Origin of the sequence: Mycolicibacterium setense, from assembly GCF_000805385.1 — a bacterium.
GTDB classification, from domain to species: Bacteria; Actinomycetota; Actinomycetes; order Mycobacteriales; family Mycobacteriaceae; genus Mycobacterium; species Mycobacterium setense.
In genome coordinates, this window is record NZ_JTJW01000010.1 from 631,725 (window position 1) to 688,799 (window position 57,075).

The following is a 57,075-nucleotide window of genomic DNA, read 5'->3' on the forward strand; positions in this document are numbered from 1 at the left end:
ACCGCGGCCCCCTCGGTGGGTGAGCAGATCTGTGACCATCCCGTTATCTTGCCGGGCCGCCACGGTAACCTGAACACCATGCCCGTCGTGAAGATCAACGCCATCGAGGTCCCGCCAAACGCCGGCCCGGAACTGGAGAAGCGGTTCGCGAACCGTGCACACGCCGTCGACAGTCAGCCCGGTTTCCTCGGCTTCCAGTTGCTGCGCCCGGTCAAGGGCGAGGACCGCTACTTCGTGGTGACGCAGTGGGAAACCGAAGAGGCCTTCCAGGCCTGGGCTTCGGGCCCGGCGGTCGAGGCACACAAGGGCCAGCAGGCAAAGCCTGTGGCGACCGGCGCATCACTGCTGGAGTTCGAGGTTGTGCTGGACGTTGCAGGGCCCGCTGCCCAGGCGTAGCCGCGGCCGGACGCTGCGCCGCACGGTTGGCCTGACGGCCATCACGGCGGTCGCCGCTGCCCTGGCTTGTGGCTGTTCGCAGAGCGTCGCGCCCGCGGCGGAATTGTCCTACGGCGCGCACATCGACACCATCACCCCGCCCGGTCTGCGAGCCAAGCAGACCATGGACATGCTCAACTCCGACTGGCCCATCGGCCCCATCGGCGTGCGCACCCTGGCCGCACCCGAAAAGGTCGATCTGGTGGGCACCAAGATGGACTCCATCTGGTGGGATCGCCCGTTCAAGGTCACCTCGGTGGACATCGGGGCCGCGCAGGCGACACTTCACGTGCTGACGTCGTACAACGTGGCCCAGGACATCGAGTTGCGGACCAATGATGTGGGCCTGGTCGACCGTTTCGAGGTCACCCTCGTGCCGCCGAAGATCGAGAAGTGGTCCGACATCGACACCGAGCTGACCAAGTCGGGCGCGCGCTACTCCTACCGGGTGTCCAAAGTGGTCGACGGCAAGTGCGAGCAGGTCGCGGGCACCAACACCGACATGTCGCTGCCACTGGCGTCGATCTTCAAACTGTATGTACTGCTTGCGGTTTCGGATGCGGTCAAGGCCGGAACGGTGAGTTGGGACGATCACCTCACGATCACCAAAGAAGGCAAGAAGCTGGGCTCGGCCGGGCTGGACAAGCTGCCGCCCGGCGCTCAGATCACCGTGCGGACCGCCGCCCAGCAGATGATCTCGGCCAGCGACAACATGGCCACCGATCTGCTGATCGGCCGGGTCGGCCCGGCGGCCGTGGAACGTGCTCTGGTGACCGCGGGCCATCACGATCCGGCGAGCATGACGCCGTTCCCGACCATGCACGAGGTGTTCTCGGTCGGCTGGGGCGAGCCGAACCTTCGCGACCAGTGGCGCAACGCGTCCCACGCTGACCGGGTGGCGCTGCTCGAGCAGACCAATTCCCGCCCGTACGAACCGGATCCGTACCGCACCCACACCCCGGCCTCCAACGACGGCCTGGAGTGGTTCGCCAGCGCCGCCGACATCTGCCGGGTGCACGCCGCGTTGCAGGCCTCGGCCGTCGGTCCGGCCGCACCGGTGAAGGACATCCTCTCGGCACTCCCCGGCATCGACCCTGATCCGGCGAAGTGGGACTACATCGGCGCCAAGGGCGGCAATCTGCCGGGCGACCTCACTTTCAGCTGGTACGCGGTCGACTACACCGGACAACCCTGGGTGTTCAGTTTCCAGCTGAACTGGCCGAAGTTCCGTAGCCCTACCGCTGCAGGCTGGTTGCTGCAGATCGCCAAGCGGGCGTTCGCGATGGCGCCGGTGGGACGGTAGGGCCCAAGACGCGCCGGTTTCTACCTGAGGGCTGTGGTCGTCGCCGAACCACAACCCTGGTGTAGGAAACGGCGCACGCGGTCGACAAACCCCGTGCACTAGCCCCCGCTGCTGCTCCGCAGAGTCCAGGCCTGGCCGCGGAAATGCATCACGGTGCGGCTCAGCGGTGCGATGTCGATGCGCCAGAAGGACTTTGGCGGAGCATCGAGCGCCACCAGGATGGCTGCCCGGATCACCGCCGGATGCGTCACCGCGACCAGTCGCCCTCGGACGGGGGCCAGGCTGTCCAGCCAACGGCGCACCCGGTCGACGACATCGATCACCGATTCACCGCCGTGCGGTGCCCGGCCCGGATCGGTCAGCCACAGCGCCAGGTCCGCGGGCGGCACGCCGCCCAGCACACCACCGCGCCAGCTCCCGAAGTCGAGATCGGCCAGCCGAGGTTCGACCGTCGCGGCCACGCCCAACAGTTCCGCTGTCTGCCGGGTCCGTTTCTCGGGCCCGCAATACGCGGTGTCGATGACACCCAGTTCGACGGCGGCATCCGCCTGACGGTGGCCCAACGCATTCAGCGGCTCGTCGGTGGGAAATCGTCCGGCCGCCGTGGCGTCGGTCATCGCGTGCGACACCAACGTCAGCCGGACGACCTCACTCATGGCTCGCGCTCGCCGGGACTCACGCGATCAGCTGCTCCTGACGCTTGCCCTCGAGGACCTTGGCGGCGAGGGCACCGAACACGAGCCCGATCGTCGCCCAAATCACCACCTGGGTGCCCAGCGAATAGAGCCGGAACTCGTAGAGGTCATCGGCGGGGAACGTCGACGGGGTTTCGTGGATACCCGGCAGGATCAGGAAGACCACGGCCATCGACACCACGTAGTCCGCGGCGCCGGCCAGGCAGGCATTCCACACCCCCAGCTTCGGCGTCAGTCGCCGGGCCAGCAGGACCGAACCGACGAACAGCCCCGCCGAGAGCACCACCAGCAGCAGGTACAGCAGGGTCCGCTGCTGGATGGTCCCGTCGAGGCTCACAGCCGGAGGATTGGGCGGGTACTTGAGCGCCGGGACGACCCACAGGGACACCAGCATGCCGCCCGCGGTCAACGCCGCCAGTGCCCGCGCCGACAGGTTGGCCCGGCCGTACACCGCACAGAACACGACGGCGAGCAGCGCGCCCATCGCCACACTGAAGATCAGGACGCCGAGGCCCATGCCGATATTGGATTGCACGCCGCGGCTGAACACCTCGGCGCTCTCGCCGCCGCCGTGGGAATGCCCGGCGGCGCCATGGCTGTGTTCGGCGGCCTCATGTGCCGCGCCGCCACCGTTCTCGAAGTCGATCGCTCGACCGATGACCGGTTCGATCAGTATCTTGGCCCAGATGAAGGCGAGAACGCCTGCCAGGGCGCCGGCCAGAATGCCGCGCCCGATAATCTGCTTTTCCATTGACTCGGTTGTCTGCCCGGTAGCTCAGTGGCAGGGGAAGCCGAGCAGGTGCCGGGCATCGTGCACGAACTCATGCACATAGGTGTTGTTACCCAGAACCGATGTCGCGCCCTGGTCCATGCCGACGAAGTAGAGGGCCAGCAGCGAGAGGAATGCCGTCAGCGTCAGCCAGAGCACCGCCTTGGTGGCCGAGAGGTCGATGGGCCGGGCCCGGCTGGTCCGTGCGTCGGTGGAAGTCATCTGCTGGTCCTTTCTGGGAATTCGCGTCCCAGTCCGTGTCGTGACAGGTCAGGGTCTGACTGTTAACAGTGGCGCGGCCGTTCTGGACTCTCACCAGATTCCATTGCCTGTCGATTACATCAGCATCCTAACTACCGCGCAGGCGATCTCCCCATCGGCAGGTATGAAAAACGCCCCCGCCGCAAGGCGGGGGCGTTTCTCGGTCGGACCTATTCCGCTTCGTCGCCGGAGGCGACTATTCGGCTTCGTCGCCGGATGCGACTATTCCGCAGTGGCTGCGGCCTTGGCCAGATCCGGCCCTTCGGGAGTGGTCGCCTTGGGCGCGCCCGAGAACGTGAACTTCGCGTCCTCACCGGCGCCTTCGCCGTCCCAACCCTCGACGTCAACCGTCACCAGCTGGCCGGGGCCGATCTCCTCGAAGAGGATCTTCTCGGAGAGCTGGTCCTCGATCTCGCGCTGGATGGTGCGCCGCAGCGGGCGGGCACCCAGCACCGGGTCGAAGCCGCGCTTGGCCAGCAGGGACTTGGCCTTGTCGGTCAGCTCCATGGCCATGTCCTTGGCCTTGAGCTGGTTGCCGACCCGGCCGATCATCAGCTCCACCATCTGGACGATCTCGTCCTGCGTCAGCTGGTGGAACACGATGATGTCATCGATGCGGTTGAGGAACTCAGGCCGGAAATGCTTCTTGAGCTCGTCGTTGACCTTCTGCTTCATCCGCTCGTAGTTGTTCTCACCGCCGCCCTGGCTGAAGCCCAGTCCGACCGCCTTGCTGATGTCGGACGTGCCCAGGTTGGAGGTGAAGATCAACACGGTGTTCTTGAAGTCGACCGTACGGCCCTGACCGTCGGTGAGACGACCGTCTTCCAGGACCTGCAACAGGCTGTTGTAGATCTCCTGGTGGGCCTTCTCGATCTCGTCGAACAGCACGACCGAGAACGGCTTGCGGCGCACCTTCTCGGTGAGCTGGCCGCCCTCTTCGTAGCCGACGTATCCCGGAGGGGCACCGAACAGACGCGACGCCGTGAAGCGGTCGTGGAACTCACCCATGTCGATCTGGATGAGCGCATCGTCGTCGCCGAACAGGAAGTTGGCCAGCGCCTTGGACAGCTCGGTCTTACCGACACCGGAGGGGCCGGCGAAGATGAACGAACCGGACGGACGCTTCGGGTCCTTCAGGCCGGCGCGCGTACGGCGGATCGCCTTGCTGACGGCCTTGACGGCGTCCTCCTGGCCGATGATCCGCTTGTGCAGCTCCTCCTCCATACGCAGCAGGCGCGTGGTCTCGGCCTCGGTCAGCTTGAACACGGGGATGCCGGTCCAGTTGCCGAGCACCTCGGCGATCTGCTCGTCATCGACCTCGGCGACAACGTCGAGATCACCTGAGCGCCACTGCTTTTCACGCTCGCCGCGTTGGGCAACCAACTGCTTCTCGCGATCGCGCAGGCTCGCCGCCTTCTCGAAGTCCTGCGCGTCGATCGCGGACTCCTTCTCCCGGCGCGCGTCGGCGATCTTCTCGTCGAACTCGCGCAGGTCTGGCGGAGCGGTCATCCGGCGGATGCGCATCCGGGCGCCGGCCTCGTCGATCAGGTCGATCGCCTTGTCCGGCAGGAACCGGTCGTTGATGTAGCGGTCGGCCAGGGTGGCCGCGGCCACCAGAGCGCCGTCGGTGATCGAGACGCGGTGGTGCGCCTCGTAGCGGTCGCGCAGGCCCTTGAGGATCTCGATGGTGTGCTCGACCGTCGGCTCACCCACCTGGACCGGCTGGAACCGGCGCTCCAGGGCGGCGTCCTTCTCGATGTACTTGCGGTACTCGTCGAGGGTGGTCGCACCGATGGTCTGCAGCTCACCGCGGGCCAGCTTCGGCTTCAGGATGCTGGCGGCGTCGATCGCGCCCTCGGCGGCTCCAGCTCCGACGAGCGTGTGCAACTCGTCGATGAACAGGATGATGTCGCCGCGGGTGTTGATCTCCTTGAGCACCTTCTTGAGGCGTTCCTCGAAGTCACCGCGGTAGCGGCTGCCGGCAACCAGAGAACCGAGGTCAAGCGTGTAGAGCTGCTTGTCCTTGAGCGTCTCGGGAACCTCGCCGTGCACGATGGCCTGCGCGAGGCCCTCGACCACGGCGGTCTTACCGACGCCGGGCTCGCCGATCAGCACCGGGTTGTTCTTGGTGCGCCGGCTCAGCACCTGCATGACCCGCTCGATTTCCTTCTCACGGCCGATGACCGGATCGAGCTTGCCCTCCATGGCGGCAGCGGTCAGGTTGCGGCCGAACTGGTCGAGGACCAGCGAGGTCGACGGGTTGCCCGACTCACCTCCACGGCCACCGGTACCCGCCTCCGCGGCTTCCTTGCCCTGGTAGCCGCTCAACAGCTGGATGACCTGCTGGCGCACGCGAGTCAGCTCGGCGCCCAGCTTGACCAGCACCTGTGCGGCGACGCCTTCGCCCTCACGGATCAGGCCGAGCAGAATGTGCTCGGTGCCGATGTAGTTGTGGCCGAGCTGCAGCGCCTCACGCAGGGACAGCTCCAGCACCTTCTTGGCGCGCGGCGTGAACGGGATGTGACCGGACGGGGCCTGCTGCCCCTGCCCGATGATCTCCTCGACCTGGCTGCGCACGCCTTCCAGCGAGATGCCCAACGACTCCAGCGACTTGGCGGCTACGCCCTCGCCCTCGTGAATAAGACCCAACAGGATGTGCTCGGTCCCGATGTAGTTGTGGTTGAGCATCCGGGCTTCTTCTTGCGCCAGGACGACGACCCTGCGGGCACGGTCGGTGAATCTCTCAAACATCGGTGGTTACCTGCTCTCCATCGCTAGCGATACCCGCGTACGGCTGCGTTCTGTCGGTGTTCCTCATAGCCCGCACGTAGTATCTACCGTCCACTCTAATGGGCGGCCGTCTCGGGTGCGGAGGTTGGCGGTCCGTTCCACATTGGGATGCACCCAGTACGAGCTGTCCACATCTAGTGCTGCAGATGAGCAACGCTGCGGGTCGGCGAATCGTTTCCCAAATCCCCGGCTTTCCGGTTCGCCACTAGCGAAAAACTCCGGACCGGGAATTCTCACCGGTCCGGAGCTGGCAACTGTTGGTTGAGTTGCGGTCGTCTATGTTGCGGCGTGGAACGCGTCGATGACGTCTGCGGGGATGCGGCCACGGGTGGACACGTTGTGCCCGTTGCGGCGGGCCCATTCGCGGATGGCGGCACTCTGCTCGCGATCGATGGCACCGCGGCCACGGGCCGGGCCTGCGGCCCGTCCGCGCCGTCGCCCACCGACCCGGCGTCCGGCCTCCACCCACTGCTTCAGATCGTTACGGAGCTTGGCGGCATTCTTGGAGGAAAGGTCGATCTCATAGGTGACACCGTCGAGGCCGAATTCGACCGTCTCGTCGGCAGTTGCCTCACCGTCGAAATCGTCGACCAGTGTGACGGTCACTTTTTTCGCCATTACCCCGCACCGAACCCTTCTGCATACGCATTGGTGACTACACCTGAGTATCCTGCACCCGGGCCCTAATGTGCCACAAAAACGCACACATTTCCAACAACGGGTCGATCCCGCCGGTTCTGTTGCGCAGGCTCAGTTACTGTGACGGCGAACAATCGGGAACAAAACCGTGTCCCGAATAGACAACCCCGTCAACGCCATCAACAAGCGATCGATGCCCATTCCGGTACCCGTGGTCGGCGGCATCGCATACTCCAATGCGGCCAGGAAATCGTCGTCGAGAACCATTGCCTCGTCATCGCCGGCCGCGGCCGCACGAGCCTGGGCCTCGAATCTCTCCCGCTGGATCACCGGGTCGACGAGTTCGGAATACCCCGTGGCGAGTTCGAAACGCCGCACGTAGAGGTCCCATTTCTCGGTCACGCCGGGGATGCTGCGGTGCGCCCGGGTCAGCGGCGAGGTCTCGACCGGGAAGTCGCGGACGAACGTAGGGGCCCACAACTTTTCACCGACAGTGTGTTCCCAGAGTTCCTCGACCAATTTACCGTGCCCGTAGCCACGATCCCGTGGAATCTCGAGCTCAAGCCCCTCGGCAATGCGCCACAAGTGATCCACCGATGTCTCAGGGGTGATCTCCTCGCCGAGCGCCTCCGACAGGGAGGGATACATTTCCAATGTCTCCCATTGCCCGTCGAGATCGTAGATAGTGCCATCAGGCAATGGCACTTGACGCGTGCCGATGGCCTCGTCGGCAACTTCTTGAATAAGCTCCCGCGTGACAACCGCCGAATCGTTGTAGTCACCGTAGGCCTGATATGTCTCCAACATCGAGAATTCCGGTGAGTGCGTGGAATCGACACCTTCGTTGCGAAAGTTGCGATTCAACTCGAAAACTCGGTCAAATCCACCGACGATGCAGCGTTTGAGGAACAGTTCCGGCGCAATCCGCAGGTAAAGATCAACGTCGAGCGCATTGGAATGGGTGATGAACGGGCGCGCCGCCGCGCCGCCGGCCAGCGTCTGCAGCATCGGCGTCTCGACTTCGAGGAAACCGCGACGTTCCAGCGCAGAGCGAACGGCGCGGACGACCGCGACCCGCTGCCTCGCGACGCTGCGTGCCTCCGGCCGCACGATGAGGTCGACATAACGCTGACGGACGCGGGCCTCTTCGCTCATCTCCTTGTGAGCAACGGGAAGCGGCCGCAACGCCTTGGCCGCCATCTGCCACGAATCGGCCAGCACCGACAGCTCACCGCGCTTGGAGCTGATCACCTCGCCGTGGACGAACACGATGTCGCCGAGATCGACGTCGGCCTTCCACGCGTCCAGCGACTCCTGCCCCACCTGGGCCAGGCTGATCATCGCCTGCAACTGGGTGCCGTCGCCCTCCTGCAGCGTCGCGAAACACAATTTGCCGGAATTGCGCGCGAACACCACCCGGCCCGAGATGCCGACCATTTGGCCGGTCTGGGTGTCTGCGGCCAGATCCGGATAGGCCTCGCGCAGTTCGGCCAGCGAGTGCGTGCGTGGAACGGTCACCGGATAGGGTTCGCGGCCCTCTGCCAGCAGCCGCTCCCGCTTGGCCTGACGAATCCGGAACTGTTCGGGAAGGTCGGCCTGGGACTGGGACGCGTCGTCGCGATCGGCTGGGCTCACAAAATGCCAGCTTAAATGAACACGTGACCGCACAATTGCACGCCGACAAGGTGGCAGCACTCGACCACGAGCCGCTGGACTGGCGGTTCAAGGGCATCCCCACGTCCTGGTGGGGGCGGACTGCGGCCCAGGTCAGCTCGCTGCATCCGGCTTTCTTCGGCGATGGGCCGTCCGGTCCTTCCGGGCCGGTATGCGTTCTGCGGGAATCCGCGCTTGTGCACAACCTCACAACAATGGCGAATTGGTGTACCGACCGCGGCGTCGAATTGGCGCCGCACGGCAAGACACATATGGCTCCGCAGCTCGTGGCCCGCCAGTTCGGCGCGGGTGCGTGCGCCGTCACCGCCGCCACCATCAGCCAGGTTCGGGTCTTCCGGGCCTTCGGCGTGAGCGATGTCGTGCTCGCCAACGAGGTCGTCGACCTCCCTGGCCTGGCCTGGCTGGCGGCCGAACTCGATGCGGACGCGGATTTCCACGTCGTCTGCTGGGTCGATTCGGTGGCCGGTGTCGAGTTGATGACGGCCGGGCTGGCCGGCGCACAGCGGCGTCTCGACGTGTGCGTCGAGGTCGGCATGGCCGGCGGACGGACCGGCTGCCGCACCGGGGCCGATATCGACGCAGTGGCCCGGGCGGCGGCGGCGAGTCCACGGCTGCGGCTGGTCGGGGTGGCCGGCTATGAGGCGTCCACCGGACAGGACGTCACCCCGGACGCCATCGCCGGGGTACGGGCCTACCTGCGGGACCTGCGCGCCACGACGGTGCGACTGGCCGGGCTGTTCGAGTCCGACACCGTGATCGTCACGGCCGGCGGCAGCACCTATCCCGACGAAGTTGCCGACGCGTTGGCCGGAGACTGGCCCGAGCAGATCTCGGTGCGCACGATCCTGCGGAGCGGGTGCTATCTCACCCACGACCACGGCCTCTATGCGCGGACCTCGCCGCTGCCGCTGCGGCCCGCGCTGGAGGTCTGGGCGCAGGTGGTGTCACGGCCCGAACCCGAGCTCGCGCTGGTGACGATGGGCCGTCGCGACGTGTCCTTCGACGCCGGCCTTCCGGTGCCGCTCAACCTGACCGGCAGCTCGGTGGTCAAGCTCAACGATCACCACGCCTTCGTCCGGCTGGCCGGTAACGACCAGGCTCCGGTGGGCTCATGGCTGCCGTTCGGAATCTCGCACCCGTGCACCACATTCGACAAGTGGCAGCTGATCCCGGTGCTCGACGACGAGGACCGGGTCAGCGGGCTGGTCCGGACGTACTTTTGAGCCGGCCGCGCTGGCTGTCGCGGTTACGCTCGAACACCAGACGCAGGCCGTCGAGGGTGAGGTAAGGGTCGTAATGCTCGACGGTGCGCAGGTCGGGCAGCACCAACGGTGCGGTGTAGCCGGTGGCCACCACCGCTACGTCGCTGCCGGAGAACCCGTCGACGTCCTCACGGATCCGGTTGACCAGTCCGTCGACCAGTGCGGCGAATCCGAAAACCGCACCGGCCTGCATGCATTCGACGGTGTTCTTGCCGATCACCGAACGGGGACGGGTCAACTCGACGCGGCGCAGCGCGGCCGAGCGGGCGGCCGCGGCATCGGAGGACACCTGCACGCCCGGTGCGATGGCCCCACCCAGGAATTCGCCCTTGGCCGACACCACATCGACGCAGATCGATGAACCGAAATCGACGACGATCGCCGCGGTGCCGTATTTGTGATAGGCCGCAAGGCAATTCACGATCCGGTCGGCGCCGACCTCTTTCGGGTTGTCGACCAACAACGGGATGCCGGTGCGCACGCCCGGCTCGATCAGCACATGCGGCACCGAAGGCCAGTACTGCTCCAGCATCAACCGCACCTCGTGCAATACCGAGGGCACGGTCGAAAGGGCGGTCGCACCTGTCAGTTCGTCGGCGGCATCACCGATCAGGCCGTCGATGGTGAGCGCCAACTCGTCGGCGGTCGCCTCGGACTCGGTGCGGATCCGCCACTGCTGCACCACGTTCGCGTGATCTCCCGAACCGGAGACCAGCCCGACGATGGTGTGGGTGTTACGGACGTCGATGGCGAGCAGCATTATCGCGGCGACATCAGTTCGGATGCGTCCTCCGGGACGTACGCCGGATCATGGCCGTGTTCGCCGAGGTCGATCTGCTTGTTGTCGGCGTCCACGAACACGATCCGTGGCCGGTAGGCGTGCGCCTCGGCGTCCTCCATCACGCCGTAGGCGATCAGGATGACCAGATCGCCCGGGTGGATGAGATGTGCTGCCGCACCGTTGATCCCGATCACCCCGGTGCCGCGCTCGCCGGTGATGGCGTACGTCACCAGCCGGGCACCGTTGTCGATGTCGACGATCGTCACCTGCTCGCCTTCGAGCAGATCGGCCGCCTCCATCAGATCGGCGTCGATGGTCACCGAGCCCACATAGTGCAGGTCGGCCTGCGTCACCGTGGCGCGGTGAATCTTGGATTTCAGCATGGTGCGCTGCATCAGTTCCTCCAGGGCAGTTCGTGATTGTCGCCGTCGCCGACGCGAGGGTGTCCGTCGATTCCGGCGGACGCCCCGATGTCGATAGAGATGTTGTCCAGCAGTCGGGTTCGGCCCAGGCGGGCGGCCACCAGCAGCCGGGCCTGGCCTTCACCCGGCGCGGGGCCCAGCAGCGGGTCGCGCACTTCCAGGTAGTCGATGCCGATCGCGGGGACTTCGTCGAGCACCGCCCGGGCCGCATCGATGGCCGCCGATGCGCCGCCCGCGGCGGCGTACTTGCCGGCCAGCAGGGCTGCCGACAACGCTCCGGCCTGTTCACGCTCGTCGGCGTCGAGGTAGCGATTGCGGGACGACATCGCCAGGCCGTCGGATTCCCGCACGATGGGAACGCCGACGATCTGTACGTCGACGTTGAGATCGGCGACCATCTGGCGGATCAATGCCAGTTGCTGATAGTCCTTTTCGCCGAAGAACGCCCGATCGGGCCGGACGATCTGCAGCAGCTTGAGTACGACGGTCAGCACGCCCGCGAAATGGCCGGGACGCGACGCGCCCTCCAGCTCGCCACCGACAGGTCCTGGTTGCACACTGGTCCGCGGACCATCCGGGTACATCGCCGAACCTGTTGGAGTGAAAGCGATCTCGACCTCTTCGGCACGCAGCGCGGACAGATCATCGTCGAGGGTGCGAGGGTAGGCGTCGAGATCCTCCCCCGCCCCGAACTGCAGCGGGTTGACGAAGATCGACACCACCACGACCGCACCGGGAACCCGCTTGGCCGCACGGATCAGCGTCAGATGCCCCTCGTGCAGCGCACCCATCGTGGGCACGAGGGTGACCCGCCGGCCGCTGGTGCGCAGGGCCCGAGTGACCGCTGCGACATCGGCAGGTGATGAATAGACGTTCAGCTCACCGGCGACGAACTTTGGCGTCTTGCTATGGGTCATCCTTGACTCGTTTCAGGGCTGGTTTCCGGGCCTGCTTCCAAAACCGCGACCACGTCCGCGGGCGCATGGGCACGTTGGGCGGTACGCAACGAATCGGCCCGATATGCCTGGGCCAGTTGCGAATCCAATGCGCGCAGAGCAGACAGATGCGCAGCCACCGCCGCGGCGTCACCGCGCGCGACCGGCCCGGTCAACGCGGCCTGGCCGCGTTGCAGCGCGTTCTCCAGCGCGGCCCGGGCCAGCGGGCCCACCACCCGCTCCGCCAGACCGCCGGGCGCATCGCCGACGAGTTCCTGACCCAGCAGCTCCTGCCCGCGCAGGGAGGCACGCAGTGTGTCGACGGCATCGAGCAACAAGGTGACCAGGTGGTTGCTGGCATGCGCCAGCGCCGCGTGATACTGCGTCCGCGCGTGTTCCGGTACCCGGAACGGCTCGCCGCCGATCTCCAGCACCAGCGATTGTCCGATCGCGTAACCCACCTCGTCGGCCGCGGTGATGCCGAAGCATGCATCGGGCAGCCGCGCGATGTCCTCGTCGGCGCCGGTGAACGTCATCGCCGGGTGGATGGCCAGTGGAATGCACCCCAGCTCGGTCAGCGGGGCCAGTACAGCGACCCCGTTCGCACCGGAGGTGTGCACCACGATCGTGCCGGGCCGCACCACACCGGTGGTGGCCAGCCCGGACACGAGCGACGGCAGCTCGGCGTCGGGGACCGTCAGGAGCAGCAGTTCAGCCCGCTGCGCCACATCGGGAACGGGCAGGATCGAGGTCTCGGGCAGTCGGCGCTGAGCCCGCGACCGCGACTCCCAGGAGATCGCGCTGCAGGCCACCACCACGTGCTCGACACGCTCGAGGGCATAGCCGAGCGCCGTACCCACCCGACCAGCCGAAATGATGCCGACGCTGAGCCTGGCGGGACGCAATCCCTCAGGTGGGGACCACCCGTTTGCAGGGGGCTGCTCCATCGCAGACGACCTCACAGGTTGAATAGCTTCTCGTTCCAGTCCCGCGTTGCGGGTACCGGACGGTCGTCACGAGACTAGCTCACTCCTCGCGACGCCTGCGACGCCCGCCTTCAGCAGGGGCGGAGCGAAACCGTGCGAGCAGCTCATTCACCGACTGCCCGTCGGCATGGTGCCCGTTCGGCGGCTCGGGCTCGTCGTCGCTGCGGTGCCGTGAAGCCCGCCGGGGCGGCTCGGGCGGCTGCGAGGATTCGGTGGCCAATGCCGGAGACGCCGGGGCCGGGAACGGGTTGGCCGCGGCGGCCTCGGCTGCGGCGGAATGACGACCGCGGGGCGGCTCAGGGGCTTGGCCCGCAGACATCGCCGGGGCCGGAGCCGGCTCAGGCGTGGGCTCAGGCGCCGGTTCGGGCTTGGACGCAGGCGTTGCCGACGGTGCCGATTCCGGTGCCCGGCGCCTGCCGACATACTCCGTCGAGGTGCCGTTCTGGGCCTGCGGAGCAGACCAGTTGCTACCGGGGACACCCGCGGGAATCCACTGACCCTCGGCGGGGGCCGGTTGCCAACCCGTGGCCGCGGGTTCGGCGGCCGGCGCAGGCGTGCTTGCCGGCTCGGGTTCCGGAGCTTCGATCGTGGGCGACGGCTGCATCGGTGGCATCGCCGGTGGCGGCGGGGGTGGCGCCCACGTCGACGGCGGCTCGGGCCGCGATTCGGGTTGAGGTTGAGGTTGCGGCTCCGGACGCGACACCGGCTGTGGTTCAGGCCGGGGCTGTGGTTCAGGCCGGGGCTGTGGTTCAGGCTGAGGTTCCGGACGCGACACCGGCTGCGGCTCCGGCCGCGACACTGGTTGCGGTTCCGGACGGAACAGGGGTTGCGGCTCCGGCCGAAGCTGGGGCTCCTGCCGCCGCGGGCCCTCCTGCTGACGGGCAGGTTCCTGCTGACGGGGCGGCTCCTGCTGGCGGGGCGACTCCTGCTGGCGCCGGCGGCGACGGGGCTGCTCGTTGGCCGGCACCGGGCGCGACGGCAGCCGATGCGCACCACCGGAGTTGACCCAGTCGTTCTCCGGCGGGTGCGGCTCGGCCGGGACATCGATGATCGGGCTTTCCTCGGTACGCGACGACCGGATGTCGGTGACCTCGACCGGTGGCACATCAAGACGGCTGGCCGTCACCCGTCCTGCCGTGCGCACGGCACTCTTGTCGGTCTCCAGGGCCGGCCGGTGCACCAGATCGGTGTCGAACAGGATCTCCAGATTCGCCCGCAACGCGGCCAGCTCGGAACGCAGCGCAGCAACCTCGTCGGCGGCCTGGGCGCGCAGCTCGGAGGCGAGCTCCCGGCGCAGCTGGGTCTCGACGGTCAGCTCGTACTCTCGCCGCGCCGAGATCTCCCGATCCAGCTGCAGGTCGTAGACGAACTTCAGATCCCGGGCCTTCGCCTGGTCCAGGTCGCTCTGGCGCCGGTAGATCACGGAGACGAACGCGGCCACCACCGCGGCCCACAGGGCCAGGATGACGGCGAGCTTCAGCAACTCGACGCGATCGGTGAACACCAGTGCGGAGCTGGCCAGAATCGCGAGCACCAGCAATACCGTCAAAAGCAGCCAGCCCGGCCTTCGGCCGCCGCGCCGTGGCCGACCACCGCGGGGCAGAACGGTCATGCGCCGACTGTACCCGTCACAGGTCATCTAGCCTGGCGACCGCTGCGGCGATTCGGCCAACTACCGCAGGTAATCGGTTCACTCGGTCGCAGTGTCCCCGTTGTCCGGCGGTTCCTCGGGAGACTTGCAGCAGTGCTGCAGCCACACCGCCGCGACAGCCAGCGCCAGGGCGCTGACCGCCGCCACCGCCACGCCGGGGGTGTCCTGACCGGCTACCCGCAGCGCACCGCGCCGCGGCAGCAGGTACACCAGGACGCCGATCCACCAGCCGGCGGTGACGGCGCCCACCCAGGCCGAAGCCTTGGCGATCACCACCGACCGGGCCACCGTGAGTGGGTGCAGCCGGCCCGCGCCGACCCCGATCTGCCCGTCACTGATCTTGGCCCGCACGTAGAACGCCCAACCCGCCTCGGCGAGAGCGACCGCCAGCAACGAAAGTCCGGTCCACACGGTCAACGGCGGGAACCACCGGTAGAGCACCCCGATGAGCAGGTAGCCGACGATCGCGACGACGACGACCGTGCCGGCCAGGTCACGCTTGCGGGTGGGGCCCATCAGTCCGTCACCGGTTCCGTGCGGAAGTCCAGCGCCAGATCGGTCCGCCTGACTCCGGCGCGTTCGGCGGGGTCGATCTCCTCCAGCAAGTGCGCCACCCGCCGCCTCCGGCCGACCACGGTCAGGGTGGCCTCCGGATCCACCGCCAGCCACGGGATCAGGACGAACGCGCGCAGATGGGCAAGCGGGTGCGGCAACGTCAGCTCATCGTCGCGGGAAAACACCTCGACATCGCCGTCATGGCAGGTGACCAGATCGACGTCGAGGGTGCGCGGGCCCCACTTCTGTTCCCGGACCCGGTCCGCCTCCTGCTCCAGTTGCCTGCCGCGTCGCAGCCAGCCGTGACAGTCGAGGGCCGGGTCGTCGGCCATCACCACGGCGTTCAGGAACGGGCCCTGCTCCACACCGCCCCACGCATCCGTCTCGAACACCGGCGACACCGCGCGCACGGCGGGCCCGAGACCGTCGACCACCGACTGCAACCGGGCCAACCGGTCGCCGAGATTCGACCCGATCGAAAGCACCGTGGACGTCACAGGGCACCTCGTCTGGACCGGCGGGCCACGACCGCGACATCGTCGAACGTCAACGGAATGGGTGCGCTGGGCTTGTGCACGACGACCTCGACCGCGTGCAGACGCTCGTCGGCCATGATGGCGTCGGCGATCTCGGCCGAGACCGTCTCGATCAAATTGCGGGGCGGTCCGGCGACGATGTCAGCGGCCCGCTGTGCCAGTGCGCCGTAGTCGAGGGTGTCGGCGAGATCATCGGTGGCCGCCGCCCGACGGAGATCCACCCACGCCGTGATGTCGACGACAAACTCCTGACCGTCGCGCCGCTCATGGTCGAACACACCGTGATTGCCCCGAACCCGCAAGCCGCGCAACTCAATTCGATCAGCCAACCCGACCTCCAGATTCCCAGGCTTCCAGTACGGCGAGCGCGTCGACGGAGGCCACCACATCATGCACCCGCACACCCCACGCGCCGTGCTGGGCGGCCAGCACCGAGATCGCGGCAGTCGCGGTCTCGCGCCCGTCCGGTGGCCGCGGTGTCCCGTCCGCACCGGCGAGCAACGTACCGAGGAAACGTTTGCGCGACGCCCCGACCAACACCGGGATCCCGGTGGCGACGAACTCGGGCAGTGCGTGCAGCAAGGCCCAGTTGTCCTGGGCGGTCTTCGCGAAACCCAGTCCGGGATCGATGATCAGCGCCTTGGGGTCGACCCCCGCGGCAACGGCGGCGTCGACCGCGCCGAGGAGTTCGGCGCGGACCTCGGCCACCACATCGGCATATCCGGGTGCGTGATGGGGCTGCTCGGCGCTGACCGAGCGCCAGTGCATCAGGATCCACGGCACTTTCGCCTCGGCCAGCAGGGGCGCCATGTTCGGATCGGCGAGGCCGCCGGACACGTCGTTGACGATCTGCGCGCCGTTTTCCAGGGCGACCTTCGCCACGTCGGCGTGCATGGTGTCGATGCTGACGGTGATCCCTTGGGAGGCAAGGGCTTCGATTACAGGAGCTACCCGGGCTGCTTCCACTGCCGGGTCCACCCGGGTCGCACCGGGACGCGTCGACTCTCCGCCGACGTCGATGATCGCGGCCCCCGCGGCGGCGAGTGCCAGCCCATGTTCCACTGCGCGATCGCGATCGATGAACCTGCCACCGTCGGAGAAGGAATCGTCGGTCACATTCACCACGCCCATGACCTGCACACGCGTTTCGCGAGGGACAATCGGGCTGGGGAGATTCACTTTCGCAGGATAAGTTCCAGCGCCTCGGCCCGGGATGCCTTGTCGGTCTTGAACTGTCCGCGCACCGCCGATGTGGTGGTGACCGCGCCGGGCTTGCGGACACCGCGCATGGCCATGCAGAGATGCTCGGCTTCGATCACCACGATGGCCCCGCGCGGATCGAGCTTGCGCATGAGCGCATCGGCGATCTGCGCGGTCAGACGTTCCTGCACCTGAGGGCGCTTCGAGTACAGGTCGACCAGGCGCGCGATCTTCGAGAGCCCGGTCACCCGGCCGTCCACCCCGGGGATGTAGCCGACGTGGGCCACCCCGTGGAACGAGACCAGATGGTGCTCGCAGGTGGAGTACAGGGGGATCTGCTTGACCAGCACGAGCTCGTCGTGCTCCTCGTCAAAGGTGGTGTTGAGCACCGCGTCCGGGTCGGTGTACAGACCGGCCATCAGCTCTTTGTACGCACGCGCCACCCGAGCCGGGGTGTCCACCAGACCCTGACGATCGGGGTCCTCACCGATGGCGATCAGCAGCTCGCGCACGGCCGCCTCGGCCCGCGGTTGATCGAACACCCGCGTGACCGTCTCGGTGTTGTTGTGGTGCTCGCGCAGCGACTGCGACATCGATGCCTCCGTTCTCGGATCAGCCGTGGGCCGGCGGGTTGGACCGGTCGGCCCGCTCATGATCACCATCCTGGCCGGCCTCGTCGTTCGGAGCGTGCTGGCCGGGATGCTGACCGTGCTGGCCGGGATGCGGGTACGGCTGATACGGATACGGCTGGGGCTGTTGCCAACCCGACGGATGCGGCGGCGGGTACCAGTAGCCCTGCTGTTGCTGGGGCGGCTGATATCCAGGCTGCTGGGGCGCGGGCGGCCAGCCCGGCGCGTGCCATCCGGCCGGTGCGCCGTAATCCGGCTGGGTCGTACCGTTCTGGTTCGCCCCGTTCGGCGGCGCGCCGTTGGCTCCGGCGCCGTTGGTCTCGTTGGCCCGCTCGGCCTCGCGGGTGGCCGCGGCGATCGCGGCCTTGAACGCGGGCTCGGGAACCGGCGGCGGCCACGGCTCGCCACGCTCGATGGCGATCTCGCCCGGCGTCTTGATCGGCGGCTTGTCCGACGGCACCCGGCCACCGAAGTCGTCGAACATGGTCAGCCGGGGACGCTTCTTCACGTCGCCGAAGATGGCTTCCAGCTCGGCACGGTGCAGGGTCTCCTTCTCCAGGAGCTCACCGGCCAGGGTGTCGAGCACATCGCGGTACTCGGTGAGGATCTCCCACGCCTCGGTGTGCGCGGCCTCGATCAGCTTGCGCACCTCGTCGTCGATGTCGCGGGCCACCTCGTGGCCGAAGTCGGCCTGGGTGCCCATGGTGCGGCCGAGGAACGGGTCACCGTGTTCGGTGCCGTAGCGCACCGCGCCGAGCTTGGAGCTCATGCCGTACTCGGTGACCATCGCGCGGGCGATCTTGGTGGCCTGCTCGATGTCGGACACCGCACCGGTGGTGGGCTCGCGGAAGACGAGCTCCTCGGCGGCACGGCCACCCATGGCGAACACCAGCCGGGCGATCATCTCCGAGCGGGTCATCAGGCCCTTGTCGTCCTCGGGCACCGCGACGGCGTGGCCGCCGGTGCGACCGCGGGCCAGGATGGTGACCTTGTAGATCGGCTCGATGTCGGGCATCGCCCACGCGGCCAGGGTGTGCCCGCCCTCGTGGTAGGCGGTGATCTTCTTTTCCTGCTCGCTGATGATGCGGCCCTTGCGGCGCGGGCCGCCGACGACACGGTCGACGGCTTCCTCCAGCGCCGCGCTGGTGATGACGGTGCCGTTCTCGCGGGCGGTGAGCAGTGCGGCCTCGTTGATGACGTTGGCGAGGTCGGCGCCGGACATGCCGACGGTCCGCTTGGCCAGCCCGTCCAGGTCGGCGTCGGGGGCGATCGGCTTGCCCGCGGAGTGCACCCTGAGCACGGCGCGACGGCCGGCCAGGTCGGGGTTGGACACCGGGATCTGCCGGTCGAAGCGGCCGGGCCGCAGCAGTGCCGGGTCGAGGATGTCGGGCCGGTTGGTTGCCGCGATCAGGATGACGCCCTGGCGGTCGCCGAAGCCGTCCATCTCGACCAGCAGCTGGTTCAGCGTCTGCTCACGCTCGTCGTGGCCACCACCCATGCCGGCGCCGCGCTGACGGCCGACGGCGTCGATCTCGTCGACGAAGATGATGCAGGGGCTGTTCGCCTTGGCCTGCTCGAACATGTCGCGCACGCGGGAGGCGCCGACGCCGACGAACATCTCGACGAAGTCCGAACCGGAGATCGTGAAGAACGGGACCCCGGCCTCACCGGCGACCGCGCGGGCCAGCAGGGTCTTGCCAGTGCCCGGCGGGCCGTACAGCAGAACACCCTTCGGGATCTTGGCGCCCAGCGCCTGATAGCGGCTCGGGTTCTGCAGGAAGTCTTTGATCTCGTAGAGCTCTTCGACCGCCTCGTCGACACCGGCGACGTCGGCGAACGTGGTCTTGGGCATGTCCTTGCCCAGCTGCTTGGCCTTGGACTTGCCGAAGCCGAAGCCCATCCGGCCGCCGCCCTGCATGCGGGAGAACATCACGAAAAGGGCGACCAGCAGCAGCAGCGGCAGCATGTAGATCAACATCGAGCCGAGGAAGCTGCCCTGGTTGACCGTGGTGCCGTACTTGACGTGCTTGGCGTCGAGCTGATCGACGAGCTTCACCGCGTAGCCGGTCGGGTATTTGGTGATGACCTTGTCGGAGTTCTCGGTCTCCTCTTTGCCGCTCTTCAGGTCGAGCCGGAGCTGCTGCTCGCGGTCGTCGATCTGGGCGCTGTTGACGTTGTCAGCGCCGATCTGAGCCACCGCCACCGAGGTGTCGACGGGTTTGTAGCCGCGGGTGTCGTCGCTGAAATAGAAGAACGACCAGCCCAGCAGCAGCACGACCGCGATCACGGTCATCGTGCGGATCACATTTTTGCGGTTCATCGATCACTCGGCCGAGTTCGGCCCGGTCCTTCCAACGTGCGCAGTTGAGAACATCAAGGCTACCGCTAGACCAACGTCCGGCAGTTCCCGACGGTATCTAGCCGACGGCGAACGCCTGTGTTTGGGTGAGATCGTGCTCACACCTACCGAACGGTCAGTCGAGACCAATGGCGTGACGTTGAAGGTGACCGAGTCGGGTGAACGCGGGAGTCCGGTCGTGGTGCTGGCCCACGGATTCCCCGAGCTGGGCTACTCGTGGCGCCACCAGATCCCGGTGCTGGCGGCGGCCGGCTACCACGTGCTCGCGCCGGACCAGCGTGGCTACGGAGGATCGTCGCGGCCCGAGGACATCGACGCCTACAACATCACCGAGCTGACCGCGGACATCGCCGGGTTGCTCGACGACGTCGAAGCCGAACAGGCCGTGATCGTCGGCCACGACTGGGGCTCGCCGGTGGCCACCAACTTCCCGTTGTTCTTCCCGGAGCGGGTCAGCGCCGTGGTGGCCATGAGCGTGCCCCCGGTCCCGCGGGCGCCCGCGCCGCCCACGCAGATCTGGCGCAAGATCGTCGGCGACAACTTCTTCTACATCCTGTACTTCCAGGAACCCGGCGTCGCCGACGCCGCACTCGGTGACGACCCGCGACAATCGCTGCGCCGGTCCCTGGCGATGGAGGGCCTCGCCGAGCCGCCCGAGAACCTGGTCGATCGACCGTTGCCGCCCCTGCCGGACTGGATCAGCGCCGACGAGTTCGAGCACTACGTGCGGGCCTACACCGAGACCGGATTCACCGGGCCACTGAACTGGTACCGCAACTTCGACCGGAACTGGGAGCTGACGGAGAACACCCCCGCGTCGACCATCACCGTGCCCACGCTGTTCCTGGCCGGCACCGCCGACCCGGTGCTGAGCTTCACCCCGCGCGACCGGGTGCGCGACGTGGTCACCGGCGACTACCGCGAAATCCTGCTCGACGGCGCCGGGCACTGGCTGCAGCAGGAACGGCCCGACGAAGTCAACAAAGCGCTGCTCGCGTTCCTGGAGGAAGTGAAGTGAGTCCATTGAACTTCGGTGTGTTCATCACGCCGTTTCACCCGGTGGGCCAATCCCCCACCACCGCACTGCAATACGACATGGACCGGGTCGAGGCGCTGGACCGGCTCGGCTACGACGAGGCATGGTTCGGCGAACATCATTCCGGTGGTTACGAACTCATCGCCTGCCCCGAGGTGTTCATCGCCGCCGCGGCCGAGCGAACACGACACATCAGGCTGGGCACCGGCGTGGTGTCGCTGCCGTATCACCACCCGCTCATGGTCGCCGACCGCTGGGTGCTGCTCGACCACCTCACCCGAGGCCGGGTGATGTTCGGGACCGGGCCGGGGGCGCTGCCGTCGGACGCCTACATGATGGGCATCGACCCCGTGGATCAGCGGCCGATGATGCAGGAATCCCTCGAGGCGATCCTGGCGCTGTTCCGCGCCGCGCCCGATGAGCGGATCGACCGCAAGACGGACTGGTTCACCCTGCGCGACGCCGCCCTGCACATCCGCCCGTATACTTGGCCTTATCCTGAAATTTCCACCGCCGCAATGGTTTCCCCATCGGGACCGCGACTGGCCGGGGCACTGGGCACCTCACTGCTCTCCCTGTCCATGTCGGTGCCCGGCGGCTTCGCGGCAATCGAGACCACCTGGGACACCGTGCGCGGCCAGGCCGCGAAATCGGGCCGACCCGAGCCCGACCGCAAGAATTGGCGGGTACTGGGCATCATCCATCTGGCCGACACCCGCGAGCAGGCCATCGAGGACTGCACCTACGGTCTGCAGGACTTCGCCAACTACTTCGGCGCAGCCGGTTTCGTGCCGCTGTCCGAGAAGACCGAGGACACCGGCACCGCGTACGAGTTCGTGGAAAACTATGCGTCGAAAGGCAATTGCTGCATCGGCACCACTGCCGACGCGATCACCTACATCCAGGATCTGCTGGACCGCTCAGGCGGATTCGGTACCTTCCTGCTCCTCGGCCACGACTGGGCGCCACCGGCGGCGACATTCCATTCCTACGAGTTGTTCGCCCGTGAGGTGATACCGCATTTCAAGGGGCAACTCACCGCGGCGCAGGCGTCCCACAACTGGGCCAAGGGCATGCGCGATCAACTGCTGGGCCGCGCCGGGCAGGCGATCGTCAACGCCATCACCGAACACACCACGGAGGGGAAGAGTTGATGCGCGCCGCGGTCCTGCGCGACGGCCGGATGGTGGTCCGCGACGACGTACCCGAACCGGTGCCGGGGCCGGGCCAGGTGCTCGTCGAGGTGAAGGCCTGTGGAATCTGTGGCTCCGACCTGCATTTCGCCGCCCACGGCGCTGACATGCTGGCGGCCGGCGCGGATATGGAGGGCGTGCCCGACCTGGACATCGACCTGGCCGGCGATGTCTTCATGGGTCACGAGTTCAGCGCCGAGATCCTCGACGCCGGCCCGGGAACCGACGCGCCCGCGGCCGGCACCCTGGTCACCTCGGTGCCGGTGCTGATCTCGGCCGGCGGTATCGCGCCGATCGTGTACAGCAACACCACCCTGGGCGGCTATGCCGAGAAGATGCTGTTGTCCGCACCGCTGCTGCTGCCGGTACCCAACGGTCTGAGCGCCGAACACGCCGCGCTCACCGAACCGATGGCCGTCGGTCTGCACGCGGTCAACGCGTCGCACATCGAACCCGGCGAGACGGCTCTCGTCGTGGGCTGCGGCCCGGTCGGCATCGCCGTCATCGCCACACTGAAGCTGAGGGGCGTGGAAACCATTGTGGCATCGGATTTTTCCTCCGTACGGCGAGAACTCGCCGCCACGATGGGCGCACACGTCACGCTGGATCCGGCCGAGGATTCGCCGTTCCATCGGTGCAAGCCCGCAGTGGTGTTCGAGGCGGTGGGCGCCCCCGGGATCATCGATGACGTGCTGCGTCGCGCACCAGCGGGCATCCGGCTGGTGGTGGCCGGAGTCTGCATGCAGCCCGATACCGTGCACCCGTTCTACGCGATCACCAAACAGATCAGCATCCAGTTCGTCTTCGGTTACGACCCCGCCGAGTTCGCCGGCTCGCTGCGAGCAATCGCCGAAGGCGACATCGACGTCGGCCCGATGATCACCGGCACCGTGGGACTGGACGGGGTCAGCGCCGCATTCGGCGAACTCACCTCACCCGACCGGCACTGCAAAGTCCTGGTGACGCCGTGATGGCCCGGTAGGGTGCGGTCATGCTGATCGCTGCGAATGCGAAGTTGCGAGTACTCGGCTTTGCCGCGGCGGGTTTGATCGCCGTCAGCGCAAGCGCATGCGATTCGGCGGGCCCCGCCGGGGGCCCGCCGGAGGGCGCCCGACAGGTGACCGTGGTGGGGTCCGGCCACGTTCAGGGCGTACCCGACACGTTGACCGCCGATGTCGCGATGGAGTTCACCGCCCCGGACGTGTCGGGCGCGCTCAACCAGTCCAGCCAACGCCAGCAGGCCGTTATCGATGCGCTGGTCGGCTCCGGCATCGACCGCAAGGACATCAGCACCACCCAGGTCAGCGTGCAGCCCCAGTTCACCGAAACCACCATTTCGGGTTACCGGGCCAGCAATGCCATCAAGGTCAAGATCCGCGACACCGGCAAGGCCTCCCAGACCCTGGCATTGATCGCGAGCACCGGAGGGGACGCCACCCGCATCAACTCCGTCGACTATTCGATCGAGGACGATTCGGACCTGGTGCGCGACGCGCGCGCCCGGGCGTTCGACGACGCCAAGAACCGCGCCGAGCAGTACGCCGGGTTGTCGGGACTGCACCTGGGCAAGGTGATGTCGATATCGGAGCAGTCCGGTGGCTCCACCCCGCCCCCACCCACGCCGATGCCGCGCGCGACGATGCAGGCCGTGCCGCTGGAACCCGGTCAGCAGACGGTGGACTTCTCCGTGACGGTGATCTGGGAGCTCACCTAGGCCGCGCGGTCGGCGGCCCGATCGGCCCGGTCGGCAGCCGCCGCTCGGAGTGCCGCGACTCGTTCGCGGATCCGGTACTCCGTGGAACGTGGCATCTCGGCGGGGCGGTAGCGCCCGTGCCGAACGCGATACACCCTGCCGTGGGCCATCTCCCAACGCAGAGCGTCGGAAATTGCCTTCGACGGCCGTCCCCTGACGGTGAATCCCTGATCCCCCAGCGCATCGACCAGATCGGCCACCGACTGCGCACCGTTCCGGAACAGGTGCGCGGTCAGTACATAACGAAGGGTCGTGCCCCGCAGCAGGAGTTTGTCCGTTGTGTCCGTTGCGTCCATGGCATCACAGTGCCAACCGGGGCCGACAAGTCACACCAGTCACCAATTCCGGCGGGGTATCCAATGAGCCCGGCTGTCAGCGACTTTTCAGCGACGATCGCCACAGCGACACCATGAACCCCACCAAACCCGTTGTCGCTGGCCGGTTTTGCCACGCCGGCGTCTCTGGCCCCATGAGCCTCACCAGTCCACCGCCCGGCTGTCAGCGACTCTGTCGCTGACAGGCGGGCAACCTGAAATCTGTTACGCACGAGGCATATTGCGACCCGAGTAACGCGAGTGCAGAACGCGCTTGTGGCCAGAGTGATCACAGATGACCAGGGGGCGATTGTCGCTGAGAAGTCGCTAACAGCCGGGCAAATCGGACATCGCTTGTCCGCGCCGACACGCCGACGCGCCGACGCGACTTATCCGCTCAACCGGCAGGCGCGATGTCGACGGGAATGCCGTTGAGCACAGCAGTGCCCGACAACGGGTCCAGATGGGTGCCGTCGTTGAGCTGATTGACATTGGCCCCGGGTCGGCTGGCCGCGAGGCGCTGACCGGTTCCGCCGCGGTCATGCCCCCAGCCGTGCGGCAGTGACACCACGCCGCGCCGCAGGCCGTCGTTCACCTCGATCGGGGCCAGCAGTTCACCGCCTGGCCCCTTGATCACGGCGATGTCGGTGAGTCCGAGATCGGCCGCGTCGGCGGGATGGATCTGCAGCGTGCACCGGTTGGAGCCGCCCGACAGTGCGGGCAGGTTGTGCATCCAGCTGTTGTTGGACCGCAGATGGCGGCGGCCGATCAGCAGGAACCCGCCTGCCGTGCGGCCCAGCGCATCGCGCAACCGGGCCACGTCGGCGACGATCGGTTCCGGTGCGAGTTCGATTCGCCCACTTGGTGTTCGCAATATCTCGGGGATCCGTGGGCGCAGCGGTCCGAGGTCGATGCCGTGCGGGTTGGCCTTCAGCCGCTCCAAGGTGAGCCCGTCGGGCTTGGTGCCGAACGCGTCACCGTAGGGCCCGAGCCGCAGCATCATGTCGAGGCGGCGTTCATAGCCGGGGCCCGGGTACAGCATCGCGGTGAGCTCGTCGACAGTGCGCCCCGCCACCGGCGAATCGGGGTCGGCCGTCTCCTTCCCCAGCGTCGTCGCGATGACCTGTGCGTCGACCAGACCAGGATCGCCGTCGGCGCCGACGCCGTAGAGGATCAGCGCGAGCCGGGACAGGATCTCGGGCTCGTCGGGCCGTCCGTCCAGCGGCAGTGCCGGCGAGGAGTACCGCACGTTGTTGTGCACCGCCAGGTTGTTCAGTGCGACGTCGAAATGCGCGCTGCGGGCCGGCGGGGGCGGCGGCAGAATGACGTCGGCGTGGCGGGTGGTCTCGTTGAGGTACGGGTCGATGGAGAGCATGAATTCCACGCTGTCCAAGGCCCGGTCGAGGCGGTCACCGTCCGGCGCGGACAGCACGGGATTGCCGGCGATGGTGATCATCGCCTTGATCTGGCCCTCGCCGGCGGTGTCGATCTCCTCGGCGAGCGCGGCCGCCGGGAGTTCGGAGAGCGCTTCCGGGTAGCCCGACACCCGGCTGGCCCACCGCCCGGTCCTGAACCCGCGACCGGGTTTCGGCGGGCGCGGTGCCGGCGCGGTGGCTCCGAGCGCGAACATCGCTCCACCGGGGCGGTCGAGATTGCCGGTGAGGACGTTGATCACGTCGACCAGCCAGCTGCCGACGGTGCCGAACTCGACCGTGGAAGTACCGATCCGCCCGTAGACGGCGGCGGTCGGGGCCGCCGCGATCTCTCTGGCGAGCCAGCGGATATCGCCGGCCGTCACCCCGCAGGCCTGCTCGACGGCCTCGGGCGAGAATTCGTCGGCCAGCACGCGCACCTGCTCCAAACCGGTGACGTGCTCGGCCAGCCGCCCGAGATCGACGAGGCCCTCGTCGAACAGGACGTGCACGACGGCGAACAGCAGCGCCGCGTCGGTGCCGGGCCGCGGCGCGAGGTGCCGGTCGGCCAACTCGGCGGTGCGGGTGCGCGCCGGGTCGATGACGGTGAGCTTGCCGCCGCGTTTGCGCAGTGCCCGCAGCTTGCCCGGAAAATCGGCGGCCGTGGCCAGGCTGCCGTTGGACACCAGCGGATTCGCACCGATGATCACCAGATAGTCGGTGCGGTCGAGGTCGGGTACGGTGAACGCGACCGGGCTGCCGAACATCAGGCCCAACGAGACGTGCTTGGGCATCTGGTCCAGCGTGCTGGCGCTGAACACCTGCCGGGTGCCCAGGCCCTTGACGATCAGCGGCGCGTACAGGCTGCCCGCGATGGTGTGCGCGTTCGGATTGCCCAGGTACACCCCGACCGAGGCGCCGCCGTGCGCGCCGATGACTGCGCCGAGCCGTTCGGCGACGACGGCGTACGCCTCGTCCCAGGTGGCCTCGGTCAGAATGCCGTCGCGTCGGATCAGCGGATGCGTCAGCCGGTCCGGATCGTTGTCGAGCTCGCCGAAGCTGGCGCCCTTCGGACAGATGAACCCCGCACTGAACACGTCGTCACGATCGCCGCGGGCAGCGGTCACCCGATCGTCGGCGATGGTGAGTGTCAGGCCGCAGGTGGCCTCGCAGAAGGGGCAGATCCGAAGGGCCGTGCGGGTGTCAGCCATGCCTGCGATTCTGCGCCGAGCGGTTCCGTTTCGTAAGCCTTCGGCTTAGCCCTGTCCGTACACCTTGGGTTCGAGAGTGCCGATGTAGGGCAGGTCGCGGTAGCGCTCGGCGTAGTCCAGGCCGTAGCCGACGACGAACTCGTTGGGGATGTCGAAGCCCACATAGGCGACATCGAGTTCGGTCTTGACGGCCTCGGGCTTGCGCAGCAGCGTGCACACCCGCAGCGAGCGGGGGTGCCGAGTGGCCAGGTTGCGCAGCAACCAGGACAAGGTGAGCCCCGAGTCGATGATGTCCTCGACGATCAGCACGTCGCGGTCGTTGATGTCGCGGTCGAGATCTTTGAGGATGCGCACCACACCGGAGGACGACGTGGACGAGCCGTATGAGCTGACCGCCATGAACTCCAGCTGCGTGGGCAGCGGGATGGTCCGGGCCAGATCGGTGACGAACATGACCGCCCCCTTGAGCACGGTCACCAACAGCAGATCGTCGTCACCCAGGTCGTCGCGGTACTGCTCGGCGATCGCCTCGGCGAGTTCGACGGTGCGGGTCCGGATCTGCTCCTCGGACAACAGCACCGATTTGATGTCTCCCGCATACAGCTCAGCAGAGTCGACAGGCACTGCAACAGCGTGCCATGCGAGCGGGCCGCTTACCAACGCGGATCGCTAGACCGCTTCGGTGTGCATCCTCAGCACGCCGCCACGGCGCCCCGCGAACAACCGCTGTTCGCGCAGCCCGGACCCGACGGCCACGCCGCCCTGCCCGCGCCAGGCCGTCACCAGCCGGTCGACGCCGCGGATCTGGATGTCGGTCAGATCACACGCCCCACCGGCCAGCAACCAGGACCGGATCACCCGGCGCCGCAGCGCGTCGGGCAACGGAGCCAACCGGGCGGTGTCCAGACCGCCGTCCTCGGCCCGCACCTCGGCAAGGGCCTCGGCGGCGAGCGCGTCGAGCGTCTCGGTGTCCTCTCGCAGTGCGGTGGCGGTGCGGGCCAGAGCCTCGGCCACCCCACCGCCGAGCACGTCCTCCAGCAGCGGCAGCACCTCGCGGCGCAGCCGGACGCGGGTGAACCGCGACTCGGCATTGTGCGGGTCCTGCCACGGGGTGAGGCCCAGTTCGTCGCAGACCGCGTGGGTCAACGTCCGCCGCACGCCGAGCAACGGCCGGTGCCACGGCGGGTCATGCGGGCGCATCCCCGCGATCGAGCGGGCACCCGATCCGCGGCCCAGCCCGAGCAACACCGTCTCCGCCTGATCGTCAAGGGTGTGGCCGAGCAGCACCGGTGCGCCGTCACGGGCCGCGTCGAGAGCGGCGTAGCGGGCCTTACGCGCCGCCGCCTCCGGCCCTCCCACGCGGCCAACATCAACCGAAAGAATATGCGCCGCAACACAACCCAGATCCATCGCCTGCCGGCGTGCGGCATCGGCGACGGTATCCGATCCGGCTTGCAACCGGTGGTCGACGATCAGCGCGGTGGTGGGGCGCAGGACGGCCGCGACCGCGGTCAGCGCCAGGGAGTCCGGGCCGCCCGACAGTCCAACGCACCACGCCGAGCCGTCGACGGCCCGACCGGCGGCCGCGACCGCTTGCCGCAGCGCGGCTACAGCACCCGGTCGATCCATCGTTGTGGTTCGTCGATCTCGTCGGGTTGAGGCAGGGTGTCGGCACTGGACCAGATGGTGTTGAACCGGGCCATGCCGACGGCTCCCACAACATGGTCGACGAACGCCTTGCCCCGGGTGTACTGGCTCAGCTTCGCGTCGAACCCGAGCAGTGCGCGCACCACGCGCTGCAGCGGCGGCTGCTTACGTTGCCTGCGCTCATCGAAGCGACGCCGGATGGTCGAGACGGTGGGCACCACGGCCGGGCCGACCGCATCCATCACGTGGTCGGCGTGCCCCTCCAGCAGGGTGCCCAGCACCAGCAGCCGATCGAGCGCACGGCGCTGTGGCTCGGCCTGCACGGCGCGCATCAGGCCGAGGACACCGCTCGAATTCGGGTCCGGCGGCGATCCGTCGCGCTGGTTGCGGACGAACTGCGCGAGCCGGCCCACCACCTCGGCGACATCCTCACCGGCATCCTGGGTGAGTATCGCCAGTGATTGCGACATGTGGTCGGCCAGCCAGGGATTGGCGCGGAACTGAACCCGGTGGGTGACCTCGTGCAGGCACACCCACAGGCGGAAATCAGCTGGGGGGACACGCAATTGGCGTTCCACCGCGATGACGTTCGGGTACACCAGCAGCAGCTCGCCACCGTCGGGACCGAACGGATCGTACTGACCGAGGATGCCCGAGGAGATGAACGCCAACACCGCACCGGTCTGCGCGCCGGTCACCCGGCCCGTGATGAATCCCGGTTTCTCGTCGTCATTTTCGTCGCCGGGTTGGATACCGGTGGTCATCACCCGCATCGACCGGGTGGCCGCCCGGATCCATTCGGGCCGATCCACCACGCGGGCCTCGGGCACCTCGGCGCCCTCGATCAGACCGGTCACCTCGCGCACCGGCAGCTCGGCGGCCTTCGAACTCTCCGAGAGCTGTTCGATGACCTGGTTGCGGGTGTAGTCGGTGGCCGCCGGGGCCGCGCGGGCCAGCTTCGCCCCGACCGTCGCGGCGAAGTCCCAGTCGACGGCGCGGCCCGCGGTCATGGTGACTCGATCGTTCACGTGCCACATCCGCACGACCGCAGCACCGCGGCCAACTCGTCGATCGCGGTGCGCCCGGTGGGCCCGGCGTTGTTCGAGATCAGCGCGAACGTCAGCACCCGCCCGCTGTCGTCGGTCACGATCCCGGCCAGCGCGTTGGTCCCCGTCAGTGACCCGGTCTTGGCCCGCAGCCAGCCCGCGGCGTCACGGCCGGCTGCCGTGTCCAGATACCGATTGGACAGCGTGCCGCTGCCGCCGGCGATGGGCAGCAGGTCGACCAACGGCCGCATGGCCGGTTCCGTGTTGCCCGCCGCGATGTTGACCACCTCGTCGAGAATCCCGGCGGTCAGCAGGTCTTCCGTCGACAGGCCGCTGGAATCGACCAGCCTGGCCGCCGACATGTCGATGCCGATGCCCTCGAGCTGGCTCAGCACCGCGTCCACACCACCCTCGAAGCTCTGCGGCCGGTTCACCTGGGCGGCGATCTCACGGGCGATCGACTCAGCCATCACGTTGTCGGACTCGTTCATCATCTGGCGCAGCCGCTCGATCAGCGGCGCGGACTGCACCGCGGCGATCTGCCTGCCGTCGGAGATCCCGCCGGACAGCACCGTCACCGTCGAGGGGTCCACCTTCAGCGCGGCGGCCAGGGCCCGGCCCGCGTCCAGCGCCGGTGTGATCGACCGCTTGGATTCCACAGTCACCGGCTGGATGCGCCCGCCGTCGAGCATCACCGGTTCCATCGGTGCGATGTCACCGCCCTCGATGTCGGCCGGATCCCAGCCCGGCGCCATCGTGGGGCCGCTGTACTCGCTGGTGTCCACCCGGACCGAGGTGACGGTGATGCCACTGCTGCGCACCTGCTCGGCCAGGTCACTGATCCGGGCCGCGCCCTTGTACCAGGTGTCGGTGTCCTCGGGCGCCGCCGAGAGCGTGGTGTCACCGCCGCCCTTGAGCACCACCAGACCGGGCTGCGAGTCGACGGCCAGCACCGTGGTGGCCAGCCGGGCATTGCGGTCCAGTGTGAGCAGCGCGGCCGCCGTGGTCAGCACCTTGTTGACCGACGCGGGCTGCATCTGCACCCCGGAGTTCTGTTCCCACAGTTCGGCACCGGTCTCCGCGTCGGTGATCCGGCCGGTCACCTGACCGAGATCGGGATTCGCGAGCGCCGGGGCCAGCGCGGCGGCCAGGCCGCCGATGGTCGGTGTCGGGGCCGACATGTCCACCGGGACGATCGCCGGACTGGCGGTCGCAGGCGCAGGCGCGGGCGGGGCCGCCTCGGCATTGCTGGAACGGTGCCCGGTGAGCACGGCGGCAACCGCGACGACGGCGGCGACCAGCACCAGGACCACGACGCCAACCGCCACATGGGTGGACTGCCGCCACCGAGTGGGCCGCATATTTCTCCTGCTCTGCCGGTGGTGGGGACGAGCCACCCGTTTAGGCCAGACTATCGCTCTATTAGGGTTGACCCGCGTCGTCGCCCGACGACCCAAGCCTGACCGCAGATGCGAAGGAGCCGCGACGGTGAAGTTCGACGTCGTCATCGAGATCCCGAAGGGTTCGCGCAACAAGTACGAGGTTGACCACGAGACCGGCCGGGTCAAACTCGACCGCTACCTCTACACCCCGATGGGCTACCCGGCCGACTACGGCTTCTTCGAGGACACCCTCGGCGAAGACGGCGACCCGCTGGATGCGCTGGTGCTGCTGCCCGAGTCGGTGTTCCCCGGGTGCACCGTCGAGGCCCGCCCGGTCGCGATGTTCAAGATGACCGACGAGGCCGGCGGCGACGACAAGTTGCTGTGCGTGCCCGCCGGGGATCCCCGCTGGGACCACATCCAGGACCTCGGCGACGTGTCGCAATTCGAACTCGACGCGATCAAGCACTTCTTCGTGCACTACAAGGACCTGGAGCCCGGCAAGTTCGTCAAGACCGCCGACTGGGTGGGCCGCGAAGAGGCCGAGGCCGAGTTGCAGCGCTCGGTCGAGCGGTTCAAGACCGAAGGCCACTGATCGGCCCCGCCGATGGAAGCACACTGATCGGCCCGCCGATCGAAAGCCACCGACCGGAGAATTAGCCTCGCTGTAACACTGGGTAACTCCCCTGTGCTCTGCGCCTCTCATGCTTGACCAGGTGTTGATGCATCAGGGCATGGGTCTTGAGGCGTACAACGCACTGCCCCTGCGGCGTGCGGTGCACGCCGTATACGAATGCTGCTACAGCGTGGTGCTGGCCACCGACCTTGCCGGTGGCCGCCCGTTCGCCGACCATGCCTCACTGTTCCGGCAGGCCGACGACCTGATGTTCAGCCTCGGGGACAATTCCATCGACCGCGTGCTGCAGGCCTATCCGCATATCGGCAGGCGCCCGCGCAGCCCGAAGTCGGTGTGCGAACAGTGCTCGGTGTGGGACGACGATCCCGCGGTGATGGCAGCCCTGAACACCGAGGTGCAGCACTACTCCGAACGGTTCGAGTTCGGCTTCGTGATGTTCGTCGAGGACTGTTGCGCGCAGCGTGCCCTGGCCGGGATCGTCGACCGGTTGCACAACGACCGCGAGACCGAACGCAAGGTCGTCCGCAACGAATTGGCCCGGATCAACCGGGCCCGGCTGGAACGCATGCTCGGCCCCGAGGGCGGCTACTACAACTGGTAGCCCGCCGTCACCTGACCAGGTTGTGCAGCGGCTCACCGCGAACGAGCCGGCCGATGTTGGCGGCGATGTCATCGGCCCGGGCCGCGAACGTATTGGCCGTCACGCCGGACACATGCGGGGTCATCAGCACGTTCGGCAAGGTGTGGAATGGCGCGCCGGCCGGGCTGCCGTAACCGGTGGCATCCGGATAGCGGTACCACACGTCGATGGCCGCCGCGGCGATCACGCCCGTCGACAGTGCTTCGTAGAGAGCGGATTCCACGACCAGCGGGCCGCGCCCGACATTGATCAGGATGCCGTCGGGCCCGAGCGCTCGCAGTTGGGCCGCACCGATCATGCCGACGGTCTGCTCGGTCAGCGGCGCACACACCACGACCAGTTCTGATTCGGCCATCAGCTGATCGAGCCTGCCGCTGTCGGCGGCCCAGCGCAGTCCTTCGCGTGCGACGTCCAGTTTCCCGCTGCCGGTGACGGCCGCACCCTCGGCTCCGAAGGCCCGCAGAAGATTCCAGCTGCTGCGGCCGATGTGGCCGAATCCGACGAACCCGACGCGAGCGCCCTGCAACGAACGCGACTGTCCGATCGAACGGTCATAGCCCGGACTCGCCCAGCGGCCGGTGCGCAGCGCGCGGTCCTGTTCGAGCAGATGCCGTCGCAGCATCACCGCGACACCGGCAACATACTCGGCCATGGACTGCTCGTGATTGAACGTGTTGGCGACCAGGATGTCCGGGCCCAGGCTGTCGAACTCGATCTTGTCGGTACCGGCGCCGTTGACGTGTACGAGCCGCAACCGGCCTTCGGCAGCAGCCATCTCAGCCGTGAAGCGACTGCCCACGAACACGTCGGCGTCACCCAGATCGTCGAGGACCCGGCTGTCGCCGGGGGCATGCCAGCACACGGCCGCCCCCTCGGGCAGCGCGGCTTCCAGCCGATCGCGGTGCGGAACCAGATAGGAGTCGGCGACGACTATCTTCATCTCACCTCAATCCCGTTGCAATGCAGGCCGTTTGCTGTCGAACTTCCAGCCGGGAATCAGGTACTGCATCGCCACGGCATCGTCGCGCGCGCCGAGGCCCTTGGCGAGATAGAGCTCGTGGGCCGCGGCCACCCGGTCTTCATCGAGCTCCACGCCCAGTCCCGGTGCGGCGGGCACGTCGAGGTAGCCGTCGACGATCTGGAAGGGCGCCTTGGTGATCCGCTGGCCGTCCTGCCAGATCCAGTGCGTGTCGATCGCCGTGATGTCACCCGGTGCCGCCGCGGCGACGTGGGTGAACATCGCCAGTGACACGTCGAAGTGGTTGTTGGAGTGCGAACCCCACGTCAGACCCCACGCATCGCAGAGCTGCGCCACGCGGACCGAGCCGCTCATCGTCCAGAAATGCGGATCGGCCAGCGGGATGTCCACAGCCCCGGCCCGGATGGCGTGCCCCAGCTCACGCCAGTCGGTGGCGATCATGTTGGTGGCGGTCGGCAGGCCGGTCGCCCGTTTGAATTCGGCCATCACCTCGCGGCCGGAAAACGCGCCTTCGGGACCGACCGGATCTTCGGCATAGGCCAGTACGTCGGTGAGCTGACGGCAGGTCTCGACGGCGTCGGCCAGCAGCCAGCCGCCGTTGGGGTCCAGCGTGATCCGCGCGTCGGGGAACCGTTCGGCCAGCGCGGTGACGGCCTTGGCCTCGTCAGCGGCGGGCAGCACGCCGCCCTTGAGCTTGAAGTCGCGGAATCCGTAGCGGGCGCGGGCGGCCTCGGCGAGGCGGACGACGGCCTCGGGCGAGAGCGCCTCGTCGTGGCGGATGCGCAGCCACTCGTCGGCATCCGCGGGCTCGTCCGCCGCGGACTGGTAGGCCAGGTCGGTGCGGTTGCGGTCGCCCACGAAGAACAGGTAGCCCAGGGCCTGCACGCGGCTGCGTTGTTGACCGTCGCCGAGCAGCGCGGCGACCGGGACGCCCAGATGCTTGCCCAGCAGATCCAGCAGAGCCGATTCCACCGCCGTCACCGCGTGCACCATGACCCGCAGATCGAATGTCTGGGCGCCACGCCCGGCGCTGTCGCGGTCGGCGAACGCCCGCCGGATGCTCGCCAGGATGGCGTGGTACCCGCCGAGGGACCGGCCGACCACCAGGGGCCTGGCATCGTCGAGGGTGCGACGGATGGACTCGCCGCCCGGCACCTCCCCCACCCCGGTGTTCCCGTCGGAGTCTTTGACGATCAAGAGGTTTCGGGTGAAGTAGGGTCCGTGCGCACCGCTGAGATTGAGCAGCATGCTGTCGTGGCCGGCGATCGGGACCACGATCATCTCGGTCACGACGGGGGTCGCGTTCTGGGCACTCATCGGTACTCCAATCTCGTGATGAAACTCATGCGAACCACTTCTCCCCGTTGGCAACCGGGCGAGCCGCCCGGGCCGCTTTGTCGCACACCAGGCGCAGGGCGTCGACGATCTCGCGTTCCCGCTCCGGGGTGAGTCGGGACAGTGGGACTGACGCACTGATCGCGTCCTGTGCCGGATGGCGGTAACGCAGCGTGACCGCGAAACACTTGATTCCGGGCGTGTTCTCCTCGTCCTCGGTGGCATAACCCCGAACCCGGACCTCGTCGAGGGCCGCGTCGAGACTGGCGCGGTCGGCGAGCGTGCGCGGGGTCAGCGGCGTCAGCGGGTCCGGGATGTGCGCGTCGAGTTCGGCGCCGAATCGCTCGGCGAGCAGGGCCTTGCCGAGCGCCGTGGCGTAGGCCGGCAGCCGGCGTCCCACCTTGTTGACGGTCCGCACGTACTGCCGGGACTCCCGGGTGGCCAGGTAGACGACGTCGTGACCGTCGAGCCGGGCGAGGTGGAACGTCTCGTCGAGCTGGCCGCGCAGATCTTCGAGGAACGGCGCGATCATCGGCAGGTACGGGTCGGCGTCCAGATAGCCGGTTCCCACCAGCAGCGCCCGCATGCCGATGCTGTACTGCGTGCCCGCCTCGTCCGAGCGCACCCAGCCCTGGGCCACCAGTGTGCGCAGCAGTGCATGCGCCGAGCTGCGTGGCATCTCAAGCGCCGCACAGATTTCCCGGATGCGGGTGGGCTGATCGGGCCGTTCCGCCAAGAACTCCAGTAGCTCGACCGTGCGCACCGCGGATTTCACCTTGCGCACCGAAACACTGTCGGCACTGCCTGTTTCGCCGGTCAACTCAGCCTCCCATCAACTGACGGACGATCAGCACCACGGCGCCGATGGTGGATATCGCGATGGCGGCCCACCGCTGACGGCGTCGATCCAGGTGGCGGTTGACCCACCGGGACAACGCATAGCCGAACACGCATGCCGGGACGAGCATCGCGAACACCACGACGGCGTGGTGATCGATCGAACCGGTGAGCGCCAGCAACACGATCGAGAGGGCCGACCCGACCAGGAAGAAACTGCTCATCGTTCCGCGCAGCCGAGCGCCGGTGTTGTTCTGCCACACCAGTGCCATCGGCGGCCCGCCGATCGACGTCGCGGTGCCGAGCAGCCCCGAGGTGGCGCCGGCCAGCACGAGATTGCGGCGGTGCGGCGCGGGCATCCAGCCCATGCTCGTCAGGGCCACGCCGCCGAGCACCACGGCGGCCAGTGCGTACACCAGCATTTCGGCGGGCATCACCACCAACAGCAGTGCTCCGGCGACGGTGCCCGGCACCCGTCCGGCCAGCGCCCATCCGGTGCCGGTCAGGTCGATGTCCTCACGTTCGCGGATTACCACCATGAGCGTCACCATCGTCGCGAGCATGATGAGCGTCCCCGGGATCAGGCCCGGGTCCACGATCGCGACGATCGGCGCCGCCAGCATGCCCATGCCGAATCCGATCGACGCCTGCATGCACGACGCCAGCACGATCGCGGCGGCGATGACCCAGTAGCCTGCGATGCTCACGCCGAAACGGGCAGGGCCGGCTGCAACGGATGGTGGCATTCGGCGATGTGGTCGTCGACGTGTGGGTCCGCACTCGCCGGGGGCGCCTGTGTGGCACAGATGTCGGTGGCCTTCGGACAACGCGTCCGGAACCTGCAGCCCGACGGCGGATTCAGTGGCGAGGGCACCTCACCCTTGAGCAGGATGCGGTTGTTCCGCTGGGCCGCATCGAGTTTCGGTGCCGCCGACATCAGTGCCGCAGTGTAGGGATGCCGCGGGTTCTGGTAGACGTCCTCGGTGCGGCCGCTCTCGATCATGTGGCCCAGGTACATCACGGTCACGCGATCGGCGACGTGGCGGACTACCGACAGGTCATGCGATATGAAGACGTAGGCGATGCCGAGTTCCCGTTGCAGATCGTTGAGCAGGTTGAGCACCTGAGCCTGGACCGAAAGGTCGAGAGCCGACACCGGTTCGTCGCAGATGATGACGTCCGGGTTGAGTGCCAGCGCCCGGGCGATCCCGATGCGTTGCCGTTGTCCGCCCGAAAACTCCTGCGGGTATTTGCCCGCCGCCTTGGCACCCAGGCCGACCATGTCGAGCAGGCCACGCACCCGCATCTCCCGGTCCTTGCGATTCGGGTGCAGGGTCTTGTGGGTGCGCCAGGGCTCGGCGATGATGTCGCCCGCCGTCATGCGGGAGTTCAGCGACGCGTACGGATCCTGGAACACCATCTGAACGCGGCGCCGGAACTTCAGCAGCTCCCCGCCGCGCAGGCTGAACGGGTCGATGCCGTCGAAGGTCACGCTGCCCGAATCCGGGCGCTCGAGCATCATCAGCGTGCGCGCCAACGTGGACTTCCCGCAACCGGATTCACCGACCAGGCCGAGAGTTTCACCGCGGGCGAGGTCGAGGTCGATGCCGTCGAGGGCGGCGAGCTGTTTCTTGCCCACCCGGAACGACTTGCGCAGATCGCGGACCGTGAGCAGGTTTTCAGACATCTGCTGCTTCTCCTCGCGTGTGGGTCTCGACCTGCTCGGGGAAGTGGCAGGCGCTGCGCCGGTGACCGCCGTCGAGGGCCGGTCTGGTGGTGACGCAGATTTCCCGGGCCAGCGGGCAGCGGTCCTGGTAGACACAGCCGGCCGGGATCGAGTGCAGGTCCGGTGGGGCACCACCGATCGACTTGAGGGTCTCGCCGCGGACCGCGCCGACCGGGACCGAATCGAGCAGGCCCTTGGTGTAGGGGTGTCGAGGATTGGCGAAAACCTCTGCCACCGGTCCGGTTTCGACCACCTGGCCGGCGTACATCACGGCCACCTGGTCGGCCTCCTCGGCGACCAGGGCGAGATCATGGGTGATGAGCACGACGGCCATGTCGTATTCACCGCGCAGGCTCTTCAGCAGCGCCATGATCTGAGCCTGCACCGTGACGTCGAGTGCGGTGGTCGGCTCGTCGGCGATCAACACGCGCGGATTCAGTGCAACGGCCATCGCGATCAGCAGCCGTTGCCGCATGCCACCGGAGAACTGATGCGGATAGGAATTGATCCGCTCCTCGGGTTGCGGGATACCCACCCGGGCCATCAGTTCCACCGCCTTGCGTTTGGCGTCTCTGGCCTTCATCCCATGGTGGATGCGGAACGGTTCGGCCAACTGGGTCCCGACCGGGTACAGCGGATTGAGCGCGGTCAGCGCGTCCTGGAAAACGATGGCCAGTTCCGGGCCGGCCAGTTTGCGCCGGGTCTTGCTGTCGGCGGCGAGGATGTCGACATCGATTTCGCCGATCCGCGCAGTTCCTTCCACGACCTCGGCCACCGGCTCCAGCAGCCCGACCAGTGCGGTGGCCGTCATGGATTTACCGCAACCCGACTCGCCGAGCAGCGCCAGTGTCTGTCCGCGATGCGCCGCGAAGCTCACGTGGTCGACGGCACGGACGGTTCCTGTGATGGTGCGAATGTCGACGGTCAGCCCGTCGACCACCAGTGCGGGGTCGGCGTCGCCGTGCTCGGACGTCATCGGCTGCTCCACGGCACTGCTGCTCAACTGGGGGGTCATGACAGTGCCCTTCATGAGAGGCGCTTTCCGGTCTTGGTGAAGCGGGACAGGCGTTTTTGAGGGACGGTGAGCCGCCAGCGCTGGCCGGGGTCTACCCCTAGACCTTTGCCGGTTCCCGTACACGTGCGTCCAGCAGCGCGTAACAGGCGTCGATGATGATGTTCAGCACGAAGATGCTCACCGCGGTGAGCAGGACGGCGGCCTGCAGGACGGCGAAGTCACGCTGCAGGATGGCGTCGATCATGAGCTTCCCGATGCCGGGCCAGCCGAAGATGGCCTCCACCACGACGGCCCCGTTGATCAGGCCGACCGCGAGATCGCCTGCCACGGTGAGGGCGGGCGCGGCGGCGTTGCGCAGTGCGTGGTGGCTGACCACCCGCAGATCGCTCGCACCTTTGCTCCTGGCGAGCCGGACGTAGGGTGCCGACAGGGCCGAGACCATGGCACCTCGGACCACCTGGGTGAGCACGCCCAGCGGGCGGATCATCAGCGTGGCGATCGGCAGGATCCAGGACAGCACCCCGTCATTGGTGCCTGAGGTGGGCAGCACCCCGAGCAGCACGGAGAACAGCCAGACACCGGTGATGGCGAACCAGAAGTCGGGAATGCTGGCGGCGGTCATGGAGAGCAGGCTGGAGAACCGGTCGGCCAGTGAGTTGGGCCGGTAGGCGGCCCAGCAGCCGACGATGATTGCGCCGACGATCGCCAGCAGCATGGTGGTGAACGCGAGTTGCAGTGTGGCCGGGAAGGCGCGCAGGGCCATCTCCGAAGCGGATTCGCCTGTCCGCAGCGAGGTTCCGAAGTCGAGATGGATCACGCCCTTGAAGTAGTCCAGCAGCTGCGCGGCCAGCGGGCGGTCGAACCCGTGCTGGTGGGCGAACGCCTCACGCTGGTCGGCGGTGGCGGACTCTGGCAGGTACAGGTTGGTCGGATCACCGGTGAGCCGGGCCAGCAGGAACACGCCGAGCAGCACGATGATCAACGGGATGGCGCTGGTGTACATCCGGCGCCGGACAAAGGGGAACATCGGCTCAGCTCCTGTCGGTGCGGTCGGTCGCAGCGGGCGTCATCTCCGACAGCCGCATCTCGTCGCCGGTGGCGGAGTTGGGTGTGTAGTCGATACGTGGCGACTTGCCGAGAATGCCCTTCATGTGGGCGATGTAGGCGAACTGCATGATCTGTTGCGGTTCCTCGGCGAACAGTGTGGCGAACGCATCTTGGCGGGCATGGCCGGTGAGGGCTTCCGCGGCTCGGATCTTGCTGTCGAATTCCGGTGTGCCGTAGGCACTCTGCGGACCATCGGACAGCATGTACTGATCCATGGTGAAGGCCGCGTCACCTGCCTGATTGCCGTGCATGATCATCAGGAGATATGGGCCGGTGTCCGCCGGGAACGGCCGAAGCTGGTACTGCAACTGGCCGGCCGTGTCCATCATCTCGATCTTGACGTTGAGACCGATCTCGGCGAATTCGCTCTGCAGCACCTCGATGGTCTCCGAGATCTTCGGGAACTGGGCGGTGCGGCCGATCAGCCGGATCTGCCGGTCCACCGGCACTCCGTCGGCCTTCGCCTCGGCGATCAGCGCCTTGGCCTTGTCGAGGTCGTGGGGCCACAGCGCGAGTCGATCGTTGTACCCGACCACGCCCGACGGGATGAGTTGGGAGGCGGGCTCCCCGAGACCACGGAACAGGGCGTTGACGATCCCGGTCCGGTTGACCGAGTAGTTGATGGCCTGCCGGACACGAATGTCGTTCAACGGCGCCTCTCCGGCCTGCATGCGCAGTGCGGTGGTCTCGTTATTCTGGAATGGGACACCCCGGTCGCCCGCTCCGTCCTCGGGTCCGAGCGACGTGGCGATATCGGCCTCGTCGTTGGTGATCATGGCGGCCCGCACGCTGCCCTCGCTGCGCCACTGATATTCGGCGCGGGCGAAGGCCGGCTTGTCGCCCCAGTAGCGGTCGTTGCGCTCGAGAAGCAGTTTCTGGCCGTACTCCCAGTCCTCGATGGCGTACGGCCCGGTGCCGATGGGCTCACGCACCTTCTCGGTGGTGCTGGTACCGGACGGCACGATCTCGACGAACGAGATACGCAGCGGCAGAATCGGATCGGGCTTGGGCGTACCGATCACGACGGTGGTCTCGTCACGCGCTGTGACGTCGAGCTCGTCGTCGCCGAACACGTAGCCGTCCACGTTGCACTGCAGGTTCGAGTTCACCGCCCGATCGATCGAGAAGGCGGCGTCCTTCGCGGTGAACGGCGCACCGTCGGAGAACACGACACCTTTGCGGATGTCGAAAGTCCATTGGTCGGGGGCGGTTTGGCGCCATCCGGTGGAAAGCAACGGCTTCAGATCGCCGCTGTCGGGGTCGCGCTCGATGAGCGGTTCGGTGATGTTGGACCGGACCACGATGCCGGTCGATGTCAGTGAGCTCTCGCAGGGCTCCAGCGTCGGCGGTTCCTGGGAGATCACGATTCGGAGGGTGTCGGGGTCATATCCGCCGTGCGCGGTGTTGGCGACCGTGCACCCCGCCGTGAGCGCACAGGCGGCCAGGGCGGCTGCCGGAGCGGCAAGACCTCGCCTCATGAATCCTCCAGGGTGTGATGTCCACGTATGTGGATGCGGGTTGTGACCGCAGACACACGCTAAGAACGGCCGGCCGCGGCCGTCAACCCAGTGGAATCGGGCGAAATGAGGCGAATCCGGGACGGCAAGCCAGCGGCGTAGTCGGCAGAAAATAGTCGATGAGCTGCACTTTTGATGGCACCGACCATTCATCGATACGCCTGCGGCAATGCCGCGGCGGCAATTATGCAGCTTGCGTATCAACCCATGCTATTTCCGTGTTGGACGGGTATTTGCACGCGGGCTTACCGTAGCTGCATCCCGACCGAGGAGTACGTGTGCCCGCATCCGATTCCACCCGCCGCGTCCTGCAGGTGGGCCCGCTCAAGCCGTCACTCTCCGAGACGCTGCGGACCGGCTACGACGCCCAGGTCCTTCCCGACGGTCCCGAACGTGCGCCGTTCCTCGCCGAGCACGGTGCCGCGATCGCCGCGGTGGTGACGTCCGGGCGCACCGGCGTGGACGCCGGCCTGATGTCCGCACTGCCCAATCTCGGTGCGGTGGTGAACTTCGGGGTCGGCTACGACACCACGGATGTCGAGGCGGCCGCCGCGCGCAACATCATGGTCAGCAACACCCCCGACGTGCTCAGCGATTGCGTGGCCGACACCGCGGTGGGATTGCTGATCGACACGATGCGGCAGTTCTCGGCTGCCGACCGCTATCTACGGGCCGGCCGCTGGGCCGCCGACGGCAATTACCCACTGACCCACAAGGTCTCGGGGGCCCGGGTCGGCATCATCGGGCTGGGCCGCATCGGGCAGGCGATCGCCACCCGGTTGGTCGCGTTCGGCTGCCCGATCAGCTACCACAACCGGCGTGAGGTCGCCGGCAGCCCGTACGCCTATGTGGGGTCCCCCGTCGAACTCGCCCGGCAGATCGATGTCCTGATCATCGCCGCCGCCGGCGGCAGCGGAACGCGACACCTGGTCGACCGGGATGTGCTCGACGCCCTCGGGCCCGACGGCTACCTGATCAACATCGCCCGCGGCAGCGTCGTCGACGAGGAAGCCCTCGTCGACGCCCTGACCACGGGCAAGCTGGCGGGCGCCGGACTCGACGTGTTCACCGACGAGCCCAACGTGCCCGAGGCACTGATGGCGTTGGACAACGTGGTGCTGCTGCCCCATGTCGGCAGTGGAACCGTGGAGACCCGGGCGGCCATGGAGGCACTCACCCTCGCGAATCTGGACAAGTTCCTCACCTCGGGCGAACTTGTCACCCCGGTGCCCATGCCGGCCCCGGCCGGCTCAGGCCAACGGGCTTAACGCACGTTGCACCCACTGCTCATGTTGTGGCAGTGCGCGCCGGAACTGCATGAACCGCAATGACAGCCACAGGCGATCTTGGCCTGCGGTCTCACCGCGGGTTGCGGCGGGTAGTAGATGTCCCGGTCTCGATCTCTGTTCGGACGGTCGCGTCGCGGCATGGTGAGGACCTCCTCGAGGTCAGCGTCGTATGCACCTCAGGCTATGTCCGAATCGATCGCTCAACCCACGAAATCCTCGACGAGATCGTCGGTGGTCCACTCCCGCGGCGGAAGCACGTCCCGCAGCAACCGCAGCAGCGCGGGGTTGGTGCTGTCGCCGCGCCAGACCGCGTCCAGTTCAACGGGACGTTCCCGGAACGCGCCGATCGAGCGGAACACCACCCCTTCGGGATGCATCGTGGCCGTCGACGCGGGTACCAGCGCGACACCGATCCCGGAGCGCACCAAAACCAGCATGGTGTGCACCTGGGTGACGTACTGGACGTAGCGCGGCGTGGCGCCGGCGATTGTGAACGTGCTGACCAGCAGCTCATTGAAGTAACGGGCCTGCACCGGCGAGTACATGATCATGTCCTGGCCGTCGAGATCGGTGAGCGTGAGCTGGCGGCGCACCTCGACCAGCGGGTGGCCGGCCGGTAGCGCGGCGATGAGCTGTTCGTGCAGCAGGGGCCGGGACACCAGGCCGGGACGCTTCAGGGGTGGGCGCGCCATGCCCAGATCCAGCTCACCGGTCATCAGCGCCTCGATCTGGACGGCTGTCACCATCTCGCGCAATTCGAGCTTCACGTCAGGCATCTGCCGCCGTGCCGCGTCGAACAGCCTGGGCAGTATCGGGTGCGCCGACGCCGCGGTGAACCCGATCACCACGGTACCGAGATCCCCTGCGGGAACGCGCTTTACGTTGAGCGCGGCACCTTCGGCCAACTGCAGGATGCGGCGGGCGTCGGGCAGGAACGCCGCCCCCGCGGGCGTCAGCGTGACCGACCGCGTGGTCCGGTCGATCAGGCTCACCCCGAGTTCGCTCTCCAATTGCTGGATTTGGCGGCTCAGCGGCGGCTGGGTCATGTGCAGCCGCTCGGCGGCCCTGCCGAAGTGCAGTTCTTCGGCGACGGCGATGAAGCACGACAACCTCGACAACGAGAACACCGATGCAGCCTATTCACTACACCCGTTATATATGCGTGAACGGCATGAATGCGCGCAAGGAACGACCTGGGCGTGCATCTAAGCAAGTGCCCGCAGTTCGACCCATTCGGGCCCACGGTCAGGTTTGCCCGCCGGGCGTGGAACACTTCAGAGACAACCTGAATACCGTTGTCAAGCTGGCAATATGTAGGTAATATCGAACATATGTTCGACTTGCTTGATCAGTCCGCGCTCAGCGATTTCACTGACGCCGCGCTGATCGACGCACTCGACGATCGCACCCGCACCGAGGCCCGCGCAGCAGCGCAACGCCTGACGATCATCGCCGAGATCGTGGCCCGCCACTGCGACGACGAAGACGACGCATCCGCCCACCAAGCCATCGACGGTTGGGAAACCGCCAACGCCGCCATCAGCGCCGCCTGCAACCTGACCCGCCGGGCAGCCTCCACCCAGATGCGCATCGCCCAAGCACTGCGCGAACGGCTGCCCAAAGTCTCCGCCGTCTTCGCCCGCGGCGACATCTCCGTCAAAGTGATCGCCACCATCACCTGGCGCACCCAACTCATCGTCGACGGCGACGCATTGGGATTGATCGACACCGCCCTTGCCGGAGCCGCATTCACCTACGGGGCGTTATCGGAGACCAAAGCCGAACAAGCCATCGATGTATGGGTCGAGAAATTCGACCCCGCCGCCGTCCGCAAGACCCGCACCGCCGCTCGTGAGCGTGACATCCACTTCGGTGACTCCGACGACGCCAACGGCCTGGTCACCATCTGGGGACGCCTCTCAGCGACCGACGCCGCCCTGATCAAACAACTGCTCAACACCATGGCCCGCGGAGTCTGCGACAACGATCCCCGCACCATCGGGCAACGCCGCGCCGATGCCCTCGGAGCCATCGGCGCCGGGGCCGACCACCTCACCTGCCAGTGCGGCGACCCCGACTGCGACGCCACCGGCACCGACCCCCGCTCCCGTGCAGTGGTGGTCCACCTCCTCGCGCAAACACTGCCCCAATCAGCCACCGGAGCCCACAACGACGAAAGCCACGGCGACACAGGCGAAGAAGCCGACAACGAGCCCGCCGCCCACGACGAGAGTCAGAGTGGCCCAAACGCAGACAATGTTGCCGCGCCCGCCGCCCAACCGCACCGGGATCCACGCATCCACGGCAAACCCAAACTCAGCGACTACCCCGCCGACCGAGCACCAGCCGTCACCGGCCCACCCGCGGTCATCCTCGGCGGCGGCATCGTGCCCGCGCCGCTGCTCGCCGAACTGATCGCCACCGGCGCCACAGTCAAACCCATCGCCGACGCCAGCACCCTCGATGCCGAAAACCACTACCGGATCTCGGCCAAACTGGCGGCGTTCGTCCGACTGCGCGACATGCGGTGCATGTTTCCCGGCTGTAGCGTCGCCGCCCAGCATTGCGATCTGGACCATGCCGCCCCCTGGCCCGTCGGCGCCACCCATCCCGGCAACCTCGGCCCCAAATGCCGAACGCACCACCTCATCAAGACTTTTCGCACCGGCCAAGACGGCTGGACCGACGTTCAACACCCCGACGGCAGTCACACCTGGACAGCCCCCACCGGCCACACCTACCGGACCACACCCTTCAGCCAAATCCTGTTCCCCGACTGGGCAACCCGCACTTCAGCCCCACCAACAGGGCCGGCCCCCACAGCCGCCACCGACCGGAACATGAAGATGCCGGTCCGCACACGCACCCGCCAACAAACCCGCACCCAACGCATCAACGCCGAGCGTCGACTCAACGAAGAAGGCGGCAAAGCCCCACCGCCATGATCGCCGCGTGCACGATGCTGGAGACCGCCGTGAACCAGATCAGGCTGACGTTGTCCTCGGGCCGGCGTGCCGCGTTTATGAGGAACAGACCCGTGACGCCATGGCGCGCCACGTTACCTACCAGCGCGGGCTTACGGCCTCGAAGGACGGATTGACGCTGCGCATGTAGCCGGTGTCGTCGCGATCGGTGAGGCCGCAGCGAAGGTACTGCTCGTGGAGGGCGGCCAGCGCGTCGTCGTCGATCTGCACTCCCAGACCGGGCCCGGTCGGCACCGGCACTGAGCCAGAGCGGAACTCGAGTGCACCGGGTCGCACGACGTCCTCTGTCTTCCACGGCCAGTGGGTGTCGCAGGCGTAGGTGAGATTCGGTGTGGCGGCAGCCAGATGCACCATGGCGGCCAGGCTGATGCCCAGATGCGAGTTGGAATGCATGGACAACCCCAGGCCGAAGGTGTCGCAGATGCCGGCGAGCAGGCGGGACCGCTGCAAACCGCCCCAGTAGTGGTGGTCCGAGAGCACCACGCGCACCGAACCTTTCGCAACAGCGGGCGCGATTTGATCGAATGCCACCACACACATGTTGGTGGCCAACGGCATCGACGCCTGTGCGGCCACTTCGGCCATGCCGTCCAAGCCCGGCGTCGGATCCTCCAGGTACTCCAACACCCCCGACAGGCGCGTGGCCACCTTCAGCGATGTCTCGGGCGTCCAGGCGGCATTCGGGTCCAGACGGAGCGGGTGGGTGGGGAAAGCGGCCCGCAACGCTTCGATCGCGGCCGCCTCTTCCTCGGGCGGGAAGACGCCGCCCTTGAGTTTGATTGCGGTGAAACCGTATTCGTCCACGATCCGGCGGGCCTGGGCGACGATGCCATCCGGGTCCAGCGCTTCTCCCCAACTGTCGGGTTCGGCTCCCGGGTGCCCGGCCCACTTGTAGAACAGGTAAGCACTGAACGGTACGGCGTCGCGCACGGCCCCGCCGAGCAGATCCGAGACCGGTCGCCCGGTGGCCTGCCCGGCGACATCGAGGCACGCCACCTCGAACGGCGAGAAAACCTGGTCCACGGCGCTGGCGGTGGTGATCATGCCGGCGGTTCCGACCGCGCCTGTGTCGCCGTGCAGCACTCGCGCGATGGCCGCACGGATGGCGTTGAGCGCAAACACATCCTGACCGACAATCGCATCTGCTGCGGCAGCAAGGCGCTCCAGATGCAGACTGTCGGCGTAGGTCTCACCCAGCCCGGTGAGGCCCGCATCGGTGTCCAGTTGGATGATCGCCCGCAGTGCGAACGGTTGGTGCACACCGACGGTGTTGAGCAGGGGCGCGTCGGCGAACGCGATCGGCGTGATGCGCGCTCCGGTGATGCGCACCGGCGGCATCAGTGCACCAAGGCGTTGTCGAGCACCGCTCGGCCGGCCGCCAGGATGCGTTGCAGCTCAGCGACATCGTCCGGCCGGGCATCGATCAGGGGCGGGCGTACCGGCCCGGCCGGGATCCCTTCCAAGGTGACGCCGGCTTTGATCAGCGAGACCGCATATCCGGGAACGGTGTCGCGCAGCCGCACCAGCGGGTGGTAGAACTCGCGCGTCAGGGCCGCGATCATCGGCTCGTCGCCGGCCTCCAACGCACGGTAGAAGGCGAGCGCGACATCGGGCGCGAATGCGAAGGTTGCCGACGAGTACAACGTGACACCGATCGCGCGATACGCCTGCTGCGACACCTCTGCGGTGGGCAGTCCGTTGAAGAACTGGAACGGCTTGCCGAGCGGCTCCAGCGCATCGGTGACCGCACGGACGATGCGCGATACCCGGTCGAGATCGCCTGTGCCGTCCTTGAATCCGACCACATTGGGAATCAGGGACGCCTCGACCGCCGACTCCTCGGTGTAGCGGGCGTTGTTGCGGTTGTACACGACGACAGGCAGGTCTGTGGCCGCGGCGACCTCACGGGTGTAGGCCACCAGCCCGGCCTGCGGCATCTCCACCAGGTAGGGCGGCAGCAACAGCAGCCCGTCGGCACCGGCGTCGGCGGCGACCTTGGCAAAGGCCTTGGCCGACGCGATCGAACCGCCCGCCCCGGCATATACCGGCACCCGGCCCGCCACCGTCTCGACGGCGGTGCGTACCACGGTGCGCATCTCCTCGGGATCGAGGGCATGGAACTCTCCGGTGCCGCACCCGATGAACACCCCGCCAGGGCCGGCTTCGACCCCCTTGGCGACGTGCTGCGCGAGCAGGTCCACGTCGATGTCACCGGTGGCGGTGAGCGGGGTAACCGGGAAGAACAGGACGCCGTCCAGCATTTGTCTACTCCTTGTGTTGTTCAGGTCAGTCTTTGGTGAGTTGGCCATCGACGTGGCGCCAGAGGGCATCCGGGTTTCCGTCGGCAATGGCACTGGGCAGCAGGGCTTTCGGAGCGTCCTGGTAGCACACCGGCCGCAGGAACCGCTCGATGGCACGGGCACCCACGGAGGTGGTGCGCGAATCCGAGGTCGACGGGAAGGGCCCGCCGTGCACCATGGCGTGACCGACCTCGACACCGGTCGGCCAGCCGTTGAACAGAATTCGGCCCGCCTTGAGTTCCAGGACATCCAGCAGTTCGCCGGCCGGCCCGTGGTCGGACTCGTCGGCATGGATGGTGGCGGTCAGCTGCCCCTCGAGGCCGTTGGCGAGCTGCCGCATCTCGGCGGCATCGGAGCACCTGACGAGGACACCGGCGGCGCCGAACACCTCGGCCTGCAGTGCTTTCGAGGCCAAGAAGGTGGGCGCATCCGTAGCGAACAGGGCAGCGCGGCACGGGGCGGCGGGCGCGTCGCCCTCGGCGCCACGGGCAATCAGCACAGCCTCGTCCTCGAGTGCTGCAACACCGTCACGGAAGCTGTTGGCAATACCCGGCGTCAGCATCACGGTCGGTGCACTCGCCGCGACCGCCTCGGCCGCCGCTGCGACGAAGCTGTCCAACTCCGGCCCGTCGACGGCGATGACCAGCCCGGGATTGGTACAGAACTGCCCGGAACCCAGTGTCAGCGAACCGACGAACGCCCGGCCCAGCTCACCACCGTGACTCGCCAGGGCGCCGCCGAGCAGGAACACCGGGTTGACGGCACTCATCTCGGCGTACACCGGGATCGGTTCGGGACGCCCCGCGGCGGCGGCAACCAGTGCCATGCCACCCGCGCGGGATCCGGTGAAGCCGACCGCCTTGATCCGGGGATCGGTGACCAGGTCGGTGCCCAACTCCGGGCCGAAGCCGTACAGCAGGGAGAACGTGCCGGCAGGCAGTCCGCATGCTGCGACGGCGTCGGCGATGGCACGCCCGACGAGTTCAGAGGTGCCGGGGTGGGCATCGTGCGCCTTGACCACGACGGGGCATCCGGCAGCCAGGGCGGACGCGGTGTCGCCGCCGGCCACCGAGAAGGCCAGGGGGAAGTTGCTGGCGCCGAACACCGCGACGGGCCCGAGCGGGACGCTGCGCTGACGAATGTCGGGACGCGGCAACGGGGTTCGGTCAGGTTGTGCGGGATCGATCCGGGCCTGGTTCCAGCTGCCCTCGCGCAGCACTGCGGCGAACAACCGCAGTTGACCGGCGGTGCGCCCGACCTCGCCCGTCAATCGCGGGCGAGGCAGTCCCGTCTCAGAATGGGCGCGGTCGACCAGCGCGTCACCGATCGACTCGAGATTGCCCGCGATCGTTTCGAGGAATCGGGCCCGCGTCTCGATCGGCGCCGACCGGTACGCCGGAAACGCCTCGGCGGCCGCGGCGCAGGCGTCCTCGACATGGGAACGGTCGCCATACCGGTACGCGGGCTCCAGCGGCTTGCCGGACTGTGGGTCGATGCCGCGGATGTCCTTGCCGGTGCCGCGCACCGGTTGTCCCGCGATCAGCATCTGTCCGGTCAGGCTCAGCATCGCCGTTGAGGTCATAGTGGCACGGTACGACCCCGATAAATACATGTCCAAGTCAAATTTGCAGCCCAATCATGCACTAGTTGCATTAGTACGGGCGGGCCGCGAATCGCTCAGGGCGCCTATCCCGCTACTATTTGTCGACGTCTCCAGAGGCGCACCAATCACGTCGGAGGTAATCGATGACCAGCCAACCGGACGGGGCAAGCTGCTCGGTGGAAGAGAGCCGCGTCGGTGAGGTGAGTGTGGTCGCAGTGGCCGGAACGGTCGACATGCTCACCGCACCCAAACTCGAAGAGGCGATCAACGCTGCCGCCAAGAGCTCGCCCTCGGCTGTCGTCGTCGATCTGAGCGCCGTGGAGTTCCTGGCTTCGGCCGGGATGGGCGTATTGGTGGCAGCGCAGCAAGAGCTGGCCGACACGGCACGGTTCGCCGTTGTCGCTGACGGACCGGCCACCAGCCGCCCGCTGAAACTGGTGGGAATCGCCGATGTCGTCGATCTGTTCGCGACGCTCGACGAGGCATTGGCCGCATTGAAGACATAACACCGGCGACGACGGGGTAGCCACAGGTCACATGACAGACGCAGGCCAGTCAGCTCACTTCACGAAGCATGTCAGGGCCGCACCGGAAGATGCGGCGCGGATCCGCCGTGAATTCTCCAGTTGGCTGGGCACGCATCTCACCCTCGACGCGACCACAGCCAGCGATGTCGTACTCGCCGTGAACGAGGCATTGGCCAACGCCGCCGAGTTCGCCTACCTGGACGCTCCCGCGCCCGGCCTGATGCATCTGCGCGCCGATTACGACGGCGACACGGACGTTCTCACCGTCACCGTGAGCGATGAGGGCGTGTGGCGGATCGCCGAAACCGACCACAAGAACCCGGCACGCGGTCGTGGTATCCCGTTGATGCGCGCCCTCACCGATCGGGCCGTCATCGACTCGAACCAGGCAGGCACCGAAGTTCGCCTGCAGTGGGACCACATCGATCAGAACTGCGGAAGCCGCACCACCTGAACGAAGAACTCGTCGATCTGCCGGACCGCGCCCATGAACTGGTCCAGGTCAACGGGTTTGGTGACGTAGGCGTTCGCGTGCAGCTTGTAGCTGCGCAGGATGTCCTCTTCGGCCGACGAGGTGGTCAGCACCACGATCGGGATGTGGCACAGATCGGCATCCGATTTGATCTTCTCCAGCAGCTGCCTGCCGTCATACTTCGGCAGGTTGAGATCCAGCAGGATCAGGTCCGGCCGCGGCGCATCCTCGAAGGCCCCGCGCCGGTACAGAAAGTCCAGCCCTTCCTCACCGTCGCGGGCGACGTGCAGGTTGTTCTTGATCTTGTTGTCTTCGAAGGCTTCCCGCGTGATCAGCTCGTCACCGGCGTCATCCTCCACCAACAGGATGTCGATGGGCCGGCTTTCCGATGAGGTCATTCAGGCTTTCCTTCCGACTGGGCCAACTGGGCTTCTGCGACAGCGTTGGGCACGGTGGTGGGTGTGGCGGGCAAGGTGAACACGAACCTGGTGCCGCCGGTGTAGGACGTGTCGATCCAGATCGATCCGCCGTGATGCTCGACGATCTTCTTGCACAGCGCCAGCCCGATGCCGGTGCCGCTGAAGGCGTCGCGGCCGTGGAGGCGCTGGAAGATCACGAAAACCTTGTCCACGAACTCCTCACCGATACCGATCCCGTTGTCCGAGACACTGAATACCCAGTTCTCGTCGAGTTCACCGGCGCCGGCCCGGCAATCGATGACAATGCGGGGCGCCACCCCGTCGCGACGGAACTTGACCGCGTTGCCGATCAGGTTCTGCCACACCATCGTCATCAGGGTGGGATCGCCGTCGATCGGCGGCAATGGCTCGTCCGGACGCTGGATCTCGGCTCCCGACTCCCCGATCGCGGTGGTCAGGTTGTCCAGCGCGGCGTCCAGCGCATCGTTGAGATCCACCTCGGTGTGGGTGGCGCCGAGCCGCCCCACCCGCGAAAACGTCAGCAGGTCGTTGATCAGCACCTGCATGCGTTTGGCGCCGTCGACGGCGAAGTCGATGTACTCGACGCCGCGCTCGTCGAGCTGGTCGCCGTAGCGCTTCTCCAGCAACTGGCAGAACGAGGCGACCTTTCGGAGCGGCTCCTGAAGGTCGTGCGATGCCACATAGGCGAACTGTTCGAGTTCGGCGTTGGAGCGGCGTAGTTCCTCGGCTTGCTGGTCGAGAGCATCCTGGGCCGATCGCGATGCGTCGAGCTCGTCGACCACCCGTTGGCGCATGTCTTCGACATCGGCGGCGATGGCGCGAATGTCCTTGGGGCCCTTCGGAACGATGCGTTCGGCGAAGTTACCGTCGGTGATCCTGCGGCAGGAGGCCGCGAGCGCGGCCAATGGGTGGGTGACGGCGCTGCGCACCAGCACCGTCATCAGTACCGCCATGACGAAGAACGCCAGGATCATCGCGATCACCACGCCGTCGCGCCAGCCCCGAACGTGCGCCAACTCGTCGACACTGGCCTGCCTGGCCTGGCTCAGGTTGGCGTTCTGGACGTCGAACAGCTCACGTAGCCGGTCGAATTGAGCCTTCCCGCGATCCGCGGTGCCGATGTCGACAACCGCCGGTCTGCCGACTGTGACGCTCCCGATGAGCGGGTCGGCATAGGAGGACCGCCACGCCGCGGCCGCGTTCTCGATCGTGTCCAGATCGGCCAGCAGACCGGTGTGGCCGGCCAGATAGCCGCGAATCTCCTCTGCCGCAGCCGCTTCGGCACGTTGCCCGTCACCGTAAGGCTTGAGGAACCCGGGGTCCGCGGCGATGACATATCCGCGAACAGCCGTCTCCTGGTCCCGCAGCGCCCCCTGAAGCTGGTAGGCGGCCACCCGGGCGGGCTGAAGATCGTCGATCAACTCGCGGGATACCGCGTCGGTGCGGCCCACCAGGGCGATGCCGGCGACAGCGCCGGTGAGGACGATGACACACATCACCGACACCAGCACGTTCTGCCAGCCCTGCACCGAGAGCTTCATACCGAGGAACGCTCCACTCTGATCAGCGCGATGTCATCACTGAGGCCGCCGTACGGCCGCGCACGGGATTCGACCTCGCCGATCAGCGCACCCACGAAATCGCGGCCGGGCAGGGCCGCAACCGAATTGGCGAGTTCGAGCAGTCCGTCTTCGCCGAGACGTTCACCACCAGGGCCGGCATGCCCCTCGAACAATCCATCGGTGAGCAGGACCAGTCCATGCCGTTGCGGCAGGTCCAACGTGTTGACCGGCCACTCCGTGGCTCCCAGGCCCAGCGCCGAACCGGCTGTCGGCTCGACCCACCGCACGGCGTTGTCGCCGTGGACGAGCAGACCGGGGTGCCCGGCGCGGACGACGTCGTACCGGCCGCGATCGGGATCGAGCGCCACACTGAGCAGCGTCGCGAAAATTCCCGGTCCGTGGCGTTCGGCGGTGAGGATACGGTCCAGCTGACGCATCCGCTCGTTGCCCCGGAGGCCGGCGAATGTCAGTGCCCGCCAACCGATCCGCAGCGCCACACCCAACGCGGCCTCGTCAGGACCGTGGCCGGCGACGTCGCCCATCATCACGTGCACAGTCCGGTCGGGCGTCTGCACGATGTCGTAGAAATCCCCGCCCAACAACGCTTGCCGCCGATTCGGCAGAGATTTGGTGACGATCTCGACGCCCGGATCGTCCAGGAGCAACGCGGACGGCAGGAGTCCCCGCTCGAGCCGTGCGTTCTCGCGTTCGCGCAACCGGCTGGCGTGCAGGTCCACCGCGGTCAACTCGGCCCGCTTGCGCTCGATCGAATACACCACCGCACGCCGCAGCATCTCCGGATCGACCCGCCCCTTGACGAGGTAGTCCTGGGCGCCCGATGCGACCGCCGAGACGCCGAAATGCTCGTCGTTCAAACCCGTGAGGACGATGACCGGAACCGCAGGATCCAGCCGGCCCAACCGGTGCAGCGCATCGATGCCCTGTGCATCGGGCAGATTCAGGTCCAGCAGTACGCAGTCGGGCTTGTCATCGACCAGCACCCGCTCAGCCGCCGCCATGGACTGCACCCAGACCAGGTCGATGTCGGCCGTATCCGCGATCTGCTCCTCGACCAACAACGCATCGCCACGGTCATCCTCGACCAACAACAATGACAGTCGTCGGCCCAGGGCCGGGCCGGCGATTGTGGCAGAGGGATACGGTTGCTCCGCGCGCATGGGATCACGTCCTTCACTCGACTGAGGCCACCCCGGTCGCGCTGACCCTCTGCTTTAGTGACGACGTCGTAGAGAATACCTATGCGTAGGCGTCAATTGTTCGTCGGCCGAATGATCCGGCCTCCGGATCAGGAGGCTCGTGCCTGAGTGCGGAGCTCGAGCCGGCGCAGCACGTCGGCCCCCAACCCGCGTGGGTCCTGATCCGCCGCGGCGGGAATCAGGGTGACACCGTCGGCCACCCCGGCCGCCTCGATATCGGCGATCAGGCCGGTCAGACCGTCGACGGTCCCGATATAGCGAACCTCGGCCTGCGGGCCTGCCACCGTGAGGCTGCAACGGGCCGAGCGGTAATCCCCGGCCACCGCGACGGTGACATCGAGGATCACCGAGACGTCATGGTCCTCGGATTTCAGGCCGGACCGGATCCGGCGGGCCTTGGCCAGGTCGGGCGCGGAGATCCGCGCCGTCGGCCGGTCACCCTCGGTCAGCTCGGTCCAGTCCCCTGCTTCCACCACAAATAGGCGCACCCCGGCCACGCTACGCAGCCGGGACCGGTGTGCCGATGGTTGCGCTCAGCCGGAATCCAAGGGACTACCGCGCGTCGCGCACCCGGGTCTTGTACAGGCTCGCGGCGGTGGTGATGGCCAGAGTCACGACGATCACACCGAGGCTCGCCAGCGTCGGGATCTCCGGGACGTGTACCGGCTCGCCTCCGTTGATGAACGGCAGCTCGTTCTCGTGCAGCGCATGCAGCACCAGCTTCACGCCGATGAACGCCAGGATGAACGCCAGCCCCTGCGACAGGTAAACGAGCCGCTTGAGCAGGTCACCGAGCAGGAAGTAGAGCTGGCGCAACCCCATCAGCGCGAACACGTTCGCGGTGAACACCAGGTAGGGCTCCTGGGTGAGCCCGTAGATCGCGGGGATGGAGTCCAGGGCGAACAGCAGGTCGGTGGTGCCCAACGCCACGATCACCAGGAACATCGGCGTCATCAGCCGTTGACCGTTCTCGTGGATCCACAACCGCAGGCCGTCCCACTTGTCGGTGGTGCGCAGGTGCTTGCGGGCGAACCGCACCACACTGTTGTCGCCGTCGTCGTCGTGGTCGGTGTCGCGCACCAGGTTGATCGCCGTGTACACCAGGAAGGCGCCGAAAATGTAGAACACCCAGGAGAACTGGTTGATGGCCACCGCGCCGAGCGCGATGAAGATGCCGCGGAAGATCAGCGCCAGGATGATGCCGACCAGCAGGGCCTGCTGCTGGTAGATCCTGGGCACCTTGAAGCTGGCCATGATGATCAAGAAGATGAACAGGTTGTCCACCGACAGGCTGTACTCGGTGAGCCACCCGGCGAAGAACTCCAGCCCGAACTGGCTGCCGTGGAAGAACCACACGAACACCCCGAAGGCCACGGCCATACCGATGTAGACGGACAGCGCCGTCGCGGTCTCACGCGTGCTGGGTTCGTGGGGGCGTCGCCCGATCACGACGACGTCGAACAGCAGAACGGCAATCGTCACAGCGAGGGTGATGATCCATTCCAGCTGGGTTACCTGCATCGAGAAATCCTCCGGTCGTCAGAACGCCGGAGGTCTCTTCCACCGGTGAAACACCGGCCCGCGACACCGATCGGTCATAGACGACCGACGTGATGACGACATCGCAGCGAAAGGAATACTCCCCTCCGCCGACCAGTGTGCCTGACGGATCCCACGAATCGAAATCGCGGCGGCACGCCGGACCGACCCGCCGTGCGCCACTGGGCCGCGACGTCGGGGACTTAGTAGTTTGTATGCGTGACAGCCGCCGCCAGTGACCACGAGATTCCACCTCAGTACGTGCTATCCCCACTGGCCCCCGAACCACGCACGCTCGTCGACATCCTGCACGACACGGCCAGGCGGTTTCCCGATGCGCCCGCCCTCGACGACGGCACCGTCCAGCTCACGTACTCCGAGCTGATCACCGACGTGGCCGACAGCGTGGCCTGGCTCGCGGCGCGCGGTATCGGCCGCGGCGACAAGCTGGGGATCCGGATGCCGTCGGGGAGCTACGCCCTGTACGTGGCGATCCTGTCGGTGCTGGCCTGCGGGGCCGCCTACGTACCGGTCGACGCCGACGACCCCGACGAACGGGCCGAGCTGGTGTTCGGCGAGGCCAACGTGGTGGGCGTGATCACCGAGGCCGGCCTGGTCCGCGGGCCCGGGTCGTCGCGCGGCTGGCGGGCCGCGGCACCGCTGGGGCGGGACGACGCCTGGATCATCTTCACCTCGGGCTCGACGGGCACCCCGAAAGGTGTTGCCGTCACCCACCGCAGCGCCGCGGCGTTCGTCGACGCCGAAGCGCGGATGTTCTTGCAGGACAATCCGATCGGGCCCGGCGACCGGGTGCTGGCCGGACTGTCGGTGGCCTTCGACGCGTCGTGCGAGGAGATGTGGCTGGCCTGGCGGCACGGCGCCTGTCTGGTGCCCGCCCCGCGGTCACTGGTGCGCAGTGGCATGGACCTGGGCCCGTGGCTGGTGAGCCGCGACATCACCGTGGTGTCCACCGTGCCGACGCTGGCGGCGCTGTGGCCGGCCGAGGCACTCGAAGCGGTGCGGCTGTTGATCTTCGGCGGCGAGGCCTGCCCACCCGAACTCGCGGCGCGCCTGGCCGTGGACGGCCGGGAGGTGTGGAACACCTACGGCCCCACCGAGGCGACCGTCGTGGCGTGCGCGGCGCAGCTCGACGGGCAGGGCCCGGTCAGTATCGGTCTGCCGTTGGCCGGCTGGGACCTTGCGGTGGTGAACGGTGAAGGCCTGCCGGTCGCGATCGGTGAGGTCGGCGAGCTGGTGATCGGCGGCGTGGGGCTGGCCCGCTACCTCGACCCCGAAAAGGACGCCGAGAAGTACGCCCCGATGCCGACGCTGGGCTGGAGCCGGGCCTACCGCAGCGGCGACCTGGTGCGGCTGGAGGCCGACGGCCTGTACTTCCAGGGCCGCGCCGACGATCAGGTCAAGGTCGGCGGCCGCCGCATCGAGCTCGGTGAGGTGGACACCGCATTGGTGAACCTGCCCGGTGTCAGTGGGGGCGCGGCGGCGGTGCGCAAAACCGCAAGCGGCACCCCGCTGCTGGTCGGCTATATCGCCAGCACGGACCCGTCCTTCGACCTGGCCGCCGCCCGGACCGCGCTGTCCGAGTCGCTGCCGGCAGCCCTGGTTCCCCGGCTGGTGCTGCTCGACGAACTGCCGACCCGCACCTCCGGCAAGGTCGACCGCAACGCGCTGCCGTGGCCACCGCCGGGCAACACCGAACAGGATGTCCCCGAACTCGACGGCACCATGGGCTGGCTCGCCGGCTTGTGGCGCGACGTGCTCGGCACCCCCGTCGACGGGCCCGAGGCCGACTTCATCGCGCTGGGCGGCGGTTCCCTGTCCGCCGCGCAACTCGTGGCCGCGTTGCGCCGGCGCTACCCGCTGGTGACCGTCGCCGACCTCTACGACCATCCCCGGCTCGGCTCACTGGCCGGCTATCTCGACGAACTCAAGCCGCCGCCGCAGATCCAGAACCGCGAGGTCAAACCGACACCGCTGGCCACCCAGGCCGCACAGGTCGCGTTGTCGTTGCCGTTGGCCACCCTCACCGGCATGCAATGGGTGGTCTGGCTGGCGCTGCTGAACAACGTGGCCGCCGTGACGGGGGTCGTGTCGTGGGCGCATCCGCTCAGCTGGTGGTGGGTGCTCGCCGGGTTCCTGTTGTTCGTCACCCCGCTGGGCCGCATGGGCATCGCGGTGCTGTTCGCGCGCATGCTGCTGTCCGGCCTGGAGCCCGGCACGTACCGGCGTGGCGGCCTGGTTCACCTGCGGGTGTGGATCGCCGAGCGGCTCGCGGACGCCAGCGGCGCCGAGAACCTGGCCGGTGCGCCGTGGATGGTCTATTACGCCCGCGCGCTGGGCAACAGTGTCGGCAAGGGCGTCGACATGCACTCGCCTCCGCCGGTGACCGGCATGCTCAAGATCGGCCACCGTGCCTCGGTCGAGCCCGAGGTGGACCTCACGGGGCACTGGATCG

55 protein-coding genes and 1 pseudogene (2 of these 56 running past the window's edge) are annotated in these 57,075 nt (G+C 67.5%); 14 read left to right on the forward strand and 42 right to left on the reverse strand.

Going from position 1 to position 57,075, the window contains the following annotated elements:
- Positions 1-39: the 5' end (the start) of an alpha/beta fold hydrolase gene (locus QQ25_RS28195; RefSeq protein WP_039382772.1), read on the reverse strand. 723 nt of this gene lie to the left of the window's left edge; 39 of the gene's 762 nt are visible here — the first part of the coding sequence; its start codon is at positions 37-39; its stop codon lies beyond the left edge, outside the window.
- A 39-nt stretch (positions 40-78) separates the two neighbouring features.
- Here QQ25_RS28195 and QQ25_RS28200 point away from each other — a divergent pair, with 39 nt between their 5' ends.
- Complete coding sequence (locus QQ25_RS28200) at positions 79-396, forward strand: antibiotic biosynthesis monooxygenase family protein (protein WP_029108325.1); 318 nt, start codon at positions 79-81, stop codon at positions 394-396.
- Positions 371-1,738, forward strand: coding sequence for a serine hydrolase (locus tag QQ25_RS28205; RefSeq protein WP_201774275.1), 1,368 nt, complete (start codon positions 371-373; stop codon positions 1,736-1,738). The genes QQ25_RS28200 and QQ25_RS28205 overlap by 26 nt, the downstream gene beginning before the upstream one ends.
- Before the next feature lie 98 nt (positions 1,739-1,836).
- Here the strand turns inward: QQ25_RS28205 and QQ25_RS28210 are convergent, their stop codons facing one another.
- From QQ25_RS28210 to lysS, 6 genes are all read right to left on the reverse strand, one after another.
- Positions 1,837-2,394, reverse strand: a complete 558-nt coding sequence (locus QQ25_RS28210) for a histidine phosphatase family protein (protein WP_039325672.1) — start codon at positions 2,392-2,394, stop codon at positions 1,837-1,839.
- 19 nt (positions 2,395-2,413) lie between these two features.
- Positions 2,414-3,184 (reverse strand): CbtA family protein, encoded by a 771-nt coding sequence (locus QQ25_RS28215; RefSeq protein WP_039382361.1) that lies wholly within the window; start codon positions 3,182-3,184, stop codon positions 2,414-2,416.
- A gap of 24 nt (positions 3,185-3,208) precedes the next feature.
- Entirely contained in the window at positions 3,209-3,424 is a 216-nt protein-coding gene (locus QQ25_RS28220) for a CbtB domain-containing protein (protein ID WP_039325676.1), read from the reverse strand.
- Between the two features lie 261 nt (positions 3,425-3,685).
- The gene (clpC1, locus tag QQ25_RS28225; protein WP_039382364.1) at positions 3,686-6,214 is read right to left on the reverse strand and encodes an ATP-dependent protease ATP-binding subunit ClpC; all 2,529 of its coding nucleotides are present in this window, start codon (positions 6,212-6,214) and stop codon (positions 3,686-3,688) included.
- Between the two features lie 315 nt (positions 6,215-6,529).
- Entirely contained in the window at positions 6,530-6,871 is a 342-nt protein-coding gene (gene lsr2, locus QQ25_RS28230) for a histone-like nucleoid-structuring protein Lsr2 (RefSeq protein WP_003882525.1), read from the reverse strand.
- A 132-nt stretch (positions 6,872-7,003) separates the two neighbouring features.
- A complete protein-coding gene (gene lysS / locus QQ25_RS28235) occupies positions 7,004-8,527 on the reverse strand; it encodes a lysine--tRNA ligase (RefSeq protein ID WP_039382365.1) in 1,524 nt (507 codons plus the stop codon).
- Positions 8,528-8,550: 23 nt separating this feature from the next.
- On the opposite strand from lysS, the gene QQ25_RS28240 reads away from it, so the two are divergent.
- On the forward strand, positions 8,551-9,789 hold the full coding sequence (locus tag QQ25_RS28240) for an alanine racemase (protein ID WP_039382368.1): 1,239 nt from the start codon (positions 8,551-8,553) through the stop codon (positions 9,787-9,789).
- Here QQ25_RS28240 and QQ25_RS28245 read toward each other — a convergent pair.
- The 11 genes from QQ25_RS28245 to ftsH all read right to left on the reverse strand — a co-directional run bounded on the left by QQ25_RS28245 (position 9,761) and on the right by ftsH (position 19,843).
- Entirely contained in the window at positions 9,761-10,588 is an 828-nt protein-coding gene (locus QQ25_RS28245) for a type III pantothenate kinase (protein ID WP_039325686.1), read from the reverse strand. The two genes, QQ25_RS28240 and QQ25_RS28245, sit on opposite strands and share 29 nt — an antisense overlap.
- Positions 10,588-11,004, reverse strand: a complete 417-nt coding sequence (panD, locus tag QQ25_RS28250) for an aspartate 1-decarboxylase (protein WP_039325688.1) — start codon at positions 11,002-11,004, stop codon at positions 10,588-10,590. Before panD ends, QQ25_RS28245 begins: the two co-directional genes overlap by 1 nt.
- Positions 11,004-11,948 (reverse strand): pantoate--beta-alanine ligase, encoded by a 945-nt coding sequence (panC, locus tag QQ25_RS28255; RefSeq protein ID WP_039382370.1) that lies wholly within the window; start codon positions 11,946-11,948, stop codon positions 11,004-11,006. Before panC ends, panD begins: the two co-directional genes overlap by 1 nt.
- Positions 11,945-12,913, reverse strand: coding sequence for a Rossmann-like and DUF2520 domain-containing protein (locus tag QQ25_RS28260; protein ID WP_039325693.1), 969 nt, complete (start codon positions 12,911-12,913; stop codon positions 11,945-11,947). The genes panC and QQ25_RS28260 overlap by 4 nt, the downstream gene beginning before the upstream one ends.
- 79 nt (positions 12,914-12,992) lie before the next feature.
- Positions 12,993-14,564 (reverse strand): DUF6779 domain-containing protein, encoded by a 1,572-nt coding sequence (locus tag QQ25_RS28265; RefSeq protein WP_201774276.1) that lies wholly within the window; start codon positions 14,562-14,564, stop codon positions 12,993-12,995.
- 78 nt (positions 14,565-14,642) lie between these two features.
- Positions 14,643-15,119, reverse strand: coding sequence for a DUF3180 domain-containing protein (locus QQ25_RS28270; protein ID WP_039325696.1), 477 nt, complete (start codon positions 15,117-15,119; stop codon positions 14,643-14,645).
- Entirely contained in the window at positions 15,119-15,655 is a 537-nt protein-coding gene (gene folK, locus QQ25_RS28275) for a 2-amino-4-hydroxy-6-hydroxymethyldihydropteridine diphosphokinase (protein ID WP_039382373.1), read from the reverse strand. Before folK ends, QQ25_RS28270 begins: the two co-directional genes overlap by 1 nt.
- A complete protein-coding gene (gene folB / locus QQ25_RS28280) occupies positions 15,652-16,023 on the reverse strand; it encodes a dihydroneopterin aldolase (RefSeq protein ID WP_039325701.1) in 372 nt (123 codons plus the stop codon). The genes folK and folB overlap by 4 nt, the downstream gene beginning before the upstream one ends.
- Positions 16,016-16,825, reverse strand: a complete 810-nt coding sequence (gene folP / locus QQ25_RS28285) for a dihydropteroate synthase (RefSeq protein WP_052236157.1) — start codon at positions 16,823-16,825, stop codon at positions 16,016-16,018. Before folP ends, folB begins: the two co-directional genes overlap by 8 nt.
- 44 nt (positions 16,826-16,869) lie before the next feature.
- A complete protein-coding gene (folE, locus tag QQ25_RS28290; RefSeq protein WP_039326961.1) occupies positions 16,870-17,487 on the reverse strand; it encodes a GTP cyclohydrolase I FolE in 618 nt (205 codons plus the stop codon).
- 19 nt (positions 17,488-17,506) lie between these two features.
- Positions 17,507-19,843: an ATP-dependent zinc metalloprotease FtsH gene (gene ftsH / locus QQ25_RS28295; protein WP_039325705.1), complete on the reverse strand. Its 2,337-nt coding sequence runs from the start codon at positions 19,841-19,843 to the stop codon at positions 17,507-17,509.
- Between the two features lie 133 nt (positions 19,844-19,976).
- On the opposite strand from ftsH, the gene QQ25_RS28300 reads away from it, so the two are divergent.
- The 4 genes from QQ25_RS28300 to QQ25_RS28315 are packed head-to-tail and all read left to right on the forward strand — an operon-like array spanning position 19,977 to position 23,825.
- Positions 19,977-20,900, forward strand: coding sequence for an alpha/beta fold hydrolase (locus QQ25_RS28300; RefSeq protein ID WP_039382776.1), 924 nt, complete (start codon positions 19,977-19,979; stop codon positions 20,898-20,900).
- Positions 20,897-22,072 carry an LLM class flavin-dependent oxidoreductase gene (locus QQ25_RS28305; RefSeq protein ID WP_039382377.1) on the forward strand — a complete coding sequence of 392 codons (1,176 nt, stop codon included), beginning with the start codon at positions 20,897-20,899 and terminating at the stop codon, positions 22,070-22,072. Before QQ25_RS28300 ends, QQ25_RS28305 begins: the two co-directional genes overlap by 4 nt.
- Entirely contained in the window at positions 22,072-23,082 is a 1,011-nt protein-coding gene (locus QQ25_RS28310; protein ID WP_039382379.1) for a zinc-binding dehydrogenase, read from the forward strand. The genes QQ25_RS28305 and QQ25_RS28310 overlap by 1 nt, the downstream gene beginning before the upstream one ends.
- 20 nt (positions 23,083-23,102) lie before the next feature.
- Positions 23,103-23,825, forward strand: a complete 723-nt coding sequence (locus tag QQ25_RS28315; RefSeq protein ID WP_039382381.1) for an SIMPL domain-containing protein — start codon at positions 23,103-23,105, stop codon at positions 23,823-23,825.
- On the opposite strand, the gene QQ25_RS28320 is transcribed toward QQ25_RS28315, so the two are convergent.
- The 6 genes from QQ25_RS28320 to dacB all read right to left on the reverse strand — a co-directional run bounded on the left by QQ25_RS28320 (position 23,822) and on the right by dacB (position 30,855).
- A complete protein-coding gene (locus QQ25_RS28320) occupies positions 23,822-24,160 on the reverse strand; it encodes a hypothetical protein (RefSeq protein ID WP_039382383.1) in 339 nt (112 codons plus the stop codon). The two genes, QQ25_RS28315 and QQ25_RS28320, sit on opposite strands and share 4 nt — an antisense overlap.
- Positions 24,161-24,575: 415 nt before the next feature.
- Positions 24,576-26,801, reverse strand: coding sequence for a molybdopterin-dependent oxidoreductase (locus QQ25_RS28325; RefSeq protein WP_039382384.1), 2,226 nt, complete (start codon positions 26,799-26,801; stop codon positions 24,576-24,578).
- A 45-nt stretch (positions 26,802-26,846) separates the two neighbouring features.
- The gene (gene hpt / locus QQ25_RS28330; RefSeq protein ID WP_039325715.1) at positions 26,847-27,425 is read right to left on the reverse strand and encodes a hypoxanthine phosphoribosyltransferase; all 579 of its coding nucleotides are present in this window, start codon (positions 27,423-27,425) and stop codon (positions 26,847-26,849) included.
- Between the two features lie 45 nt (positions 27,426-27,470).
- A complete protein-coding gene (gene tilS, locus QQ25_RS28335; protein WP_039382386.1) occupies positions 27,471-28,430 on the reverse strand; it encodes a tRNA lysidine(34) synthetase TilS in 960 nt (319 codons plus the stop codon).
- The gene (locus QQ25_RS28340) at positions 28,409-29,485 is read right to left on the reverse strand and encodes an Rv3626c family coenzyme F420 biosynthesis-associated protein (RefSeq protein ID WP_039382388.1); all 1,077 of its coding nucleotides are present in this window, start codon (positions 29,483-29,485) and stop codon (positions 28,409-28,411) included. The genes tilS and QQ25_RS28340 overlap by 22 nt, the downstream gene beginning before the upstream one ends.
- A complete protein-coding gene (gene dacB, locus QQ25_RS28345) occupies positions 29,473-30,855 on the reverse strand; it encodes a D-alanyl-D-alanine carboxypeptidase/D-alanyl-D-alanine endopeptidase (RefSeq protein ID WP_039325721.1) in 1,383 nt (460 codons plus the stop codon). The genes QQ25_RS28340 and dacB overlap by 13 nt, the downstream gene beginning before the upstream one ends.
- Positions 30,856-30,982: 127 nt before the next feature.
- On the opposite strand from dacB, the gene QQ25_RS28350 reads away from it, so the two are divergent.
- Both QQ25_RS28350 and QQ25_RS28355 read left to right on the forward strand, forming a co-directional pair.
- On the forward strand, positions 30,983-31,471 hold the full coding sequence (locus QQ25_RS28350; protein ID WP_039325728.1) for an inorganic diphosphatase: 489 nt from the start codon (positions 30,983-30,985) through the stop codon (positions 31,469-31,471).
- 127 nt (positions 31,472-31,598) lie between these two features.
- The gene (locus tag QQ25_RS28355; protein ID WP_039382779.1) at positions 31,599-32,114 is read left to right on the forward strand and encodes a 2-oxo-4-hydroxy-4-carboxy-5-ureidoimidazoline decarboxylase; all 516 of its coding nucleotides are present in this window, start codon (positions 31,599-31,601) and stop codon (positions 32,112-32,114) included.
- A gap of 7 nt (positions 32,115-32,121) precedes the next feature.
- Here the strand turns inward: QQ25_RS28355 and QQ25_RS28360 are convergent, their stop codons facing one another.
- From QQ25_RS28360 to QQ25_RS28395, 8 genes are all read right to left on the reverse strand, one after another.
- Entirely contained in the window at positions 32,122-33,093 is a 972-nt protein-coding gene (locus tag QQ25_RS28360; protein WP_039382390.1) for a 2-hydroxyacid dehydrogenase, read from the reverse strand.
- Positions 33,094-33,099: 6 nt separating this feature from the next.
- Entirely contained in the window at positions 33,100-34,449 is a 1,350-nt protein-coding gene (gene gudD / locus QQ25_RS28365) for a glucarate dehydratase (protein ID WP_039382392.1), read from the reverse strand.
- 25 nt (positions 34,450-34,474) lie between these two features.
- Positions 34,475-35,287: an IclR family transcriptional regulator gene (locus QQ25_RS28370; protein ID WP_052236123.1), complete on the reverse strand. Its 813-nt coding sequence runs from the start codon at positions 35,285-35,287 to the stop codon at positions 34,475-34,477.
- 1 nt (position 35,288) lies between these two features.
- Complete coding sequence (locus tag QQ25_RS28375) at positions 35,289-36,011, reverse strand: sulfite exporter TauE/SafE family protein (protein WP_039382394.1); 723 nt, start codon at positions 36,009-36,011, stop codon at positions 35,289-35,291.
- On the reverse strand, positions 36,008-36,991 hold the full coding sequence (locus tag QQ25_RS28380) for an ABC transporter ATP-binding protein (RefSeq protein WP_039382396.1): 984 nt from the start codon (positions 36,989-36,991) through the stop codon (positions 36,008-36,010). Before QQ25_RS28380 ends, QQ25_RS28375 begins: the two co-directional genes overlap by 4 nt.
- Positions 36,984-38,045, reverse strand: coding sequence for an ABC transporter ATP-binding protein (locus QQ25_RS28385; RefSeq protein ID WP_082017743.1), 1,062 nt, complete (start codon positions 38,043-38,045; stop codon positions 36,984-36,986). Before QQ25_RS28385 ends, QQ25_RS28380 begins: the two co-directional genes overlap by 8 nt.
- A 97-nt stretch (positions 38,046-38,142) precedes the next feature.
- Positions 38,143-39,072, reverse strand: coding sequence for an ABC transporter permease (locus QQ25_RS28390; RefSeq protein ID WP_039325738.1), 930 nt, complete (start codon positions 39,070-39,072; stop codon positions 38,143-38,145).
- Positions 39,073-39,076: 4 nt separating this feature from the next.
- Positions 39,077-40,630 carry an ABC transporter substrate-binding protein gene (locus tag QQ25_RS28395; RefSeq protein ID WP_039382397.1) on the reverse strand — a complete coding sequence of 518 codons (1,554 nt, stop codon included), beginning with the start codon at positions 40,628-40,630 and terminating at the stop codon, positions 39,077-39,079.
- 317 nt (positions 40,631-40,947) lie between these two features.
- Here QQ25_RS28395 and QQ25_RS28400 point away from each other — a divergent pair, with 317 nt between their 5' ends.
- On the forward strand, positions 40,948-41,937 hold the full coding sequence (locus QQ25_RS28400) for a 2-hydroxyacid dehydrogenase (protein ID WP_039382399.1): 990 nt from the start codon (positions 40,948-40,950) through the stop codon (positions 41,935-41,937).
- 221 nt (positions 41,938-42,158) lie between these two features.
- On the opposite strand, the gene QQ25_RS28405 is transcribed toward QQ25_RS28400, so the two are convergent.
- Positions 42,159-43,085 (reverse strand): LysR substrate-binding domain-containing protein, encoded by a 927-nt coding sequence (locus QQ25_RS28405; RefSeq protein ID WP_039382401.1) that lies wholly within the window; start codon positions 43,083-43,085, stop codon positions 42,159-42,161.
- Between the two features lie 204 nt (positions 43,086-43,289).
- On the opposite strand from QQ25_RS28405, the gene QQ25_RS28410 reads away from it, so the two are divergent.
- Positions 43,290-44,903 (forward strand): HNH endonuclease signature motif containing protein, encoded by a 1,614-nt coding sequence (locus QQ25_RS28410; protein ID WP_039382403.1) that lies wholly within the window; start codon positions 43,290-43,292, stop codon positions 44,901-44,903.
- On the opposite strand, the pseudogene QQ25_RS31610 reads toward QQ25_RS28410, so the two are convergent.
- The 4 genes and pseudogenes from QQ25_RS31610 to QQ25_RS28425 all read right to left on the reverse strand — a co-directional run.
- Positions 44,893-44,994: pseudogene (locus QQ25_RS31610) on the reverse strand (DUF6632 domain-containing protein); the annotation flags it as partial. The gene QQ25_RS28410 and the pseudogene QQ25_RS31610 sit on opposite strands and share 11 nt — an antisense overlap.
- Positions 44,995-45,020: 26 nt before the next feature.
- Positions 45,021-46,280, reverse strand: a complete 1,260-nt coding sequence (locus QQ25_RS28415) for a glucarate dehydratase family protein (RefSeq protein WP_039382405.1) — start codon at positions 46,278-46,280, stop codon at positions 45,021-45,023.
- Positions 46,280-47,203: a 5-dehydro-4-deoxyglucarate dehydratase gene (locus QQ25_RS28420; RefSeq protein ID WP_039325749.1), complete on the reverse strand. Its 924-nt coding sequence runs from the start codon at positions 47,201-47,203 to the stop codon at positions 46,280-46,282. The genes QQ25_RS28415 and QQ25_RS28420 overlap by 1 nt, the downstream gene beginning before the upstream one ends.
- 25 nt (positions 47,204-47,228) lie before the next feature.
- Positions 47,229-48,824, reverse strand: a complete 1,596-nt coding sequence (locus QQ25_RS28425; RefSeq protein ID WP_039382408.1) for an aldehyde dehydrogenase (NADP(+)) — start codon at positions 48,822-48,824, stop codon at positions 47,229-47,231.
- Between the two features lie 164 nt (positions 48,825-48,988).
- Here QQ25_RS28425 and QQ25_RS28430 point away from each other — a divergent pair, with 164 nt between their 5' ends.
- A complete protein-coding gene (locus QQ25_RS28430; RefSeq protein WP_039325752.1) occupies positions 48,989-49,351 on the forward strand; it encodes an STAS domain-containing protein in 363 nt (120 codons plus the stop codon).
- A 31-nt stretch (positions 49,352-49,382) separates the two neighbouring features.
- Complete coding sequence (locus QQ25_RS28435) at positions 49,383-49,826, forward strand: ATP-binding protein (RefSeq protein WP_039325754.1); 444 nt, start codon at positions 49,383-49,385, stop codon at positions 49,824-49,826.
- Here the strand turns inward: QQ25_RS28435 and QQ25_RS28440 are convergent.
- From QQ25_RS28440 to QQ25_RS28460, 5 genes are all read right to left on the reverse strand, one after another.
- Positions 49,799-50,242, reverse strand: a complete 444-nt coding sequence (locus QQ25_RS28440; RefSeq protein WP_039325756.1) for a response regulator — start codon at positions 50,240-50,242, stop codon at positions 49,799-49,801. The genes QQ25_RS28435 and QQ25_RS28440 overlap by 28 nt on opposite strands.
- Positions 50,239-51,825, reverse strand: coding sequence for a sensor histidine kinase (locus QQ25_RS28445; protein WP_039382409.1), 1,587 nt, complete (start codon positions 51,823-51,825; stop codon positions 50,239-50,241). Before QQ25_RS28445 ends, QQ25_RS28440 begins: the two co-directional genes overlap by 4 nt.
- Positions 51,822-53,024, reverse strand: coding sequence for a PP2C family protein-serine/threonine phosphatase (locus QQ25_RS28450; protein WP_039325761.1), 1,203 nt, complete (start codon positions 53,022-53,024; stop codon positions 51,822-51,824). The genes QQ25_RS28445 and QQ25_RS28450 overlap by 4 nt, the downstream gene beginning before the upstream one ends.
- A 128-nt stretch (positions 53,025-53,152) precedes the next feature.
- Complete coding sequence (locus tag QQ25_RS28455; protein WP_039325764.1) at positions 53,153-53,560, reverse strand: hypothetical protein; 408 nt, start codon at positions 53,558-53,560, stop codon at positions 53,153-53,155.
- Between the two features lie 55 nt (positions 53,561-53,615).
- Positions 53,616-54,584 carry a TerC family protein gene (locus QQ25_RS28460; protein ID WP_039325766.1) on the reverse strand — a complete coding sequence of 323 codons (969 nt, stop codon included), beginning with the start codon at positions 54,582-54,584 and terminating at the stop codon, positions 53,616-53,618.
- 237 nt (positions 54,585-54,821) lie between these two features.
- On the opposite strand from QQ25_RS28460, the gene QQ25_RS28465 reads away from it, so the two are divergent.
- On the forward strand, positions 54,822-57,075 hold the 5' portion of the coding sequence (locus QQ25_RS28465; protein WP_039325767.1) for a Pls/PosA family non-ribosomal peptide synthetase. Its footprint extends 1,691 nt past the window's final position; 2,254 of the gene's 3,945 nt are visible here — the first part of the coding sequence; it begins with the start codon at positions 54,822-54,824; its stop codon lies beyond the right edge, outside the window.

Coding starts and splice junctions, on each gene's coding strand:
- folE (WP_039326961.1), bottom strand. CDS start 17,487: ATGTCGCAGTCGCTGCGCGAGCACCACAACAACACCGAGACGGTCACG.
- QQ25_RS28320 (WP_039382383.1), bottom strand. CDS start 24,160: ATGGACGCAACGGACACAACGGACAAACTCCTGCTGCGGGGCACGACC.
- QQ25_RS28385 (WP_082017743.1), bottom strand. CDS start 38,045: ATGACCCCCCAGTTGAGCAGCAGTGCCGTGGAGCAGCCGATGACGTCC.
- QQ25_RS28340 (WP_039382388.1), bottom strand. CDS start 29,485: ATGTGGCACGTGAACGATCGAGTCACCATGACCGCGGGCCGCGCCGTC.
- tilS (WP_039382386.1), bottom strand. CDS start 28,430: ATGGATCGACCGGGTGCTGTAGCCGCGCTGCGGCAAGCGGTCGCGGCC.
- gudD (WP_039382392.1), bottom strand. CDS start 34,449: ATGAGTGCCCAGAACGCGACCCCCGTCGTGACCGAGATGATCGTGGTC.
- QQ25_RS28425 (WP_039382408.1), bottom strand. CDS start 48,824: ATGACCTCAACGGCGATGCTGAGCCTGACCGGACAGATGCTGATCGCG.
- panD (WP_039325688.1), bottom strand. CDS start 11,004: ATGCAGCGCACCATGCTGAAATCCAAGATTCACCGCGCCACGGTGACG.
- QQ25_RS28315 (WP_039382381.1), top strand. CDS start 23,103: ATGCTGATCGCTGCGAATGCGAAGTTGCGAGTACTCGGCTTTGCCGCG.
- QQ25_RS28410 (WP_039382403.1), top strand. CDS start 43,290: ATGTTCGACTTGCTTGATCAGTCCGCGCTCAGCGATTTCACTGACGCC.
- folP (WP_052236157.1), bottom strand. CDS start 16,825: ATGGGCGTGGTGAATGTGACCGACGATTCCTTCTCCGACGGTGGCAGG.
- QQ25_RS28360 (WP_039382390.1), bottom strand. CDS start 33,093: ATGAAGATAGTCGTCGCCGACTCCTATCTGGTTCCGCACCGCGATCGG.
- QQ25_RS28210 (WP_039325672.1), bottom strand. CDS start 2,394: ATGAGTGAGGTCGTCCGGCTGACGTTGGTGTCGCACGCGATGACCGAC.
- QQ25_RS28395 (WP_039382397.1), bottom strand. CDS start 40,630: ATGAGGCGAGGTCTTGCCGCTCCGGCAGCCGCCCTGGCCGCCTGTGCG.
- QQ25_RS28245 (WP_039325686.1), bottom strand. CDS start 10,588: ATGCTGCTCGCCATCGACGTCCGTAACACCCACACCATCGTCGGGCTG.
- QQ25_RS28420 (WP_039325749.1), bottom strand. CDS start 47,203: ATGCTGGACGGCGTCCTGTTCTTCCCGGTTACCCCGCTCACCGCCACC.
- lsr2 (WP_003882525.1), bottom strand. CDS start 6,871: ATGGCGAAAAAAGTGACCGTCACACTGGTCGACGATTTCGACGGTGAG.
- QQ25_RS28435 (WP_039325754.1), top strand. CDS start 49,383: ATGACAGACGCAGGCCAGTCAGCTCACTTCACGAAGCATGTCAGGGCC.
- QQ25_RS28415 (WP_039382405.1), bottom strand. CDS start 46,280: ATGCCGCCGGTGCGCATCACCGGAGCGCGCATCACGCCGATCGCGTTC.
- panC (WP_039382370.1), bottom strand. CDS start 11,948: ATGACCCATAGCAAGACGCCAAAGTTCGTCGCCGGTGAGCTGAACGTC.
- QQ25_RS28270 (WP_039325696.1), bottom strand. CDS start 15,119: ATGGGCCCCACCCGCAAGCGTGACCTGGCCGGCACGGTCGTCGTCGTC.
- QQ25_RS28215 (WP_039382361.1), bottom strand. CDS start 3,184: ATGGAAAAGCAGATTATCGGGCGCGGCATTCTGGCCGGCGCCCTGGCA.
- ftsH (WP_039325705.1), bottom strand. CDS start 19,843: ATGAACCGCAAAAATGTGATCCGCACGATGACCGTGATCGCGGTCGTG.
- QQ25_RS28325 (WP_039382384.1), bottom strand. CDS start 26,801: ATGGCTGACACCCGCACGGCCCTTCGGATCTGCCCCTTCTGCGAGGCC.
- QQ25_RS28430 (WP_039325752.1), top strand. CDS start 48,989: ATGACCAGCCAACCGGACGGGGCAAGCTGCTCGGTGGAAGAGAGCCGC.
- QQ25_RS28445 (WP_039382409.1), bottom strand. CDS start 51,825: ATGAAGCTCTCGGTGCAGGGCTGGCAGAACGTGCTGGTGTCGGTGATG.
- QQ25_RS28380 (WP_039382396.1), bottom strand. CDS start 36,991: ATGTCTGAAAACCTGCTCACGGTCCGCGATCTGCGCAAGTCGTTCCGG.
- dacB (WP_039325721.1), bottom strand. CDS start 30,855: ATGCGGCCCACTCGGTGGCGGCAGTCCACCCATGTGGCGGTTGGCGTC.
- QQ25_RS28355 (WP_039382779.1), top strand. CDS start 31,599: ATGCATCAGGGCATGGGTCTTGAGGCGTACAACGCACTGCCCCTGCGG.
- QQ25_RS28390 (WP_039325738.1), bottom strand. CDS start 39,072: ATGTTCCCCTTTGTCCGGCGCCGGATGTACACCAGCGCCATCCCGTTG.
- QQ25_RS28460 (WP_039325766.1), bottom strand. CDS start 54,584: ATGCAGGTAACCCAGCTGGAATGGATCATCACCCTCGCTGTGACGATT.
- QQ25_RS28220 (WP_039325676.1), bottom strand. CDS start 3,424: ATGACTTCCACCGACGCACGGACCAGCCGGGCCCGGCCCATCGACCTC.
- QQ25_RS28200 (WP_029108325.1), top strand. CDS start 79: ATGCCCGTCGTGAAGATCAACGCCATCGAGGTCCCGCCAAACGCCGGC.
- clpC1 (WP_039382364.1), bottom strand. CDS start 6,214: ATGTTTGAGAGATTCACCGACCGTGCCCGCAGGGTCGTCGTCCTGGCG.
- QQ25_RS28450 (WP_039325761.1), bottom strand. CDS start 53,024: ATGCGCGCGGAGCAACCGTATCCCTCTGCCACAATCGCCGGCCCGGCC.
- QQ25_RS28260 (WP_039325693.1), bottom strand. CDS start 12,913: ATGGAGCAGCCCCCTGCAAACGGGTGGTCCCCACCTGAGGGATTGCGT.
- QQ25_RS28265 (WP_201774276.1), bottom strand. CDS start 14,564: ATGACCGTTCTGCCCCGCGGTGGTCGGCCACGGCGCGGCGGCCGAAGG.
- QQ25_RS28440 (WP_039325756.1), bottom strand. CDS start 50,242: ATGACCTCATCGGAAAGCCGGCCCATCGACATCCTGTTGGTGGAGGAT.
- QQ25_RS28310 (WP_039382379.1), top strand. CDS start 22,072: ATGCGCGCCGCGGTCCTGCGCGACGGCCGGATGGTGGTCCGCGACGAC.